The sequence below is a fragment of the Pokkaliibacter sp. CJK22405 genome, from assembly GCF_046614695.1.
In the GTDB taxonomy this organism is placed as follows: domain Bacteria; phylum Pseudomonadota; class Gammaproteobacteria; order Pseudomonadales; family Balneatricaceae; genus Pokkaliibacter.
This window is the reverse complement of the sequence record NZ_JBKKHQ010000001.1, coordinates 284,929-342,599: the sequence shown is the minus strand read 5'-3', so window position 1 is coordinate 342,599 and position 57,671 is coordinate 284,929. Positions and strand designations below refer to the sequence as shown.

Annotated in this window: 45 protein-coding genes (2 of these 45 only partly in view); 32 read left to right on the top strand and 13 right to left on the bottom strand. The window is 53.0% G+C overall.

Features of this window, described 5'->3' with window-relative positions; translation table 11 throughout:
• Together ttcA and gltA are read right to left on the bottom strand one after the other, a co-directional pair.
• On the bottom strand, positions 1-613 hold the 5' portion of the coding sequence (ttcA, locus tag ACKC9G_RS01570; protein ID WP_411403175.1) for a tRNA 2-thiocytidine(32) synthetase TtcA. It extends 299 nt beyond the left edge of the window; 613 of the gene's 912 nt are visible here — the first part of the coding sequence; it begins with the start codon at positions 611-613; its stop codon lies beyond the left edge, outside the window.
• 123 nt (positions 614-736) lie between these two features.
• A complete protein-coding gene (gene gltA, locus ACKC9G_RS01565) occupies positions 737-2,023 on the bottom strand; it encodes a citrate synthase (protein ID WP_411403174.1) in 1,287 nt (428 codons plus the stop codon).
• A 635-nt stretch (positions 2,024-2,658) separates the two neighbouring features.
• Between gltA and sdhC the strand changes: the two genes are divergently transcribed.
• From sdhC to htpG, 12 genes are all read left to right on the top strand, one after another.
• Complete coding sequence (gene sdhC, locus ACKC9G_RS01560) at positions 2,659-3,036, top strand: succinate dehydrogenase, cytochrome b556 subunit (protein WP_411403173.1); 378 nt, start codon at positions 2,659-2,661, stop codon at positions 3,034-3,036.
• Positions 3,030-3,377, top strand: a complete 348-nt coding sequence (sdhD, locus tag ACKC9G_RS01555) for a succinate dehydrogenase, hydrophobic membrane anchor protein (protein WP_411403172.1) — start codon at positions 3,030-3,032, stop codon at positions 3,375-3,377. The genes sdhC and sdhD overlap by 7 nt, the downstream gene beginning before the upstream one ends.
• Before the next feature lie 3 nt (positions 3,378-3,380).
• The gene (sdhA, locus tag ACKC9G_RS01550; RefSeq protein ID WP_411403171.1) at positions 3,381-5,153 is read left to right on the top strand and encodes a succinate dehydrogenase flavoprotein subunit; all 1,773 of its coding nucleotides are present in this window, start codon (positions 3,381-3,383) and stop codon (positions 5,151-5,153) included.
• Positions 5,154-5,170: 17 nt separating this feature from the next.
• Positions 5,171-5,875 (top strand): succinate dehydrogenase iron-sulfur subunit, encoded by a 705-nt coding sequence (locus ACKC9G_RS01545; RefSeq protein ID WP_411403299.1) that lies wholly within the window; start codon positions 5,171-5,173, stop codon positions 5,873-5,875.
• Between the two features lie 303 nt (positions 5,876-6,178).
• Positions 6,179-9,019, top strand: coding sequence for a 2-oxoglutarate dehydrogenase E1 component (locus tag ACKC9G_RS01540; RefSeq protein ID WP_411403170.1), 2,841 nt, complete (start codon positions 6,179-6,181; stop codon positions 9,017-9,019).
• A gap of 49 nt (positions 9,020-9,068) precedes the next feature.
• Complete coding sequence (odhB, locus tag ACKC9G_RS01535; RefSeq protein WP_411403169.1) at positions 9,069-10,283, top strand: 2-oxoglutarate dehydrogenase complex dihydrolipoyllysine-residue succinyltransferase; 1,215 nt, start codon at positions 9,069-9,071, stop codon at positions 10,281-10,283.
• Between the two features lie 37 nt (positions 10,284-10,320).
• On the top strand, positions 10,321-11,757 hold the full coding sequence (gene lpdA, locus ACKC9G_RS01530) for a dihydrolipoyl dehydrogenase (RefSeq protein ID WP_411403168.1): 1,437 nt from the start codon (positions 10,321-10,323) through the stop codon (positions 11,755-11,757).
• A gap of 142 nt (positions 11,758-11,899) precedes the next feature.
• Entirely contained in the window at positions 11,900-13,066 is a 1,167-nt protein-coding gene (gene sucC / locus ACKC9G_RS01525) for an ADP-forming succinate--CoA ligase subunit beta (protein ID WP_411403167.1), read from the top strand.
• The gene (sucD, locus tag ACKC9G_RS01520; RefSeq protein WP_411403166.1) at positions 13,066-13,947 is read left to right on the top strand and encodes a succinate--CoA ligase subunit alpha; all 882 of its coding nucleotides are present in this window, start codon (positions 13,066-13,068) and stop codon (positions 13,945-13,947) included. Before sucC ends, sucD begins: the two co-directional genes overlap by 1 nt.
• Positions 13,948-14,097: 150 nt before the next feature.
• Positions 14,098-14,544 carry a hypothetical protein gene (locus ACKC9G_RS01515; RefSeq protein ID WP_411403165.1) on the top strand — a complete coding sequence of 149 codons (447 nt, stop codon included), beginning with the start codon at positions 14,098-14,100 and terminating at the stop codon, positions 14,542-14,544.
• A 30-nt stretch (positions 14,545-14,574) separates the two neighbouring features.
• Complete coding sequence (locus ACKC9G_RS01510; RefSeq protein WP_411403164.1) at positions 14,575-15,300, top strand: DUF599 domain-containing protein; 726 nt, start codon at positions 14,575-14,577, stop codon at positions 15,298-15,300.
• A 92-nt stretch (positions 15,301-15,392) separates the two neighbouring features.
• Entirely contained in the window at positions 15,393-17,288 is a 1,896-nt protein-coding gene (gene htpG, locus ACKC9G_RS01505; RefSeq protein WP_411403163.1) for a molecular chaperone HtpG, read from the top strand.
• Positions 17,289-17,363: 75 nt separating this feature from the next.
• On the opposite strand, the gene ACKC9G_RS01500 is transcribed toward htpG, so the two are convergent.
• Positions 17,364-18,251 carry a DMT family transporter gene (locus tag ACKC9G_RS01500; protein WP_411403162.1) on the bottom strand — a complete coding sequence of 296 codons (888 nt, stop codon included), beginning with the start codon at positions 18,249-18,251 and terminating at the stop codon, positions 17,364-17,366.
• Positions 18,252-18,345: 94 nt separating this feature from the next.
• Between ACKC9G_RS01500 and ACKC9G_RS01495 the strand changes: the two genes are divergently transcribed.
• The gene (locus ACKC9G_RS01495) at positions 18,346-19,236 is read left to right on the top strand and encodes a LysR substrate-binding domain-containing protein (protein WP_411403161.1); all 891 of its coding nucleotides are present in this window, start codon (positions 18,346-18,348) and stop codon (positions 19,234-19,236) included.
• On the opposite strand, the gene ACKC9G_RS01490 is transcribed toward ACKC9G_RS01495, so the two are convergent.
• Positions 19,233-19,733, bottom strand: coding sequence for a methylated-DNA--[protein]-cysteine S-methyltransferase (locus tag ACKC9G_RS01490; protein WP_411403160.1), 501 nt, complete (start codon positions 19,731-19,733; stop codon positions 19,233-19,235). The genes ACKC9G_RS01495 and ACKC9G_RS01490 overlap by 4 nt on opposite strands.
• Entirely contained in the window at positions 19,730-21,232 is a 1,503-nt protein-coding gene (locus tag ACKC9G_RS01485; protein ID WP_411403159.1) for an Ada metal-binding domain-containing protein, read from the bottom strand. The genes ACKC9G_RS01490 and ACKC9G_RS01485 overlap by 4 nt, the downstream gene beginning before the upstream one ends.
• A 675-nt stretch (positions 21,233-21,907) precedes the next feature.
• On the opposite strand from ACKC9G_RS01485, the gene ACKC9G_RS01480 reads away from it, so the two are divergent.
• The 7 genes from ACKC9G_RS01480 to recD all read left to right on the top strand — a co-directional run bounded on the left by ACKC9G_RS01480 (position 21,908) and on the right by recD (position 34,920).
• On the top strand, positions 21,908-22,816 hold the full coding sequence (locus ACKC9G_RS01480; RefSeq protein WP_411403158.1) for a hypothetical protein: 909 nt from the start codon (positions 21,908-21,910) through the stop codon (positions 22,814-22,816).
• 90 nt (positions 22,817-22,906) lie between these two features.
• On the top strand, positions 22,907-23,614 hold the full coding sequence (locus ACKC9G_RS01475) for a hypothetical protein (RefSeq protein WP_411403157.1): 708 nt from the start codon (positions 22,907-22,909) through the stop codon (positions 23,612-23,614).
• 104 nt (positions 23,615-23,718) lie between these two features.
• On the top strand, positions 23,719-24,861 hold the full coding sequence (locus tag ACKC9G_RS01470) for an HNH endonuclease (RefSeq protein WP_411403156.1): 1,143 nt from the start codon (positions 23,719-23,721) through the stop codon (positions 24,859-24,861).
• A 290-nt stretch (positions 24,862-25,151) separates the two neighbouring features.
• A complete protein-coding gene (locus ACKC9G_RS01465; RefSeq protein WP_411403155.1) occupies positions 25,152-25,346 on the top strand; it encodes a hypothetical protein in 195 nt (64 codons plus the stop codon).
• Positions 25,347-25,478: 132 nt separating this feature from the next.
• Positions 25,479-28,973: an exodeoxyribonuclease V subunit gamma gene (gene recC / locus ACKC9G_RS01460; protein WP_411403154.1), complete on the top strand. Its 3,495-nt coding sequence runs from the start codon at positions 25,479-25,481 to the stop codon at positions 28,971-28,973.
• Positions 28,970-32,767 (top strand): exodeoxyribonuclease V subunit beta, encoded by a 3,798-nt coding sequence (gene recB / locus ACKC9G_RS01455; protein ID WP_411403153.1) that lies wholly within the window; start codon positions 28,970-28,972, stop codon positions 32,765-32,767. The genes recC and recB overlap by 4 nt, the downstream gene beginning before the upstream one ends.
• The gene (gene recD, locus ACKC9G_RS01450) at positions 32,764-34,920 is read left to right on the top strand and encodes an exodeoxyribonuclease V subunit alpha (RefSeq protein ID WP_411403152.1); all 2,157 of its coding nucleotides are present in this window, start codon (positions 32,764-32,766) and stop codon (positions 34,918-34,920) included. The genes recB and recD overlap by 4 nt, the downstream gene beginning before the upstream one ends.
• A gap of 63 nt (positions 34,921-34,983) precedes the next feature.
• Here the strand turns inward: recD and ACKC9G_RS01445 are convergent, their stop codons facing one another.
• On the bottom strand, positions 34,984-35,760 hold the full coding sequence (locus ACKC9G_RS01445; RefSeq protein WP_411403151.1) for an HNH endonuclease: 777 nt from the start codon (positions 35,758-35,760) through the stop codon (positions 34,984-34,986).
• Between the two features lie 178 nt (positions 35,761-35,938).
• Between ACKC9G_RS01445 and ACKC9G_RS01440 the strand changes: the two genes are divergently transcribed.
• The 5 genes from ACKC9G_RS01440 to ACKC9G_RS01420 all read left to right on the top strand — a co-directional run bounded on the left by ACKC9G_RS01440 (position 35,939) and on the right by ACKC9G_RS01420 (position 39,314).
• Positions 35,939-36,919 carry an SDR family oxidoreductase gene (locus tag ACKC9G_RS01440; protein WP_411403150.1) on the top strand — a complete coding sequence of 327 codons (981 nt, stop codon included), beginning with the start codon at positions 35,939-35,941 and terminating at the stop codon, positions 36,917-36,919.
• 11 nt (positions 36,920-36,930) lie between these two features.
• The gene (locus ACKC9G_RS01435) at positions 36,931-37,380 is read left to right on the top strand and encodes a putative quinol monooxygenase (protein WP_411403149.1); all 450 of its coding nucleotides are present in this window, start codon (positions 36,931-36,933) and stop codon (positions 37,378-37,380) included.
• On the top strand, positions 37,377-37,922 hold the full coding sequence (locus ACKC9G_RS01430; protein WP_411403148.1) for an Atu4866 domain-containing protein: 546 nt from the start codon (positions 37,377-37,379) through the stop codon (positions 37,920-37,922). Before ACKC9G_RS01435 ends, ACKC9G_RS01430 begins: the two co-directional genes overlap by 4 nt.
• The gene (locus ACKC9G_RS01425; protein ID WP_411403147.1) at positions 37,922-38,833 is read left to right on the top strand and encodes an AraC family transcriptional regulator; all 912 of its coding nucleotides are present in this window, start codon (positions 37,922-37,924) and stop codon (positions 38,831-38,833) included. The genes ACKC9G_RS01430 and ACKC9G_RS01425 overlap by 1 nt, the downstream gene beginning before the upstream one ends.
• A 172-nt stretch (positions 38,834-39,005) precedes the next feature.
• Entirely contained in the window at positions 39,006-39,314 is a 309-nt protein-coding gene (locus ACKC9G_RS01420; protein ID WP_411403146.1) for a YciI family protein, read from the top strand.
• Between the two features lie 75 nt (positions 39,315-39,389).
• On the opposite strand, the gene ACKC9G_RS01415 is transcribed toward ACKC9G_RS01420, so the two are convergent.
• The 3 genes from ACKC9G_RS01415 to ACKC9G_RS01405 all read right to left on the bottom strand — a co-directional run bounded on the left by ACKC9G_RS01415 (position 39,390) and on the right by ACKC9G_RS01405 (position 48,160).
• The gene (locus tag ACKC9G_RS01415) at positions 39,390-42,716 is read right to left on the bottom strand and encodes an ankyrin repeat domain-containing protein (RefSeq protein ID WP_411403145.1); all 3,327 of its coding nucleotides are present in this window, start codon (positions 42,714-42,716) and stop codon (positions 39,390-39,392) included.
• Positions 42,717-42,982: 266 nt separating this feature from the next.
• Positions 42,983-47,209, bottom strand: coding sequence for a hypothetical protein (locus ACKC9G_RS01410; protein WP_411403144.1), 4,227 nt, complete (start codon positions 47,207-47,209; stop codon positions 42,983-42,985).
• Between the two features lie 270 nt (positions 47,210-47,479).
• Positions 47,480-48,160, bottom strand: a complete 681-nt coding sequence (locus ACKC9G_RS01405; RefSeq protein ID WP_411403143.1) for a hypothetical protein — start codon at positions 48,158-48,160, stop codon at positions 47,480-47,482.
• A 224-nt stretch (positions 48,161-48,384) separates the two neighbouring features.
• On the opposite strand from ACKC9G_RS01405, the gene ACKC9G_RS01400 reads away from it, so the two are divergent.
• The 4 genes from ACKC9G_RS01400 to ACKC9G_RS01385 all read left to right on the top strand — a co-directional run bounded on the left by ACKC9G_RS01400 (position 48,385) and on the right by ACKC9G_RS01385 (position 51,085).
• Positions 48,385-49,071 carry a transcriptional regulator gene (locus tag ACKC9G_RS01400; RefSeq protein ID WP_411403142.1) on the top strand — a complete coding sequence of 229 codons (687 nt, stop codon included), beginning with the start codon at positions 48,385-48,387 and terminating at the stop codon, positions 49,069-49,071.
• On the top strand, positions 49,068-50,213 hold the full coding sequence (locus ACKC9G_RS01395) for an aminotransferase class I/II-fold pyridoxal phosphate-dependent enzyme (protein ID WP_411403141.1): 1,146 nt from the start codon (positions 49,068-49,070) through the stop codon (positions 50,211-50,213). The genes ACKC9G_RS01400 and ACKC9G_RS01395 overlap by 4 nt, the downstream gene beginning before the upstream one ends.
• A 95-nt stretch (positions 50,214-50,308) precedes the next feature.
• Entirely contained in the window at positions 50,309-50,641 is a 333-nt protein-coding gene (locus ACKC9G_RS01390; protein ID WP_411403140.1) for a hypothetical protein, read from the top strand.
• A gap of 3 nt (positions 50,642-50,644) precedes the next feature.
• A complete protein-coding gene (locus tag ACKC9G_RS01385) occupies positions 50,645-51,085 on the top strand; it encodes an AAA family ATPase (protein WP_411403139.1) in 441 nt (146 codons plus the stop codon).
• A 136-nt stretch (positions 51,086-51,221) separates the two neighbouring features.
• On the opposite strand, the gene ACKC9G_RS01380 is transcribed toward ACKC9G_RS01385, so the two are convergent.
• From ACKC9G_RS01380 to ACKC9G_RS01365, 4 genes are all read right to left on the bottom strand, one after another.
• Positions 51,222-51,974, bottom strand: coding sequence for an alpha/beta fold hydrolase (locus ACKC9G_RS01380; RefSeq protein ID WP_411403138.1), 753 nt, complete (start codon positions 51,972-51,974; stop codon positions 51,222-51,224).
• A 30-nt stretch (positions 51,975-52,004) separates the two neighbouring features.
• Positions 52,005-53,315 carry a CitMHS family transporter gene (locus tag ACKC9G_RS01375; protein WP_411403137.1) on the bottom strand — a complete coding sequence of 437 codons (1,311 nt, stop codon included), beginning with the start codon at positions 53,313-53,315 and terminating at the stop codon, positions 52,005-52,007.
• A gap of 124 nt (positions 53,316-53,439) precedes the next feature.
• Positions 53,440-53,781: a hypothetical protein gene (locus tag ACKC9G_RS01370; protein ID WP_411403136.1), complete on the bottom strand. Its 342-nt coding sequence runs from the start codon at positions 53,779-53,781 to the stop codon at positions 53,440-53,442.
• Positions 53,778-55,160: an acyclic terpene utilization AtuA family protein gene (locus ACKC9G_RS01365; RefSeq protein WP_411403135.1), complete on the bottom strand. Its 1,383-nt coding sequence runs from the start codon at positions 55,158-55,160 to the stop codon at positions 53,778-53,780. Before ACKC9G_RS01365 ends, ACKC9G_RS01370 begins: the two co-directional genes overlap by 4 nt.
• A gap of 112 nt (positions 55,161-55,272) precedes the next feature.
• Here ACKC9G_RS01365 and ACKC9G_RS01360 point away from each other — a divergent pair, with 112 nt between their 5' ends.
• The 3 genes from ACKC9G_RS01360 to ACKC9G_RS01350 form a co-directional block, all read left to right on the top strand.
• Positions 55,273-56,157 carry a LysR family transcriptional regulator gene (locus ACKC9G_RS01360; RefSeq protein ID WP_411403134.1) on the top strand — a complete coding sequence of 295 codons (885 nt, stop codon included), beginning with the start codon at positions 55,273-55,275 and terminating at the stop codon, positions 56,155-56,157.
• Between the two features lie 209 nt (positions 56,158-56,366).
• Positions 56,367-56,972, top strand: a complete 606-nt coding sequence (locus ACKC9G_RS01355) for a DUF1643 domain-containing protein (RefSeq protein WP_411403133.1) — start codon at positions 56,367-56,369, stop codon at positions 56,970-56,972.
• Positions 56,973-57,120: 148 nt separating this feature from the next.
• A protein-coding gene (locus tag ACKC9G_RS01350) for a phage exclusion protein Lit family protein (protein ID WP_411403132.1) crosses the window boundary here: on the top strand, positions 57,121-57,671 show its 5' portion. 382 nt of this gene lie beyond the right edge of the window; only the first 551 of its 933 coding nucleotides appear in the window; the start codon lies at positions 57,121-57,123; its stop codon lies beyond the right edge, outside the window.

The following is a 57,671-nucleotide window of genomic DNA, read 5'->3' as shown; positions in this document are numbered from 1 at the left end:
GGATAATAGGAAACTCTTTGAGCCTGGCGTACTTGGCTATGTCTTTCTCACGACAATAAGCAAGAGGTCGAATCACCATATTTTTACCATCATCGCTCACCAGCTTTGGTGGCATGGACTTCATTTTTCCACCGAAGAACATGTTAAGGAACATTGTCTCGATGATGTCATCGCGGTGATGGCCCAGTGCAATTTTATTGCACTTCAGCTTGTCAGCTGTGCTGTAAAGAATTCCGCGACGAAGGCGACTGCAGAGCGAGCAGGTTGTTTTACCCTCAGGAATCTTCTCTTTGACAATGCTGTAGGTATCTTCCTGAACGATCAAGTGTTCAATATCCATCGCTTCCAAATAAGCGGGAAGGACGTGCTCAGGAAAGCCGGGCTGCTTCTGATCAAGGTTAACTGCGACCAACTCGTAAGAAACGGGCGCGTACTGCTTAAGGAGGCGCAGTAACTCCAATAGGGTGTAACTATCTTTGCCGCCGGACAGGCAAACCATGATGCGGTCACCGTCTTCAATCATATTGAATTCAGTGATGGCGACGCCCATTGAGCGAAGTAAGCGCTTTTGCAGCTTATTGAAGTCGTTGATCTGGGATTTGCTAAGTTCCATTGATCTGCCTAGGCGAGTAAAAAACAACGCGCATTATAACTTTTGCTATGCATTTGTCAGCCGCGCACAGACACAAACTAAAAAGCCACCCGAAGGTGGCTTTTTGACTAAGTCATCAAGGACTTATTTTTTAACGGGATAGTCGCGCTTGGTGGCGCCAAGGTATAGCTGGCGTGGACGACCAATGCGCGCAATAGGGCTTGAGTGATGCTCATGCCAATGGGCGATCCAGCCGATCGTACGTGACAGGGCAAAGATCACGGTGAACATGTTGGTTGGAATGCCAATCGCCTTCAGGATGATGCCTGAGTAGAAGTCGACGTTGGGGTAGAGCTTACGCTCAACGAAGTAGGGGTCTTCCAGAGCGATCTGTTCCAGGCGTTTAGCGATAGGCAACAATGGGTCATTATCCATGCCTAGTTCAGCCAGTACTTCGTCGCAGGTTTGTTTCATGACTTTGGCGCGAGGGTCAAAGTTCTTGTACACGCGATGACCAAAGCCCATCAAACGGAAAGGATCGTCCTTATCTTTAGCTCGCTCGATAAACTCAGGAATTCGAGCTTCATCACCAATCTGCTCCAGCATAGTCAGAACTGCTTCATTGGCGCCGCCATGAGCAGGTCCCCACAATGCGGCAATACCCGAAGCAACACAGGCAAATGGGTTTGCACCTGATGAGCCAGCTAAGCGTACTGTTGAAGTAGAGGCATTCTGTTCATGATCGGCATGCAACAGGAAGATGCGATCCATCGCCTTGGCTACGATAGGGTTCGGTTTGTAGTCTTCGCAGGGTGTGCCAAACATCATGTACAGGAAATTCTCTGCATAGGACAGATCATTACGAGGGAACATGAAAGGCTGACCGGTGCTGTATTTGTAGCACATGGCTGCCAGCGTTGGCATCTTGGAAATCAGACGGAATGCTGCAATTTCACGATGCTGTGAATCATTAATATCAAGAGAGTCGTGATAGAAAGCAGATAGCGCACCAACCACACCACACATAATCGCCATGGGGTGAGCATCGCGACGGAAGCCACGATAGAAAAAGCTCAGCTGCTCATGAACCATGGTGTGCTTTTTAACAGTGCGTTCGAAGTGATCTTTTTCTTCAGTGCTTGGCAGTTCGCCGTACATCAGTAAATAGCAAAGCTCCATGTAATCAGAGTGTTCGGCCAATTGCTCGATGGGGTAGCCACGATGAAGCAGCATGCCCTTATCGCCATCGATAAAGGTGATTTGGGAATCACAGGAAGCGGTAGACATGAAGCCAGGGTCATAAGTGAAGAGACCTTTGGACGTCAGGCCACGAATATCAACAACATCAGGCCCCATGGTGCCGGAAACAACCGGCAGCTCGATGGTTTCTTCAATGCCGTCAACCTTCAGATATGCTTTTTTGTCAGCCATCGTAGGCTCCTATGAAAGAGGGTGGAAACAATCCTGAATTTACTACCGAGCCTTAGCTCAAAGTTCAGGACGGTTAATAGAGGGACAATCTGGACTCAGGATCGCTGAGCAATGCAACAGTCTGTCTGCCAGTACAAAACTTATAGTCAAAAAAACACTACAAGGACTTTTACATCATCAAATCACAAACAGAATTGCTGAGCGCTCCTGCAAAAACGCAATCACTATATTGGCTAGGGTTGCTTTGTCAATTATCGGAAAGTCGCGCTCCCAACAGGATATAAGCCTGTACGAATCATCCGCCAAGGTACTTTTAACTGTCGGTCCCGTCTTTCTCAATCATGATTTAGTCGCAGTGCACAATAACCTTTCATATTGTCGCAAGTGAGCCGTTGCAAGGGGGCTAAGTCAATGATGTATAACCCTCAAACCCGCATGGTTCGTTGTAATAGCAACGATGAGTGACTATACTACCGCCCCGAAAGTATCTATTTGCGACTGCGTTGTGACGCGTGTTAGCAACTAACTCTTGTTTCATGACTCTTTGGCCCGTAGATACTTCCTCTTAGTGCCTAACACTTTCCTTAAAAATACCGCTCCTTGGCGAAAAGAGTGGACATAAGGTGTAGAGAGCCGTGAATAAAAAACGACCAGTCAATCTCGATCTGACAACGATCAATCAACCTCTTCCGGCTATATCATCAATACTTCACCGAATTTCAGGCGTAATCCTGTTCGTTGGTCTGGTATTTATGATGTACGCGCTGGACCAATCCCTTACTTCTCAGGAAACATTTGAGTCCATCTCATCTGTTCTGGCCAATAACTTCCTCGCGAAGTTCATTGCTTGGGGTCTGATGACCGCGCTGTTCTACCACCTGTGTGCTGGTGTTAAACACTTGCTGCAGGACTTTGGCCTTTGTGAAGAGCTGGAGTCAGGTCGTATGGCAGCAAAAGTTTCTCTGACTGCCGGTGTTGTATTTTCTGTTCTTGCGGGGATCTGGGTATGGTAACAGCGATCACCAGCTTTGGTCGTAGCGGTCTCTACGACTGGATGATGCAGCGAATCACTGCGCTCATTCTTGGTCTTTATACTCTGTTTATCGTTGGTTATTTGCTTTGCCATCCTGATCTGTCTTTCGATCAGTGGAAAGCTTTCTTCGATCAAACTTACGTTCGTGTGTTTAGCTTACTGGCTCTTCTTGCCGTTGGTGCCCACTCCTGGATTGGCTTGTGGCAGGTATCTACTGACTACATCAAGCAAACTGGCGCACGCTTTGTGTTCCAGGCTGTATGTGGAACGTTGATGTTTGTTTACGTCGTTTGGGGCATTCAGGTTATTTGGGGTCTATAAAGCATGAGCAAACTCCGTACTATTAGTTTTGATGCCATCGTTGTTGGTGGCGGCGGTGCCGGTATGCGTGCCGCGCTGCAGCTGACTCAGTCGGGCCTTAATACTGCGTGTATTACCAAAGTCTTCCCGACTCGTTCACATACTGTTTCTGCTCAGGGTGGTATTACCTGTGCAATCGCCAGTTCAGATCCTAACGATGATTGGCGTTGGCACATGTACGATACCGTTAAGGGTTCCGACTATATCGGTGACCAGGACGCTATCGAATACATGTGCTCTGTGGGACCTCAGGCTGTATTTGAGCTGGATCACATGGGCCTGCCGTTCTCTCGTACTGAAGAAGGTCGTATTTATCAGCGTCCTTTCGGTGGTCAGTCCAAGGATTTCGGCCGTGGCGGTCAGGCTGCGCGTACTTGTGCTGCTGCTGACCGTACAGGTCATGCTCTGTTGCACACGCTATATCAGGCAAACCTGAAAGGCGGTACCACATTCTTTAACGAATGGTATGCCGTTGATCTGGTTCGTAACGCTGAAAACGCTGTTGTGGGGTGTATCGCAATCTGCATCGAAACAGGCGAAACCGTTTACGTTAAGGCGAAAGCAACTGTTTTGGCGACTGGTGGTGCAGGTCGCATCTATCAGTCCACTACAAATGCTCACATCAACACCGGTGATGGCGTAGGTATGTCTCTGCGTCTGGGTCTGCCTATGCAGGATATGGAGATGTGGCAGTTCCACCCAACCGGTATCGCAGGCGCAGGTGTGCTTGTGACTGAAGGTTGTCGTGGTGAAGGTGGCTATCTCATCAATAAAGATGGTGAGCGCTTCATGGAGCGTTATGCTCCTAACGCTAAAGATTTGGCTTCTCGTGACGTTGTTGCTCGCTCCATGGTTCTGGAAATTCTCGAAGGCCGTGGTGCTGGTGAGAAGGGCGATCATGTATTCCTTAAGCTGGATCACCTGGGTGAAGAGGTTCTTCATAGTCGCTTGCCCGGTATCTGTGAGCTGTCTAAGACATTTGCTCACGTTGACCCTGTTAAAGAGCCAATCCCTGTTGTTCCAACCTGTCACTACATGATGGGCGGTATTCCTACCAATGTGGGCGGTCAGGCGCTGGCGGTCGACTCAGAAGGCAAGGATTATCAGATTGAAGGTTTGTTCGCCTGTGGTGAAGTTGCCTGTGTATCTGTACACGGCGCTAACCGTTTGGGTGGTAACTCCCTGCTTGATTTGGTGGTATTTGGCCGCGCGGCCGGTCTTCACATTGAGAAAGTTCTGGCTGATGGCTACGAAGCTCAGGAAGCGCGTGAAGAAGACATTGATCGTGCGCTGGCTCGTCTTGAGCGCCTCAATGCAAGCACTAGCGGTGAGAGCGTTGCTGAAGTGCGTGCTGACCTTCAGAAGACCATGCAGCTTTACTTCGGCGTTTTCCGCGATGGTGAGAAAATGCAGACTGGTCTTAAGCTGCTTGAGGAGCTGCGTACTCGTGTTGAGAATGTGCACCTGCCTGATAAGAGCAATGCCTTCAATACCGCGCGCATCGAAGCTTTGGAGCTTCAAAACCTGTATGAAGTTGCTGTAGCAACTGCCTACTCGGCGGAAGCGCGTAAGGAAAGTCGTGGTGCTCATGCGCGTTATGACTTCCCGGATCGTGATGACGAGAACTGGCTGAAGCATTCCTTGTTCTTCCCTCTGAACAAGTCTGTTAGCAAGCGTGACGTCAACTTCGCACCTAAAACTGTTGAAGCCTTCCCGCCCAAGGCCCGAACTTACTGAGGTAGCTGTCCATGAGTATGCTTCAAGTTAGCGTCTATCGTTACAATCCAGAAACTGACGATGCGCCTTATATGAAGGAAATGCAGGTGGACACCGGCGGTCGTGACCTGATGGTTCTCGACGTGCTGCATCTGCTTAAAGAGCAGGATTCCACACTGGTATTTCGTCGTTCCTGCCGTGAAGGAGTCTGTGGCTCTGACGGTATGAACATCAATGGTAAGAATGGTCTGGCCTGTGTCACTCCATTGTCTGACTGTGTTAAAGATAACAAGCTGATCCTGCGTCCATTGCCTGGTCTGCCCGTTATCCGCGATCTGGTCGTTGATATGGCTCAGTTCTATAAGCAGTACGAGCGTATTAAGCCTTACCTGATTAACGATACACCTGCACCCGCCATTGAGCGTCTGCAGACACCTGCTGAACGTGAGAAGCTGGATGGCCTGTACGAGTGTATTCTCTGTGCCTGCTGTTCTACCGCTTGTCCTTCTTTCTGGTGGAATCCAGACAAGTTTGTAGGGCCGTCTGGTCTTCTGCAGGCTTATCGCTTCCTGGCAGACAGTCGTGATACTGCGACTCGTGAGCGTCTGGCTGATTTGGATGATCCGTTCAGTGTGTTCCGTTGCCACGGCATCATGAACTGTGTGAATGTTTGTCCAAAAGGTCTGAATCCGACCAAGGCGATCGGTAAAATTCGCACTATGTTGCTACAACAGGCAACCTAAGGGTGTGATGTTGCAATCGGCCGGTTCTCCGGCCGATTTGCTATGGAAAAGTGCTGTATTGTCGGGCGCTTCTTCCTGTAGAATATTGCGCGTCTGATTTGGACGATGTGATAACTGGCCGGCAGCCTTGGTTGTCTTCTTTCAGGGACTCATCTCGCAGACACGTCAGCACAATAATTATTTCTATAACATCCAAATAACTGCTAACCACCAAAGCAAGGGGAAGGTCTCAGACCTGCTAGGCTGTGGTGTGGACTCGAATGCCACGAACGCAGTGTATCCCCGCAGACAGGGTGATCAAGAATGCACGAAAGCATAATGGAGCTCATGTGGCGCACTTCCCATCTTTCCGGAGGGAACGTTGCCTATGTTGAGCAAATGTACGAAGACTACCTTCGTGATCCAAACTCCGTACCAGATCAATGGCGCCAAGAGTTTGACCGGTTACCCCGGGCTACAGAAAACGTAATTCAAGATATTCCTCACTCCGCGATCCGCGATCATTTCCTACTGCTTTCCAAGAACAAGAAGCGTAGCGTTCCCGTTGCTACCAGCTCTGTAAGCACTGAACATGAGCGTAAACAGGTTCGAGTTCTCAAGCTGATCGAAGCGTATCGCGTCCGCGGTCATCAGGCTGCAGTTCTGGATCCTTTGGGCATTAAAGAGCGTCCCGCAGTTCCGGATCTGGATCTCCGTTATCATGAGCTTTCAGAAGCAGACCTGGATACTACCTTCCAGATCGGCTCTTTGTTTTTTGGTAAAGCCGAAGCACCTCTGAAAGATATTCTGGCAGACCTCAAGCAGACTTATTGCACCACCGTCGGCGCTGAGTACATGCACATTGTTGATACTCAGGAAAAACTCTGGATTCAGCAGCGCCTTGAGTCTGTCCGTTGCCATCCCAGCTATGATGCTGAGTACCGCAAGCACATTTTGGATCGACTGACCGCAGCTGAAGGCTTGGAAAAATATCTTGGCTCTCGCTATGCTGGCGCCAAGCGTTTCGGTCTTGAAGGCGGCGAATCTCTGATTCCGATGATGGATGAACTGATTCAGCGCGGCGGAAAACTGGGTGTTAAAGAAGTCGTTATTGGTATGGCCCACCGTGGTCGTCTGAACTGCTTGGTTAACATTCTGGGTAAAAACCCTTCGGAACTGTTCCAGGAGTTCGATGGTAAACGTTCCATTGAAGGCTCTGGCGACGTTAAGTATCACCAGGGATTTTCATCCAACGTTATGACTCCAGGCGGCGAAGTTCACCTGGCGATGGCATTTAACCCTTCCCACCTTGAGATTGTCTCTCCTGTGGTTGAAGGCTCTGTTCGCGCTCGTCAGGATCGTCGTGGTGATGACACTGGTACTCAAGTGCTGCCAATCAACCTTCATGGTGATGCTGCATTTGCCGGTCAAGGCGTGGTTATGGAGACATTCCAGATGTCTCAGACACGTGCTTATAAAACGGGCGGTACCATTCACATCGTTATCAATAATCAGGTTGGCTTTACCACTAGCCGTCAGGAAGATGCTCGTTCAACTGAGTACTGTACTGACGTTGCGAAAATGGTGCATGCGCCTATTTTCCACGTTAACGGTGATGATCCTGAAGCTGTCGCATTCGTGACTCAGGTTGCCATTGATTACCGTAACGAATTCCATCGTGACGTTGTAATTGACCTGGTGTGCTATCGCCGTCGTGGTCACAACGAAGCTGATGAGCCAAGTGCAACTCAGCCGATGATGTACGAAAAAATCCGTAAGCATCCTACTACGCGCACTATCTATGCTCAGCGTCTGGAAAATGAAGGCGTACTGAGTGGTGATGAATCCAAGCGCATGGAAGATGAATACCGTGATGCCTTGGATAATGGGCAGCACGTCGTTAAGTCTCTGGTGATGGAGCCTAACAAGGCGCTGTTTGTCGACTGGAAGCCTTATCTGGGCCATAAGTGGACTGCCAAGTGCGATACCAGCGTTGATATGAACCTTCTGCAGGAGCTGGGCGAAAAGCTTTGCGATACTCCTGAAGGATTCGTGATCCAGCGTCAGGTTGGCAAAATCATTGAAGACCGCAAGATGATGAGCCGCGGCGCCATGCCTCTTAACTGGGGTCATGCTGAGCTGCTGGCATATGCCACCTTGTTGAAGCAGGGGCATTCTATTCGTCTGACTGGTCAGGACGTTGGTCGTGGGACGTTCTCTCACCGTCACGCTGTTCTGCATAACCAGAAAGATGGCGAAACCTTCAATTCCTTGCAGCATCTCTACGAAGGTCAGCCAGACTGTACTATTCGCGACTCATTGCTCTCAGAAGAAGCGGTACTGGCGTTTGAGTACGGTTATTCCACGACTACGCCTAATGCGCTGGTCATCTGGGAAGCCCAGTTCGGTGACTTCGCCAACGGTGCTCAGGTCGTGATCGACCAGTTCATTTCCAGCGGCGAAACCAAATGGGGTCGTCTGTGTGGTCTGACAATGTTACTGCCGCACGGCTACGAAGGTCAGGGCCCGGAGCATTCCTCTGCACGTCTTGAACGCTTCCTACAGCTTTGTGCTGAACACAACATTCAGGTTTGTGTGCCTACGACTCCAGCACAGGTATTCCACATGCTGCGTCGTCAGGTAATTCGTCCGCTGCGTAAGCCTCTGGTCGTCATGTCACCAAAGAGCTTGCTACGTCACAAACAGGCAATCTCAAGCCTGGAAGAACTGGCGCATGGCGAATTCCAGACCGTTATTCCTGAAGTGGTTGAGCAAGACAAGAGCAAGGTTAAGCGTCTGGTCATGTGTTCTGGCAAAGTGTATTTCGACCTGCTGAACAAACGTGATGCGGATAATAAAGACGATGTCGCGATCATTCGTCTTGAACAGCTTTATCCTTTCCCGGAAGACAGTCTCGAAGAGGTGCTGAGTCAGTATCCTAATCTCGAGTCTATCGTCTGGACTCAGGAAGAGCCGATGAACCAGGGCGCGTGGTATCCCTCTCAGCACCATATGCGCAATGCCATCGCGAAGCATTTCCCTGGTATTACGTTGACTGGTGTGGGGCGTCCACATTCTGCATCTCCGGCAGTGGGCTATACCTCTGCTCACCTGGAAGAGCAGGAAAGACTGGTCAGCGAAGCAATTTATGGGCAGCAGGCTTAAGCCTGTAAGTAACGACTTAAGCTTGAAATAAGAGCAAAAAGGATAAGCCATGACTATCGAAATCAAGGCACCTACATTCCCTGAATCCGTTGCAGATGGCACCGTTGCCACTTGGCACAAGAAACCAGGCGAAGCAGTTTCTCGCGACGAGCTGATCGTCGATATCGAAACTGACAAAGTTGTGCTGGAAGTTGTTGCACCTGCTGATGGTGTAATCAAAGAGATTCACAAGGACGAAGGCGACACCGTTCTGTCTGCTGAAGTTATTGCGATTTTTGAGGAAGGTGCTGCTGGCTCTGCTTCAGCTCCTGCCGCAGAAGCTGCATCTGCTCCTGCTGCCACTGAAGCGGCTTCTGAGGAAGGCGCTGACGAGAGCACTTCTGGTCCTGCAGTGCGTCGCCTGCTTGAAGAAAACAACCTGAAAGCTGCTGATGTTAAAGGTACCGGAAAAGGTGGTCGCGTCACTAAAGAAGACGTACTGAACCACCTGAAGAACAAGCCCGCTGCAGCGGCTCCAGCACCTGCTGCGGCAGCACCTGCTGTTGATGTTGCTGCCGGTCCACGTGTTGAAAAGCGCGTACCTATGACCCGTCTGCGTGCCACCATCGCCAAGCGTCTGGTTGAAGCACAGCAGAGCGCTGCCATGCTGACGACTTACAATGAAGTTAACATGCAGCCTGTCATGGAGCTTCGTAAGCGTTACAAAGATCTGTTTGAAAAGAGCCACAATGGCGTACGTCTGGGCTTCATGTCTTTCTTCGTGAAAGCCGCAACTGAAGCACTGAAGCGTTTCCCCGCAGTTAATGCTTCTTTGGACGGTAACGACATCGTTTATCACGGCTATCAGGACATCGGCGTTGCGGTTTCCACCGAGCGCGGTCTGGTAGTGCCTGTATTGCGTGATACCGACGACATGGGTCTGGCTGATGTTGAGCGTACTATTAATGACTTCGCCAAGCGTGGTCGTGAAGGCAAGCTGGGCATGGATGACATGCAGGGCGGTACCTTCACCATCACTAACGGTGGTGTCTTTGGCTCGCTGATGTCTACTCCAATCCTGAACCCACCACAGACTGCTATCCTGGGTATGCATAAAATCCAGGAGCGCCCAATGGCGGTGAACGGTCAGGTGGTTATCCAGCCAATGATGTATCTGGCACTGTCTTACGACCACCGTTTGATCGACGGTAAAGAAGCGGTGCAGTTCCTGGTAACCATCAAGGATCTGCTGGAAGACCCAGCTCGCATGCTGCTGGATATCTAATCAGCGTCATTCATTCGACTAGAACAGGAATTGAATAATGTCAGAGAAATTTGACGTAGTCGTAATCGGTGCCGGCCCTGGCGGATACGTTGCTGCAATTCGTGCGGCACAGCTGGGTCTGAAAACCGCTTGTGTTGAAAAATGGATTGATGACGCTGGTAAGCCCAAGTTGGGCGGCACTTGCCTAAACGTTGGTTGTATCCCTTCCAAGGCACTGCTGGACTCTACCCACAAATTTGAAGAAGCTTCACATGCCTTCAAAATTCACGGTATCAGCACTGGTGAAGTGACCATGGATGTGCCTGCGATGATTGATCGTAAGGACAAAATCGTGGGCAACCTGACTGGCGGTATCGCGGGTCTGTTTAAAGCCAACGGCGTTACCACCCTGCAGGGTACTGGTAAGCTGCTGTCCGGTAAGAAAGTTGAAGTTACTGATAAAGACGGCAACGTCAGCACCGTAGAAGCCGGTTCCATTATTCTGGCATCTGGTTCTGTACCCGTGAATATTCCTCCTGCGCCAATGAATGGCGACACCATCGTTGATAACGTTGGTGCTCTGGATTTCACCGAAGTGCCCAAGCGTCTTGGTGTAATCGGTGCCGGTGTTATCGGTCTGGAGCTGGGCAGCGTATGGCGCCGTCTGGGTTCTGAAGTCATCGTGCTTGAGGCACTGAATGACTTCCTGTCTGTCTGCGATACCGAAATCGGTAAAGAGGCACAGAAACTGTTCAAAAAGCAGGGTATGGATGTTCGTCTGGGCGCTCGCGTCACTGGCACTGACATCAACGGTAAAGAAGTTACCGTTAAGTACACCGACAAAGATGGCGAGCAGAGTGTTGTTGTCGACAAGCTGATCGTTGCTGTTGGTCGTCGTCCATACACTGAAGGTCTGCTGTCTGGTGATGCTGGCGTTGTTCTTGATGAGCGTGGTTTCATTAAGGTTGATGACCAGTGTGCAACCAGCGTTCCTGGTGTATTTGCGATCGGTGATATCGTTCGCGGCCCAATGCTGGCGCACAAAGCGTCTGAAGAAGGCATCATGGTTGCTGACATCATCGCTGGCCATAAAGCCCAGATGAATTACGACCTGATCCCATCAGTCATCTATACTCATCCTGAAATCGCATGGGTCGGCAAAACCGAGCAGGGCCTGAAAGCAGAAGGCATTAAAGTCAAAGTGGGTAAATTCCCATTTGCTGCTTCCGGTCGTGCGATGGCAGCCAACGACACTGACGGTTTCGTTAAAATTATTGCTGATGAAGAAACTGATCGCATTCTGGGCTGCCACATCATTGGTGCTCACGCTGCAGATCTGATTGCGCAGGCAGTTGTTGCAATGGAATTCGGCTCAAGCGCTGAAGACATTGCTCTGACTGTTTTTGCTCACCCAACAGTTTCTGAAGCAGTGCACGAAGCGGCTTTGGCTGTGGATGGTCACGCTATCCATATCGCTAATCGCAAGCGCAAGTAATATCAATTTTCGGTCGAGCAGCTTGCCCGACCGAAATCTTTCTGGTCAGTGCTCTTCATAGGCGGGTACTGACTGGAAAGACGCCAGGTAGCAGACGTTAATATCTGCTGTATCTAGGACTGAACACACAACGGTAGCAAGCATGAATCTTCACGAGTACCAGGCAAAACAACTGTTTGCCGAATACGGTCTGCCGGTATCCAAGGGCTTTGCCGTGGATACACCGGAAGCGGCCGCAGAAGCCTGCCAGACAATTGGCGGCGACATGTGGGTAGTTAAAGCCCAAGTCCACGCTGGTGGTCGCGGCAAGGCTGGTGGTGTGAAGCTGGTTAAATCACCTGCAGACGCACAGGAATTCGCTGCCAACTGGCTCGGCAAAAATCTGGTTACTTACCAGACTGACGAAAAAGGCCAGCCTGTTTCCAAAATTCTGGTTGAAAGCTGCACTGATATCGCCAAAGAGCTGTATCTGGGCGCGGTTGTAGACCGTTCTACTCGCCGTATCGTTTTCATGGCATCCACTGAAGGTGGTGTTGAAATCGAGAAAGTGGCTGAAGAAACCCCAGAAAAGATCCTAAAAGCAACTATCGATCCTCTGGTTGGCGCTCAGCCTTACCAGGCACGTGATCTGGCTTTCAAACTGGGCCTCGAAGGCGACCAGATCAAGCAGTTCACCAAAATCTTCCTGGGTCTGGCTAAGATGTTCCAGGACTATGATTTCGCACTGCTGGAAATCAACCCTCTGGTTATCACCGAGCAGGGCAATCTGCACTGCCTGGACGGCAAGATCAACATCGACTCCAACGCGATGTACCGTCAGAAGAAACTGCAGGGCTTCCACGATCCTTCTCAGGAAGACGCTCGTGAAGCACACGCAGCTGAGTGGGAACTGAACTACGTTGCCCTTGAAGGTAACATCGGCTGCATGGTTAACGGTGCTGGCCTGGCCATGGGTACCATGGACATCGTCAAACTGCACGGTGGCGCACCTGCAAACTTCCTGGACGTTGGTGGCGGCGCGACCAAAGAGCGTGTTACTGAAGCGTTCAAGATCATCCTGTCTGACGAAAATGTTAAAGCCGTTCTGGTTAACATCTTCGGCGGTATCGTTCGTTGCGACCTGATCGCTGACGGTATCATGGCAGCTGTTAAAGAAGTTGGCGTTAAGATCCCTGTTGTTGTTCGCCTTGAAGGTAACAATGCAGAGCTGGGCGCACAGAAGCTGGCCGAAAGTGGCATGAACATCATCGCTGCTACTAGCCTGACCGATGCTGCAGAGCAAGTGGTTAAAGCAGCGGAGGGTAAATAATGAGCGTTTTGATCAATAAAGACACCAAAGTTATCTGCCAGGGCTTCACCGGTAGCCAGGGTACTTTCCATTCTGAGCAGGCTCTGGCCTACGGTACTCAGATGGTTGGTGGTGTAACTCCAGGTAAAGGTGGTCAGACTCACCTGGGCCTGCCAGTATTCAACACTGTTGCTGAAGCTGTTGAAGCGACTGGCGCTGAAGCTTCTGTTATCTACGTTCCTGCACCTTTCTGTAAGGATTCCATCCTGGAAGCTGCGAACGCTGGTATCAAGCTGATCGTATGTATCACTGAAGGCATTCCTACTCTGGACATGCTGGATGCCAAAGTTAAGTGTGACGAGCTGGGCGTTCGCCTGATCGGCCCTAACTGCCCAGGCGTTATCACTCCTGGAGAGTGCAAAATCGGTATCATGCCTGGTCATATCCATATGCCAGGTAAAGTCGGTATCGTTTCTCGCTCCGGCACCCTGACTTATGAAGCGGTCAAGCAGACCACTGACGCTGGCTTCGGTCAGTCCACCTGTGTTGGTATCGGTGGTGACCCCATCCCTGGCTCCAACTTCATCGATATTCTGGAAATGTTCCAGAACGATCCTCAGACCGAGGCTATCGTAATGATCGGTGAGATCGGTGGTACTGCAGAAGAAGAAGCGGCTGCTTACATCAAGGCAAACGTCACCAAGCCTGTAGTTTCCTACATCGCTGGTGTTACCGCTCCTGCTGGTAAGCGTATGGGCCACGCTGGCGCCATCATCTCCGGTGGTAAAGGTACTGCTGACGAGAAGTTTGCTGCACTGGCTGATGCTGGTGTTAAAACTGTTCGTTCACTGGCTGACATCGGTAAGGCTCTGTCCGATCTGACTGGCTGGGCAATGAAGTAAGCTTTATTGCTGAATAAAAAAACCCCGCTTCGGCGGGGTTTTTTGTGCGCCTGAGAAATTCACTAAACTTCGCCGTGGTTTATTACTCACTTTCTGCTATGTTTGATGGGGCTTTGATGGAGTTCTCTTCATTCGTTCAGGGAGTGAATAGTGGCATATCAGGTTGAGCAGTTGGTTGAAGGTGAATGGTCCTCCTTATGGATTACCGATGCGTCCTTTCTTCCCCGGACTTTCGCTAATGCAGAAGCTGCTCAGGAAGCGTTATTTCGGTACCGCAAACAGCGCCTGTTTGTCACTCCGCCTCTAGGGCACTTCCGTATTGTTTCTCGCAGTTATCATCACCTGATGCTGGATTTTCTGAGAGTGTATCAGCGGCTTCATCGTGAAGGGCTCTCCCAGCGACATCTCGCATCGCCATCCTTGCTGGATCATGGGAAAAATCAGCTTCGTTTACATCTGCTGCGGCTTCATCGTGAGCTGGGCAGGGCGATTCGCTTTGAGGATGTGCTGGCTTACTTTGATAAGCAGGCGGAGAAAGAAACGTTGGAGCTGAATGAGAGCTATGAGGCGGAATCTCCATCGAGTGATGTCGCCTGATCCTTTTTCTCATCTTAAGTTGTTGAGATCATGAATTACCTATCCCAACTGATGTTAGAGGTTAACTGGCAAAATCTGCTGGCTTTAGCCTGGTTCCTTTTGTGTTTCCGTGGGTACAGTTACTACGCCATCAAGAAGGCCAGAACAACGGCCAGTCTTGCCTCTGTCATGCATCTCTATCGTCTGGACTGGATGAAGCGGATGCTGGAGCGCGAAAATCGAATCTCTGACACCAGCGCTGTGGCTAACCTTGAGCGTTCGGTATCCTTCTTTGCTTCCTCCACGCTTCTGATCCTCGCCGGTATCATCACCCTGATGGGAACGTCCGAACGGACTCTAAGCATTCTTCGTGAGATTCCCTTTGTTTCAGCCTCAACGCAAACAGAGCTGGAAATGAAGCTTTTGGTGATGATCTGCCTGTTTGTCTATGCCTTTTTCAAGTTCACCTGGAGCCTGCGGCAGTACGGTTTTTGTACTGTTCTGATTGGTGGGGCACCTTTGCCCAAAGACCCGACAGTAAGTGAAAAAGAGCGTCAGATTCTCGCAGCCCGGGCAGCGAAGATTTGCAGTATGGCCGCTAATAACTGGAACTTCGGCCTTCGCTCCTACTATTTCGGCCTCTCGTTGTTGGGCTGGTTTATTGGTCCGTGGTTCCTGATTGGCTTCGCCACCATTGTTGTTTATGTACTCTACGAGCGCGAATTCCGCTCTTCCACCCTGCAGGAATTGATGACCAGCGACCCCAGTCGCATCTGATTGTTCCTTTTTCCCTTGAAACACCTCTGACCGGCCCCATCTTGGGTGACACTGATGTTTTTACTCTCGTGTCACTCTCGATGGAGCGATTCATGACTACTGATACTCAACCTCAAACACTGGGCTTTCAGACCGAAGTCAAACAGCTACTGCATTTGATGATTCATTCCTTGTACTCAAACAAGGAAATTTTCCTGCGTGAGCTGATCTCTAACGCCTCGGATGCCTGCGACAAGTTGCGTTTCGTGGCGCTGGAAAATGATGCTCTCTACGAAAATGACTCCCAGCTCAAGGTTCGTCTGAACTACGACGAAACCGCTGGCACTGTGACTATCAGTGACAACGGTATCGGCATGAACCGCGATGACGTGATTGCCAACCTTGGAACGATCGCCAAGTCCGGCACCGCCGATTTTCTTAAGAACCTGACCGGTGATCAGCGCAAAGACTCGCATCTGATTGGTCAGTTCGGTGTGGGCTTCTATTCTGCGTTTATCGTTGCGGACAAAGTCGACGTTTACACCCGTAAAGCCGGCACCTCAATGTCTGAAGGTGTGCACTGGTCTTCTCAGGGTGAAGGTGAATTCACTATCGCCGATATTGAGCGCGAAGGCCGTGGTACTGAAATCGTATTGCACCTGAAAGCAGAGGATAAGGAATTTGCCAATAGCTGGCGTCTGCGCACGTTGGTGACCAAGTACTCTGACCATATTTCTGTGCCGGTTGAAATGCCGAAGCAGGAGGAAGGTGAAGCAGAGGCCTCGGCAGAGTGGGAAGCCGTTAACAAGGCAACTGCCCTGTGGACGCGTAACCGCAATGAAGTGACGGATGAGGAATACACCGAGTTCTACAAGCATGTGGCTCATGACTACACCGATCCTCTGGCCTGGGCTCACAACAAGGTGGAAGGCAAGCTGGAGTACACCAGTCTGTTATATGTACCCAGTCAGGCTCCTTTCGATCTTTGGAACCGTGATGCACCCAAGGGCCTGAAGCTGTATGTGCAGCGTGTGTTCATCATGGACCAGGCGGATCAGTTCCTGCCACTGTACCTGCGTTTCATGAAAGGCGTGGTGGACTCCAATGATCTGTCCCTTAACGTTTCCCGTGAAATTCTGCAGAAAGATCCGGCGATTGACTCCATGCGTGCGGCGCTGACCAAGCGCTCTCTGGATACGCTGGCCAAGTTGGCGAATCAGGATGCAGACAAATACCAGCAATTCTGGGAAACCTTTGGTCAGGTACTGAAGGAAGGCCCGGCGGAAGATCACGGCAACCGTGAGAAAATTGCAGGCCTGCTGCGCTTCACCACGACCAAGTCTGACACTGAAAAACAGGACGTTTCTCTGGATGCCTATCTGGAACGTGCTGTCGAAGGCCAGGACAAGATCTATTACCTCACCGGTGAGCGTTACACCCAGGTGAAGAACAGCCCGCATCTGGAAGTCTTCCGCAAGAAAGGCATCGAAGTTCTCCTGCTGACTGACCGTATCGATGAATGGATGATGAGCTACCTGAGCGAGTATCAGGGTAAATCCTTTGTTGATGTGACTCGTGGCGATTTGGACCTGGGCTCACTGGAAGGTGAAGAAGACAAGGCCAAGCAGGAAGAAGCGGAAAAATCCCGTGAGGATCTGGTTAAGCGCATCAAGGATGTGCTGACCGAGCAGGTTGAGGATGTACGCGTTTCTCACCGTCTGACGGATTCCCCGGCGGTGCTGGTCATCGGCCAGAACGACATGGGTCTGCAGATGCGCAAGATCATGGAAGCAGCAGGGCAAAGCATGCCTGAAGCCAAACCGATCTTTGAGATCAACCCAGGTCATCCTCTGGTTGAAAAGCTGGATCTGGAAGCGGATGAAGACCGTTTCGCTGACCTAGCACACATTCTGCTGGATCAGGCAACGCTGGCCGCGGGTGAGTCGCTGGAAGATCCTTCCCAGTATGTCAGCCGTCTTAACAAGCTGCTGATGGAGCTGTCTCGCTAAGTTTGGGGACGCCGTAGCACTGAGAAAAACCCGCCTTTTGGCGGGTTTTTTGTTGGAATGCTTAGTCGTCGGTTGTCAGGTTTTTGCTTTGATGACTCGGGACTGGGTCAGATAGACGCCACCGAGAATGGCCATAACCGCCAATAGCTCTTTTACTCCCAGGGCTTCACCGGCAAAACTCCAGCCGACAATCAGGGCAATCACCGGCGCGATGTAAGTAACGGTTGAGGCCTTAATCGCACCCAGCTGACTGACGATGATGTAGTAGAGCAGGAAGGCGACGCCGGTTCCCATAATGCCAAGACCAATCACCACGCTGAAAAGCGCGATGTGATCATTCATAAGCAGTGTCATCCCGGCTTCAGGAGTGACGAAGCTCAACATCAGTAATGCCAGACCCATTTGATACGTCGCTAATGCCGATGCGGGCAATTTCAATGGCGCGATGAATCGACGGGCATAGGCAAATGACAACCCAAGGCTCGCTGAGCCCAGCAGCATCAGAACAATGCCGGTGGCATCCAGCCCTTGGTCATTCGACCACGGAGAAGCGATAACCAGTATGCCTGCAAAGGCGATGATGAGGCCCTGAACCATGCGCTTGGTGATTGGCTCATCACGGACCATCAGAAAGCTGGCCAGGCAGGCGAAAAGGGGAATCGAGCCACTCAACATGCCCGCAACTCCCGAAGGTAGCCGCGACGCTGCAGCAGCAAAAGCCACGTAATAGAGCGCTGTTGCGAGCAGGGCCATCACGATGAAATGGCCAAAATAGCGCACATGAGCCAGCTTCAGCTCCTTTCGATACAGCGCAAAAAGCAAAATCGGTACAAAGCCGAAAAGCACGCGCAGCTCCACAATCTGTGTGGCGCTGATGACTTCGCTGGCCCACTTCATAAAGAGAAAGTTGCAGCCCCAGACCAGGCTTAAAAAAGCAGCGGCGAGGTAGGCGGTATTAGCCATGAGATATTCCTCCTGAATTGCCCGCTCATTGTCAGAGGAGGTGGGCTCTGCTACAACTGACGTTATTTGCCTCATGTAAGAGAAAATCTATTTCATGAAAGCCTATCCACCGCTCAAGGCCATTGCGGTTTTCGATGCCGTCATGCGAAGCCACAGCTTTACCATCGCTGCTGAAGAACTGAACGTCACGCCCGGTGCGGTGGGGCAGCAAATGCGCAAGCTTGAAGAGTGGCTTGGCACCTCGCTGTTTATTCGTCAGGTGCGGCAAGTGATTCCCACGGCGGATGCGCGCATCTACTGGGCGCAGATCAAGCCTTCACTGGCGCGCCTGCATCAGGCCAGCTGGATGCTGCGCGACCAGCGTAATAATGGCGTGTGGCTGAGCCTGCCTCCGACCTTTGCGGCAAAATGGTTTGCGCCTCGCATGGCGAAATTTATTGCATCGAATATCGATATCGCACTGCATGTCAGCTCCTCCAGCGCGATGGTGGATTTTGCCCATAACGCCGTGGATATCGCGGTACGTTACTTCGGCGATAACGACCCTGAGCTGGACACCTACTGTCTGTTCAAGGAAAAGGTGATTCCGCTTTGCAGCCCTGACTATGCCGCAAAGCTGGGGGGCTTAACGCGCCAGCATCTTGCTAACGCGACCCTGCTTCACAATGCACAGCATGACCACTGGCAGCAGTGGTTTGATCGCTATCTGCCGGAGTCGGGCGCAGATACTGAGGCAATGACGACCTTCTATTTCGATAACAGTATCGTGGCGATTGAAGCGGCAAAAAATCATCAGGGCGTTGTACTGGCAAGCCGCTGGCAAGTGCCGGAAGAACTGGCAACCGGCGAGCTGGTGGCGCTGGATGAAGAAGTGCTGGATACCCAAAAGGGCTTTTATATCGTACATCCGAAAGGGCTGTATCTGCGCCCGGCAGTTGCCACCCTCAAAGAGTGGCTGCTATCGCAGATCAGCGAAGAGGCCTAAGGTTCCGCATGAAGGCCTTCATGCTTCAGTAGCCAGGCCTTGCGATCAAGCCCTCCCGCGTAGCCTGTCAGACTGCCATCGCTGCCGATGACCCGATGGCAGGGAACAATCAGGGTAAAGGGGTTGCGACCATTGGCATTGGCGACCGCGCGTACCGCCGAGGGTTGCTCCAGCATTTCCGCCAACTGGCGATAGTTGCGAGTCTGGTTGAAGGGAATGCGCTGCAGGGATGCCCAGACTTTCTGCTGAAACGCCGTTCCTCGCTTTGCCAGTGGCAGATCAAAGCTCTGCCGCTTGCCGGCGAAATATTCCTCCAGCTGTAACTTCGCCTGAATCAGCAAAGGATGATGGTTGGATTCCTGCCAGTCTGAACTGTCAGGGCGGTGCTTCTGGTCTTCAAACCAGACGCCATAAAGTGCCGGTGCCGGGTCGCCAGCCTGACTTTCTGAAGCCAGCAGCATGTTGCCCAAAGGCGTATACATCATCAGATAGTTCATGGCTCATTTCTCCAGATGTGCAATGTCGCGTAAGCCCGCCACGGGCGAAAAGCTTCCATGTGTTCCCGCAGGGCTTTAGGCGTTGTCAGGCCTGTACGCATTTTCAGCACATAGTCCCAGTCGGGCCAGGCATCCGGGTAGTGCAGGGCGCGCATCAGAATATAGTTGGCTGACCACGGGCCAATACCCGGCAAGGCAAGCAGGCGCTCACGGGTAAGCTCAGGGTTCGCCCCCGGATGAAGGCTGATATCACCGGCAGTCATGGCCTGCGCCAAGGCAAGCAATGCCTTGCTGCGCTGACGAATCACACCCAGCTCACCCAGACGGGATTGCTCAAAGTGCTGAAATTCTTCCTCGGTCGGGAAGTAATGGCGAAGCGCCGCCTGCTCATGGGCGGGGAGTGACGCTAAACCCGATTGCACCTCCGGTCCGAGGGCGGCCACCTTGCCGCAGAGCTTTGTCGCATTAGTGATGCTGATCTGTTGGCCCAGCACCGTTCTCACCGCCATTTCGAAGCCATTAAAAGCGCCCGGTAAGCGTGTGCCCGGATAATTCGCGGCAAGTGGGCCTAACTGCGTTTCGATAACGACAATCCGGGCTTCCAGATCAAAGAGGTGCTTAAGCTGTGCCAACAAGGCTGCCGCGGCAGGCAACAGCGACTCACTGATTTCGATGCGAAGCTGATGGCGCGATTCATTCGGCTCCGCCGCGATCCAGCCGCTTAACCACTGACCCTGATGCTGAACCCGTGCCGTTCGCACATAACGGTACGGCAAGTGGCTGTCCTCCACGCCTTGTACATATTCCACGCCCTCAATCCGGCGCTGCGCCAGAAAGGCAAACTGATGGGCCCAATCGTAAGGGGGTCGATAGCCCAGCGTGAAAAGCGCGCTACCAGCCGACGTGCTTTCACGGCTGGCCTTTTTGCGCAAGTCGCTCGGAGACAGCTGGTAATGCTGTTGCATGGCATCCTGCAGGCGACGAAGGCTGCCAAAACCTGCCTGTAAGGCAATGTCGGTAACGCTTTGTTGTGTGTCAGTGAGCAGGGTCTTGGCGAGTAAGAGACGGCGGCTGGTAATCAGGGTTTGCAGCGCCATGCCGGTGTGCTGCTGAACAATGCGGCGCAGGTGACGGTCTGTCATGCCTAACCGCTCCGCTAACTGGCTCACACCTAGGTCGGGCTCACTCTCCATCAGCCAGCTCAATTGCTGCCAGCTATGATGCGACCTGTCCATCCAGGCGCTACCCGGTGACTGTTCGGGTCGACACTTAAGGCACGGACGAAACCCTGCCGATTCCGCCTGCGCGGCATGGTGAAAATAGCGGCAGTTCTCAGCTTTGGGTTTCGGGGCAGGGCAGACTGACCGGCAGTAAATCCCCGTGGTCAGAACGCCGGTATAAAACAGGCCATCGAAGCGCGCATCACGACTAACCAAGGCCTGATAACACTCATCAGCAGTGGGTAGCGGGTTTAAGTGGGTGATCTCTGGATCTGACATCGTACATAGTCCTGAGGTGAGCCGTTCGAGCGGGTTTAAGCCACTGCTCGTCGTTCTAATGCAAAGCTGTGCCTCTATGGCGTTCCATACTAATGTGCCCAAGGGAAATAACACGCCATTTTCGGACATGTACTTTGAGAAGGGGAGCGTCGCACCAAGACCGCTTGTGGCTGTGCTGCCGCTGACGTCGATGAGATCCTGCCCGCAGCGCCGTTAAGATCAGCGTTTATGCGCCAAAAAGTGTTGCAATTAAATGCAAGCTAGGAGAGAAAGGTAAGACTCAGTAAAAGCAGGTTCTATCGGTGGCGGCTATGCAAACTATGCAGCAAGGCTTTATTAGCTTCGTTGAGGATAGGCGTTCAGCGAGTAAAGCGACCTTTCAGCAGAGCGCCTCGTTAATTGTACTGTGTCAGGTATTCCAGAAATACGCGCCGACTAGTTTTCACGGAAGAAAATAAAGGATGCTTTAAAAATTCTCCTTATTTCTCCGATGGTTACCCAGACTTAATGGGTGTATCTAAAGCGGCAAGCCGAGTTGGTTGAGCATTAAAGTATGAGATAAAGGTGGCTCATGAATAGGTGTGAATAATTCGCCGAGAAAGAAAAATCAATAAGAAGATAGATAAAATATAAAGTAGAAATATATATGAAAAACTATGATGAGAAAAAACTGACATGAATAAGTTAATGGCGGATAAGCTTTATGATATCGAACATTCATTGGGAATGTATGCTATTAGCTATTGCGCAATTCCGGCTGAGGCAATTTACGATAAGGAAAAGCTCAATCCTCTAATGAAGGTTATAGATAATTGCCATATTTATCTTATCGGCCTCACGCCAATAATTACCCTCGTTGATGCAAAACAAGAGAAAAATGTATTAACTCTAAGCTATAGAATTTGTGGGCAAGAATATAACCTCTATTTTGAACTACCCAGAGGCTACAACTTGAGATCAGATGGAGAGCAGCTTTACGTTGAAAATTCTAATGGTCAGCGATCTTGGCTAGATGACGACAATATTCAAACGCTGCTCTCAGACGAAACAAATAAAGTAAATTTTGAGGTTAAATACATTGGCCAAGCGTATGGAGTAGATGGCTCAAGAAATGCAATCGATCGGCTTCTAAGGCATGAAACGCTCCAAAAGATATCACTAAAAGGTATTCCTGCTGGCTACCGTTTGTCATTACTGTTGTTGGCAATACAACCTAATAACCAACTGATCACCATGATGAACCCCTTTGCTAAAAATAAAGAAGAAGGGGCTTCAAGAATAAAAGCTGGTCTTGAAAAGCTGTTTGATACTAATGAACAAGAACGAGTAACTTTATATGAAGCTTCTTTAATACGATATTTCTACCCAGAGTTTAATAAGGAATTTAAAGATAGTTTTCCGTCAACTAATTTGAAAGTCCTGCAAGACTGCTATGACAAAGACTTTAGCGGGGTTGTAGCTGAGATATGCTTTGATGAACTTCCATTTAAGTTGTTTTCTGAAAGCGTGGAGCCTAAAAGCTACCATATAGCAAAACACGATCTTCACAAAAGCGATGCTCGCCATATGTTCTTCGGCTTGTGATTTATCTAAATGAGCGAGCCAAGTTTCTAACAAAAAACTGTGCTCAAAATATACCGCAGAGTGCGGCGTGAGAGGTCAATCGAGAATCGCATGGATAGCCAGAAAGCAACCAAAGTCAGCTCCAACATTGAAGAGCTTCAAGCTCTAATGGCTGCGTATGCCACTGACGGCCGCAACTCTGGTCAGTCAGAGGCTTATAGAGAGCTTTATGCAGAAATAATTATTGATCTAGAAGAATCTAAGTACTCCAACCCCAATCCGCACAAAACCATCGAATCCTTCTACGCGCACTGCAAGCTGAAGAACATGAAAACCTACGCAAGTCGTAGGGAGTACATAGCGGAAATTTATTCTGACATTTTACTTGAGTTAAAACGTATTCGCCGCCATGCAGCGTCATCGAGAGGCTGGAAAAAGGCAAACGATGCGCTTCAAGATAATTTAAGTCCTATTCGTGCGCAGTGGTTAAAAGCTAAAAATTTTATCTATACCCCAATACCTGATTTTGAGAATTCGATTAAGGAGTCCATAAACTCGATTGAGTCGTGCCTTATGGTTCTTCTAGAAGTTCCAAATGGCACACTCGGGAAAATTATAAAAAATGCTGCGCTAGACCAAGATATCGAAAGACTAATAAGCCAAGCTTATGGTTTCGCCAGTAACAAAGACTTTGTTAGGCATGGTGGAACGGGAGATTCAGTCGTGCGCAAAGAGGAGGCTGAATTCTTCTTGGAGTTTTCGGCCGTCGCCATTGTGTACATTGTAGCGAAACTTAAAAAATCGAGTAATTGTCTCTAATAAGTGGCTCAAGCCGTTCACCTCGCTCACTCGGGATCGACAAAGTCAGCTCCTTAACCAAGCGTCTTAAGTCGTTCAGATACTTCATTCTATAGGGATGTAAAATGACCACTCCAATATGTGCTCTGTGTGAAAAAGAAATCAATGAAAGAAATGACACAAAAGAACATATTATTCCAAATGCAATTGGTGGCCGGAGAAAAGTGAAGGGGTTTATTTGTGTGGATTGTAACAATACATCTGGAAATGATTGGGAATCTGCATTGGCGAAGCAGTTAAATCCGTTGAACCTATTTTTTGGAATTAGCCGAGAGCGCGGAGAAGCACCCTCTCAATTATTTGAAACAACAGGTGGTGATAAATTTAAGCTCCATTTGAATGGAAGCATGGATATTGAGAAACCTTTGTATTCAGAAACTCCGCTGGAGTCTGGGTCAGGTATGCAAATTCAGATTACAGCTCGGTCTCCGTCTGAAGCGAAGAGAATGCTTCAGGGTGTAAAAAGAAAATATCCACAAGTTGACCTCAACGAACTGCTTGATAACGCACAATATGAGTCATCTTATTGCTCAGATATGTTGAAATTTAACTTATCATTTGGTGGTCATAAAGCAGGTCGTTCCATTGTGAAGTCAGCATTAGCACTAGCAGTATCCTCTGGAATTCCTACAGAAGTATGCGTTGAAGCAACAAACTATCTCAGAAAAGAAGAAGGTGGAGCCTGTTTCGGGTATTTCTATGAATTTGACTTAATAAAAAATCGACCAGAAGGAACTCCCTTACATTGTGTTTCAATCAAAGGGTGTAGCAAAACAAAACAGGTAATTGGATATGTGGAATATTTCGGTGTGCAACGTGTCGTTCTATGCTTATCAGATACCTATGAAGGTGAAAATATATCTAATACTTATGCCATTAACCCAATTACTGGTGAAGAATTGAACCTCGTTGTTAAGTTAGACCTTTCAAATAGGGATATTCGTCAGGCTTATGGCTACAAAAAAATCCCAGAAGGTTCCGTAGAGGCGATTTTTGACAAGGTAATATCAAAAGGAATGAAAGTTTCATTGGAAAAGGAAAAAGATCGAGTCCTAAATCAAGCAGTAAAGTATGCATTTGAAAATTGTGGTGCTAAAGAAGGAGAGATATTAATGCCGGAGCATATAAACAAGCTTGCAGAACTAGTGATGGAAAATTTGGAACCCTTTATGAGTCATCAGTTTTCTCTGTCTAGGAATAAAAAGTAATCTATAACAAGTCGCTGTACGCGAACAAATTACTCGCTATGCTCACCTATTTCCCAGTCTGCAAGGTCTCAATGCCTCCTTTGTATAGATAGCTGCCTCTATGATCTTTCAACATAAACATCCCATTCCGCCCATCACACCACCAGCGAAGGGCTGAGCAGAACCATCACGTTGCTCAGTCCTTCAGTACACGTAAAGGCGACAGCGTCGCCCAAGCCGGATACACTGCGGCTTCAGCTTATCAAGAAACTAATCAACACAATCCAACCACCACTAAAAACGAGGTCTTTATGGCTCGCAAAGGTGCGAAAGCACAGGTTCTGGCGCTGCCAGACAACGCCCAGCGTAACTGGGTGGCTAAACATGCTGGCGATTTCTGCCAGGCAAGAACCTTCGAGGATCGCAAAAAAGCCGACAAACGCGGCAAGCAGAAACACAAAGGCCAGCCCTGGCCTGATCAGTTCATCGTTACGCTGGCCGCTTAAGCCAACCCGACGGTGAAGCGATCAGGTCAGGTAACCTGATAAGCCTTACAGTTTTCTGCACTGCCAGCTCATACACGTAATAACCCTACGCAAGCACGCCATAACAGTCTTACGCACCAGATAAGGGCTTCGATGGATCAGAACGCGCTCACTCCCGGCCTTATGATTATTCACGCCAACCACAGCGAAGACCTTCGTGATGTGCTGGTGAACTGGGTGCAGCGCCATCCGCTGGCGCCGCTCGAAAAGGAGCTGGTGCTGGTACAAAGTAACGGTATCTCCCAGTGGCTGAAGCTTGCGCTGGCCGAACCTGTCCGCCGTGGCGGTGTTGGTATTGCCGCTTCTATGGATACCTTGCTGCCTTCGCGTTTTCTCTGGCAGGCCTACCGCGCCGTACTTGGTGAGGACACGGTGCCGCCGGAATCTCCCTTTGATAAACCCCTGCTGACCTGGCGTTTAATGCGCCTGCTGCCTGCATTAATCGGGCGGCCTGCCTTTGCGCCGCTGGCGCGCTTCCTTGAGGACGATGACGACGGGCGCAAATGCCATCAGCTATCGGCAAGGCTTGCGGACCTTTTTGACCAGTATCAGGTGTACCGCGCCGACTGGCTGGCCGACTGGGCTGCAGGGAGCGACAGTATCCTCACCAGCCGCCGTGGTGCAGTGCCGCTTGATGAGAATAACCGCTGGCAGAGTGAGCTGTGGCGGGTGCTGCTTGAGGATGTCGGCGAGCAAAGCCAGACCAGCCGTGCGGCGGTACATCAGCGTTTTATGCAGGCGGTGGAGGAGCAGGCTAACCAGCCGCGCCCCCGTGGATTACCACGGCGGTTGCTGGTGTTCGGGCTATCTTCCTTGCCGCAGCAGGGGCTTGAGGTGCTGGCAGCCATCGCCAAATGGACGCAGGTGCTGATGTGCGTGCACAACCCCTGCGAGCATTACTGGGGCAACATTATTGCGGATAAGGATTTGCTGCGGGCCGAGCGCCGTCGTCAGCAGTTAAAACCCGGTCAGGCGATGGAAATTCCCGATGATGCGCTGCACCTGCATGCCCATCCGCTGCTGGCGGCGTGGGGCAAGCAGGGCAGGGACTTTATCGGCCTGCTGGATGATCACGATCAGCTCGACAGTTACCAGCAGCACTTTTTGCAGCACCAGCAGCGCGTTGATCTGTTCCGCTCCATGGGCGAAGACCGTCTGCTTGGCCAGTTGCAGGATGATATTCGTGACCTTCGCCCGCGCAGTGAAAGCCGTGAGCGCTGGCCGGCGGTGCCGGTGGCGGATGAGTCCATCCGTTTTCATGTGGTGCACAGCGCCCAGCGTGAAGTGGAAGTGCTGCACGACCAGATTCTTAACGCCCTGAGTGAAGACCCGACCCTGCGCCCGCGCGACATTATTGTGATGGTGCCGGACATCAACGTGTATGCCCATCACGTGCAGGCGGTGTTTGGCCTGCATGATCGCCACGACTCGCACCACGTGCCTTTTAGCCTGTCAGACCGCAGCCAGCGTCAGCAGGACCCGGTCCTGAATGCCTTTGATCAGCTGCTGTCACTGGGGCTTTCGCGCATCAGCGTGAGCGATGTGATGGACATGCTGGAAGTCGCTGCGCTGCGGGCGCGCTTCGGGATTGAAGAGGCGGATATTCCGGTACTGCACCGTTGGATCAGTCAGGCCAACGTGCGCTGGGGCCTGCACGCCGAGCAGCGCGGTTCGCTGGCGCTACCGGAAATGCCGGAGCAAAACTCCTGGCTTTTTGGCGTGCGTCGCATGTTGCTCGGTTATGCCACCGGCAATAGCGGCGCGTGGCAGGGTATTGAGCCGTTGGATGAAGTGGGCGGCCTTGAGGCCCGTTTGCTTGGCCCGCTGGTGCAGCTACTGGCGATGCTGGAGCAAAGCTGGCGCTGGTTGGTGCAATCCCACAGCGTCAGCGACTGGTGTCAGGGGCTGCGCCAGCTGTTGAATGACTTTTTCCTGCCTGAGGATGCCCGCTCGGCGGTCACCCTTGAGCAGATCACCACGGTGCTTGACCGCTGGCAGGCCGCCAGTGAATTAAGCCGGTTTGCTGCGCCTTTCCCGGTGCCGGTGGTGCGTGAGCATCTGTTATCGGCGCTGGAGGAGTCCGGTCTGTCGCAGCCGTTTTTCGCAGGTTCCGTCACCTTTGCCACCCTGATGCCGATGCGCGCCATTCCTTTCCGGCGGATTTATCTGCTGGGCATGAACGATGGCGATTACCCGCGTAACCGCATCCCGATGGATTTTGACCTGATGGGGCAGGATTACCGTCCGGGTGATCGTTCCCGCCGTGAGGATGATCGCTACCTCTTTTTGGAAGCGCTGCTCTCCGCCCGCGAACACCTGCATATTTCCTGGATTGGCCGCAGCATTCACGACAACACCGAACGCCCGCCATCGGTACTGGTGGCGCAGCTTCGCGACCATCTTGAAGCCACATGGCAAACCGCCAGCGCAACGCCGCTGCTTGATCAGCTGACGCTGTGGCATCCGTTGCAGCCGTTTAGCAAAACCTACTTCACTGCCAACTCAGGCTTTTTCTCCTACGCCAGCCAATGGCGCAGCAGCCACGATGCCAAAACGCAGGATGACAACACCCAGCCATTACCCGCCTTTGCCTGGGAAGAGCCTTTAACGCTGCGACTGTTAAGTGACTTTCTGCGAGACCCGGCGAAGTCTTTCCTGCGCGGGCGCTTGGGTGTCAGCTTCGAGCGGGATGCGCTGGTGAGTGAAGATATCGAACCCTTCGCGCTGGACGGTCTGACCCGTTGGCAACTGCAGAATGAGTTAATCCAGTTGCAGCGCCTTGCCGTCGATAGCGGTGAAGCGCGAGAGCCCGCCCTGCAACTCGGGCTTGAACGTATTCAGCGCCGTGGCGAATTATCCGCCGGCCAGTTTGCAGCTTTGCAGGAAGAGGTGCTGAAAGAGCCGATGGAAACCCTGTTCGATGAATATCGGCAGGCCTGTGAGCGCTATCCGCACCTGATCAGTGATCTGCCAATTAATCAGCGTTTTACCCTGAGTAGTGGCGCTGCTTTCGAGCTGGAAGATTGGCTTGATCAGTGCCGCAGCAGCAGTGAGATCGGCGGTCAGCAGCAGACGGCGCGCATTATTCTTTCCAGCACCGGCATGCTCGATAAGCAGCAATACCGGCTGGATAAATTGCTGCCGTATTGGCTGGCCCACGTGGCAGGTTCGATGGTGTACCCGGGGTTGGAAACCCTCGTCATCAGTAAAAATGGCACGGTGCGCATGCCTGCCCTTGGCGCCGGTTTTAATGCCCTTGGTTATCTCAGTAGCGTGATTGAAGCCTGGCATCTGTCCCTGCATCGGCCTTTAGGCGCGATGGCTGAAAGCAGCTTTGCCTATATCAAAGCCGGAGGCGGCAATAGCAGTGCTGAAGGTGAGATGGACGAGGCAATCTATCGCAAGACGGAAGAGGCTTTCTTGCTGGCATGTGAGCGTAGCCCTTATGCAGCAAGGCTTTGGAGTGAGTTCTCACAGATGCTGGCAAGTGGTGACTGGTTCAGTGCGACAGAAAAACTCTACCGACCAATGATCGACAGCATTGGCCAGAAAGCGGCGAAAGCAGAGGCCACGGAGATACGCCCATGAGTATTACGCCGCTGGAGCCGTTAACTTTTCCGCTGTGGGGCACGCGCCTGATTGAGGCCAGCGCCGGTACGGGGAAAACCTTTACCATCGCCGCGCTCTATGTGCGTCTGGTGCTCGGGCATGGCGTGACCGCAGAAGCGGCTGAACATGCCAGCGCCTTTGCCCGACCCTTAACCCCGCCTGAAATTCTGGTGGTGACCTTTACCGATGCGGCGACCAAAGAGCTGCGTGACCGTATCCGCGCCCGTCTGACGGAGGCGGCCAGTGCTTTTCTCGATGAGCATCCCGAGCCTGATCCTTTTCTGATCAGCCTGCGCAATGAGTATCCCGTCGAACAGTGGGGCGGTTGCGCCCGTAAATTACAGCTGGCGGCGGAGTGGATGGATGAGGCGGCGGTGTCGACCATTCACGGCTGGTGTAACCGGATGCTCTCCGAGCACGCTTTTGATAGCGGCAGCCTCTTTACCCAGACGCTGGAAACGGACCTCACGGAGCTGTTCGATGAAGCCGTGCGGGATTACTGGCGCAGTTTCTATTACCCCTTATCCGCCGAGGCCAGCAGTGAGATTCACAAACGCTGGCCTGAGCCTGCGCTGCTCGGCAAACAGGTGAAGAACCTGCTGAGCTATCACAGCAGTACTGAGCAAAGCATTGATACGCCGCAAGCGGTGCTGGCCCGCGTGATGAGCGAGCGCCAGTCGGCACTGGCGGCACTTAAAGCGCCGTGGCAAAGCTGGACGGATGAGCTTTTTGCCTTGCTGGCTCAGGCTTGCGAGCAAAAGCTGGTCGACGGGCGCAAGTTGCGTGTCGCCACGTTCTCGAAATGGTTCGATAACCTGCGCGAATGGGTCAATGCGCCGGAAATGGTCAAACCCGACTTCACCGACTCTGCCTGGAACCGCCTGAGTTATTCGGGCCTTGCCGATGCCTGGAAAGACCCGTCCGCGCTGCCGGACCATCCTGCCATCCGCGCGATTAACGATCTTCAAGGCGCGCTTGCCGACTTGCCCGATGCCACCACGGACCTGCTGCGCCACGCGACGCAGTGGACGCGAGCGCGTTTTGATCAGGAAAAGCAGCGGCGTGCCCTTATGGGTTTTGATGACCTGCTGACGCAGCTGGATGCTGCGCTGGCCGGGCCGAATGGCGAGCGACTGGCGCAGCTGATTCGCCAGCAGTTTCCCGTAGCGATGATTGATGAGTTTCAGGATACCGATCCGGTGCAATACCGGCTGTTCGACCGGATTTATCAGGTCAGCGCCAATGCGCCGGAGCGCGGGCTGATTCTGATCGGCGACCCGAAACAGGCGATTTACGCCTTCCGTGGCGCGGATATTTTCACTTACCTGCAAGCGCGGCAGGACACTGTTGGCCGCCATTACACCCTCGGCACCAACTTTCGTTCCTCCACCGCGATGGTCGCGGCGGTCAATCAGGTGTTTGATCAGGCCGAGCACAACCCCCTTGGCGATGGTGCCTTTTTGTTCCGTCGGGACGATGCCAACCCGGTGCCGTTTACGCCTGTGGCGGCCAAAGGGCGTAAAGAAGTGCTGGAAATTGATGGCCTGCCTGCTGCAGCGTTGCAGCTCTGGTCATTACCTTATAACAGTGACAAAGCCCTGAGCCGTGCGGCTTACGTCACCACCTTTGCTAAACGCTGCGCCGTGGCAATTGCCGAGCTGTTGATGGCCGCAGAAGAAGGGCGGGCGCTGTTTCGCCAGCCGGACGGCGCGGCCGTTGCGGTTACGCCCGGCGATATCGCGGTGCTGGTCAATACCGGCAGCGAAGCCAGCAAACTACGCACCGCGCTGCGTGCTCACGATGTGAAGAGCGTGTACCTCTCCGATAAGGAGTCGGTGTTTGATACCAGCGAGGCGGCGGAAGTCGAGATCTGGCTGGCGGCGTGCGCCGAGCCTGAGAATGAGCGTTTTATTCGTGCGGCACTGGGCACGCCATCGCTGGGCTTGGCCTTTGCCGAGCTTGATCGCCTGAACCATGAGGAACGGGCCTGGGAAGCGCGGGTTGAGCAGTTCCGGCAGTTTCGTGATCAGTGGCGCCGACAGGGCGTGCTGCCCATGCTGCGCCATTTACTGCACAGCTTTGCGGTGCCGCAGCGTTTGCTGTCCCTTGAGCAGGAACGCAGCCTGACCAATATTCTGCATCTGGCCGAGCTGCTGCAGCAGCAAAGCAGCCTGCTGGAAGGTGAGCAGGGTTTGCTGCGCTATCTTGCTGAGCAACGTGAGGAGTCCTTTGCGGATTCCGATGCGCGCAAGTTGCGCCTTGAAAGCGATGAAGCGCTGGTGAAGGTTGTCACTGTGCACAAATCCAAAGGGCTTGAGTATCCGCTGGTCTTCCTGCCGTTCGCCTGTGCTTTTCGCCCGACTGACCCAAGGCAGCTGCCCCTGAGCTGGCATGATGAGCATGGCAAGGCGCAACTGGCGTTTTCCGCTGATGAGGCGGATATCGTGGCGGTCGATCAGGAACGGCTGGGGGAAGATCTTCGTAAGTTTTATGTGGCACTGACACGCGCCCGCCACGCCACCTGGATGTCGATGGCGCCCGTTGCAGACCTTGAACGCTCGGCCCCCGGCTATTTGCTCGCCGGTGGCGAAGTGCTCAATCAAAATAATCTCGATAACCTGCTGCAAGCACGCTGGGCAGATGGAGAGGGCGAGAACATTACCCTTGCGCCGGTGCCGGAGGAAAGCGGCAGGGCGTATCGCAGTTCGCAGGTGAGTGCAGCGCTCAATGAAGCGCGGGTGCCGGTGCAGCATCCGGGGCTTCGCTGGTGGATTACCAGTTATTCCGGCATTGATGTGGAATCCCATCATGAGGCGTTACCACTGACCTCCGCCGCCGAAGCCAACCTTGCCGAAGGCTATTTGCACCAGAACTTCGAGCAGCCGGAAGTTGTCGTCCCGGCGCCACAGGCAATGAGCTTGCATGCCTTTGAGCGCGGCGCGGAGCCAGGCACCTTCCTGCATGGTTTGCTCGAATGGGTGGCTGAAGCAGGCTTTACCGAGGTGCTACATCAGCAAGAAGCGCTGCGGGATATTATCGCCCGGCGTTGTCAGGTACGCGGCTGGGACAGCTGGATTGAGCCGCTGTTTCAGTGGCTAAAAAAACTGCTGCAAACGCCGTTACGCCTGCCTGATGCGGTGGCGGAAACCGGCGCTGTTGCCTCGACAACAAGTGCGCCTGCCACTCAAGGCCAGCTGGATTTATTCGGCATGACGGAAGAAGAGCCCATTCCTTCAGCGGCGACTTCCGAGGCCGTGAGCCTGTGTCTTAATGAGCTGACGGAGTATCAGATGGAGATGGAGTTCTGGTTCTCGCTGCATAGCGCGCAAACCACACAACTCGATGACATTCTGCACCGCTACCTGATGCCGGGGCAGTCGCGCCCAAGCCTGCGGCCACAAACCCTGAACGGCATGCTCAAGGGCTTTATTGACCTTACCTTCCTGCACGATGGGCGTTATTACGTGCTGGATTACAAGTCCAACTGGCTCGGGCCGGATGAGCGCGCCTATACCCGCGAGGCGATGGAAGAGGCGATGCTGTCGCACCGTTATGACTTGCAGTACGCCCTCTATATTTTTGCGCTGCATCGGCTGCTAAGCGCGCGCCAGCCCGACTATGACTACGATCAGCACATGGGCGGTGCAGTGTATTTATTCCTGCGTGGCACCGAGGCGCAGACGGCCGGCTGCTTCGTGGATATTCCACCTAAAGCGATGGTGGAGGCGATGGAGCAGTTGTTCGCGGATGAGGCAGAGGAGTTGTCGGCATGAGTTTGTTTATCCAACCTGACTATGCCCCGCCAAGTGCGCGCCTGCTCGCCATTCTCGATGCCTGGGTGGCCGCCGGCTGGCTGCGCGAGCTGGATGTGGCGCTGGTGCGTTTTCTTAGCGAGCAACACTCACCGGCGCCCGTTGTGCTGTTCGCCACGGTGATGGCGAGCCATCAGCTGGGGCGTGGCCATGTCTGCCTTGATCTTGAGGCGATGCTGACAGCACCGGACGACACCCTCGGTTTGCCGCCGGAAGGTCGGACGCTTTCGGATATTCTGCTGAAAGGCCACGAGCCTAAAATCGCGGCAGTCATCGACTGGAACGATGCGCATTCTGCGCAGGCGCTGCTCGATTTCCTCGGCGTGAATGCCGATAGCAAGGCGGCGTTATACAAGGCTTTGGAGACGTGCGAATGGATCAGCAGCCATGAGCAGGCGGCTGAAGACACCCAACCACTGGTGCTGACCGGCCAGCGCCTGTACCTGCGCCGTTACTGGCAGTATGAGCAAACGGTGCAGCAGCAGGTTGTCGCACGGCTGGCCGATAAACCGGCCCTTGAACCTTCGCAATTAACGCGTTTGCATCACCTGCTGGATCAGCTTTTCCCCGACACCGGCTGCGATACCGACTGGCAGAAAATGGCCTGCGCCATGGCGGCCGCGCGGCCTTTCACCTTGATCACCGGCGGCCCCGGCACCGGCAAAACCACAACGGTGGTGAAGCTTCTGGTGGCGCTGCAAGCTATGGCACTGGAAAGCGATGGTCGGGCACTACGCATTCGTCTGGCGGCACCGACCGGGAAGGCCGCGGCGAGGCTGACGGAATCCATCAGCGGTGCGCTCACCCGTTTGAATGCCAGCTCACTGCCAGATGGCGTGCTGGATTCGCTCACCAGCGAGGCATCGACCTTGCACCGCCTGCTCGGTAGTCGTCCGGACAGCCGACACTTTATTCACCATGTAGGCCGCCGTTTGGGGCTGGATTTGCTGGTGGTGGATGAAGCCTCGATGGTTGATCTGGAGATGATGGCCGCGCTGTTAGCCGCCATGCCCGATCACGGTCGGCTGATTTTACTGGGCGATAAAGATCAGTTGGCATCGGTGGAAGCAGGCGCGGTGCTGGGTGAACTGTGCCGCTATGCCGAGCAGGGCCGCTACACGCCAGAAACAGCGCAATTACTGGAACAGCTGACCGGCCAGGCCATTCCTACTGAATACCAGAGCGCCGAAGGCGATGTGCTGGATCAGTCCGTGGTAATGCTGCGCCAGAGCCATCGTTTTCATGCTGACAGCGGTATCGGCCAGCTGGCCAAAGCGGTCAACCAGAGCGATACCCGCACCGCCGCGCGTTTATGGTCGAAAGGCTTTACCGACTTGAGCCGCTGGCCCGTCAGCGCTGAGGAGGACTCCGCCTTTGCCGCACTGGTGATTGATGGCGCGCCGCAAGGTTTCCCCGCACAAGAGCAGCAGCCCGTTGGCTATCGCTATTATTTGCAGCAGTTAAAAGCGCTGCGGCCCGCAGATTCCGCCACGCAGGCGGAGGTGGATCACTGGGCGCAACAGGTGCTGGCTGCCCACGGCAGTTTTCAGGTGCTGAGTACGGTGCGGCAGGGTAACTGGGGCGTTGAGGGGCTGAATCTTCGTATTGCCAAAGTCCTGCAGCGGCGCGGGCTGATCAGCGGCGCTATCAACGGTACACTCAGTGGCGCCAATGGTAAGACAAGCTGGTATGAAGGCCGTCCGGTAATGGTGGTGCGTAATGACTACAGCCTTGGCCTGATGAACGGCGACATCGGCATCACCTTTAGCGTGCCGGATGGGCAGGGCGGTTTTAGCCTGAAAGTAGCTTTTCCGGATACGAGCGCGAAAAGCGGCACGGGCGAGCATGCCATTCGCTGGGTGCTGCCCAGCCGACTGAATCAGGTGGATACGGTGTTCGCCATGACGGTGCACAAATCCCAGGGCTCGGAATTCAGCCATACCGCGCTGGTGCTGCCTGATCATCTCTCACAGGGCCTCACCCGTGAACTGATTTACACCGGCATCACCCGCGCAAAACGCTGGTTTACCCTCGCGCCGTCCGGCGGTGACTGGGTCTTTACCGAAGCGATTAAACGCCGGGTATTAAGGGCGAGCGGGCTGAGAAGCGCTTAGCTTCCAGCTCCTAGCTCCTAGCTCTTAGCTCTTCGCTCCTTACTCTTAACTGTGTTGAAGATCTCAGGCGCGGTTATCCATAAAGATATGTTCGCGGTGATAGGCGATAAAAGCCGGGTCTGGCTGAAATTTGTCGGGTAACTGAATCGGTTGGCCGGCAAATACTAGCAGGCTGGTCGACATAAAGCGGTTGTCGGAGGCTTTAAGTCGCTCAGATACCTGCACTTTGAATTCGTTATCCAGACAAATCATGCCCTGATCAAAGGCCCGATCATGCAGCGCCGAAAGGCATAAGCCATTACTGGGATTTTTACGGTGCTGAGCTTCTGCACTCCAGGGCACGATATGGCTGGCAATTAACAGCTCAGGTGCATCCAGACCGCTAATACAACAGCGGTGCTCATAAGCACTGAGTACTGCATGTCGAAAGGCGGTTTGTCCCACACGTGCTTTTGCCGTAATGAGGCGGTCAACGCCCAGATAATCGGCAGCCTGCTTTTCTCTCACGTCGTTGGTATCAGCAGGAATTCCGCTGAGCGCCGCTTTGGCCTGCTCAATAGCGACGGCAAAACCGTCCCAATCCTGAGTCATTTCCTCCCACATGGCTTTATCACTGCGCGAGGCGCCTGCAAGCCCTGCACGACCAGTGGCAATAAACTGGGGATCAACGCTGGCGATATTGGCAAGCTTCATGGCAAGTGCAGAGGGGGTTCGGCCAAGACGGGTTGCCCACTCAATAATCTGCGGATTACGTGAATGAAAGCGCCCGAAGGGGAGTTGGCAGTACAGATCAAAGGCGATCAGTAGTTGTTGCCTGGTCCATGGATGTGCGCCTGCCATGGGATCTCCCTGCTGAGTCTGCGGCGTGCCGGAACGTTTTTATCCTTGATGAAGGGCTAATGTGGCCCATGCTGGAATATTGGGCAAGAACCCCGGATCATCCGTCTAACGCCTAAAGGCTGTCATTTGCGATCCTAACGGTATGCGATACCCCTCATACCTCTTCGGGAGAGCGTCAATGATCAGCGACTTGAATCCCACCACGCTGCCGATCCGGCAGAAGTCCAACCCCCTGCAGTCACGAGTGTGGCTGATTACCGGTGCCAATCGCGGTATCGGCCACAGCATTGCCCGCGAAGCCCTGCGTGAAGGTCAGCATGTTGTGGCGACGGCGCGCAATCTTAAAAAGCTCAAAGCCGCTTTTGCTGATGTTACGGCCGCCGAGAAAGCGAATCTTAGCCTGCAGGCCATGGATATTTCCCGCAGTGAAAGCATTCAGGCCGCCGTCTGTCATGTGCGCGAGCAATTCGGTCGGGTGGATGTGCTGGTCAATAACGCCGGTTACGGTCAGCTGGGCTATTTCGAGGACATTCATCCGGTGCGTGCCCGTCAGCAGTTCGATACCAACGTGTTTGGCGTCATGGATGTGACCCGACAGGTGCTGCCACTGATGCGGGAACAACGTTCCGGCCAGATTTATAACCTCTCGTCGGTGTGTGGCGTGGTCGGCTTTGCCGGTGCGAGCCTGTATGCCGCCAGTAAGTTTGCCATTGAAGGGTTCTCGGAAAGCCTGGCGCAGGAAGTCAGTGAGTTTGGTATCAGCGTTACGCTGGTGGAAGCTGGCTACATGCGTACGGATTTTCTCGACAAGGCATCGGTGCGTTATGAAGACAGCGCCATTGAGGATTATCAGCAGCCCGGAAAAACGTTGCGGGAGTCCAATGATGCGATGAACCACCGCCAGCAGGGCGATCCTGCCCGACTCGCCAGTGCCTTGCTGGCACTAAGCCGTGAAGCCGTGCAACCGAAGCGCTTTATCGCGGGCTCGGATGCTTATGGCTACATCAAGGATGCTCTCAAGGAACGACAGACCGAGATGAACAGCTGGAAAATGCTGAGCCTTTCCACCGATTTTGTCGAAGACGCCGACGATGGCGCCGCCCTACAACAGCAGGATGATGACGGGGTTTATCACCGCGGCATCGTCGCCATGGCTTGAGGATCAGGACTATGCTCCCCACATCATCACTCGATACCGAACAGGGTATTACCGTACTGGCGTTTATCCGTGCCCGTGAAGGTCGTAACCAGGCCCTTGGCGAAGCGCTGCAGTCCTTGATTGCCGCGAGCCGTCAGGAAGCCGGTTGCCACAGTTTTGAGGTGCATCAATCGCTGGATGACCCCAGCCTCTGGTTTAGCTATGAGCATTGGCAGGATATCGCCAGTCAGCAGGCACATTTTCGTACCTCACACATGAAGGACTTTATCGCGCTGCAAAATGAGCTGGTGGATGGCGTCTATGATCTTTTTCACTACCAGAGGCTGGCGGCGGCTGCCGTGAATGAGAGCGCCATTCCGAATGCAGAACCCGAGACTTCAGAGCGAAATGACGCAGGCAGAAACTTTCCCCTGTGGCCTGCCTCTTCGGAATGGCGTGTGGCCAGTGGGTGGGGCGGATGAGTGGCGAGGATTCGGAAAAGGTATCCGGCGCAGAACACCGCGCGATGCTGAAACGGCGCAAAATTCCGGCGTATTGCTGGCTGGTGTGCCGGGGTCATGAACCCCGCACCCAGCGCCGCCGGTTTCGTTTAGGGCAGTTGGGTTACTGGCGTCTGGCGCGCCGCCGGCTTTGGCATGGACTGAAGCGGCTGATTCGCCCTCTGGCCAGTTTACGCCAAAGCCTGTGGCAGTCACTGGCGCAGCGCGCCGGTCTGCAAGCGGCAAAAGGCTACTGGGGCCGCTGGATCAGTGCTGATGGTTTTATCTGCCAGTCGCTGCTGCCGGATGGTCGCTATCTGGAACACCGTGGCCGGCACCAGTTGGCGTATCAGGGGCGATACCGGATCTACCGCAACAAAATCGACTATTGCGATGATGCAGGATACGCCACCCAGGGCTATTTTATTGACGGCGTGCTCCATCACGCCGGCATGATTCTTTATCCCGAATCGACATCGGCCCCAAGCGCAGCTTGCCGGGCCAACTACAGGAAATCTGTCTGATGGATACAGCGATTCGAAATCGCGAACTGCTTGATCTGGTTAACCGTCATTGTTCGCAGGATGGCGTTTTCAAAACCGCGTTTGAGCGCCTGACACTGGTCAGAAGCACCACGCCCAACATGGTTCATCATGGGGTGCATGAAGCCTCGGTCTGCATGATTCTGCAGGGGGCAAAAAAGGCGATGGTCGGTCAGGAGGTCTATCACTACGATGCTTCCAAATACCTGATCGTCTCGGTGGATATGCCGGCATCCGGCTGTGTGACCGAGGCCAGTATCGAGAAGCCTTATCTGGGCCTTAAGCTGACACTGGACCAGCAAAGCCTGAGCTCCATGCTGCTGGAGCTGAACATCCAGCCTCCGGCCATGCGCGGCACGACCTCGGGGGTGGTGGTGAATGAAATTAATCAGCGCCTGCTGGATGCGACTTTGCGTCTGGTCTCTCTGCTTGATGGGCAACCGGAAGACCTGAACTATCTGGCACCGCTGGCGGAGCGGGAAATGCTTTACTGGCTGGCGCAGGGGCAGTCTGCCGCGATGCTGATGCAGATCGCCCAGCAGGACAGCCGTCTTCGCCGTATTTCCAGCGCCATCGCTCATCTGCGCGAAGGGTTTCGCAAGCCCTTTGATATTGAAGAGCTGCTCAATCTCACCAGCATGAGTTCCGCGGCGTTTTTCCAGCACTTCAAGGCCGTCACCAATATGACGCCACTGCAGTTTCAGAAGCAGCTTCGCCTGCAGGAAGCGCGGAGCCTGATGTTCTCCCGCCAGTGTGATATCGCTCAGGCCGGGCATCAGGTGGGCTATGAGAGCCCGTCGCAGTTCAGCCGTGAATACGCACGGATGTTCGGCTTGCCGCCAAGTAAGGACATCGAGCACTGGCGTGCTCAGGGGATGGCGCTGGAGAGCTAGAAGCACGCTGGGCCATAAATTTAGTCATGGTTGGTGCAGTCTTTTTTCTTGCTCATTCTTTGAACTGACCCCAGAAGTTTTGCAGGTGCACAATCGCAGAGGCATCGCTTGAGGTCTGTAAAGGGAAGGAATGGCAAGGGAGAAGCATCAGCATCCACAGAGGAGCCGATCCGTGAAACATTTCCTGCTAGTTTACGATTATGTCTTTGATTACCCGGAAAAGCGTGAGCGCTACCGTGCCGAGCATCTGGCCTACTGCAATCTGGCCGTGAATGATGGTTTGCTGGTGCTGGGTGGTGCCACCATGGAAGGCAACCCGCAGGGGGTGCTGGTGTTTAAGGCCCATGACCGCAGAGCTGTTGAGGAATTTGTCTCCGGTGATGTTTATGTGACCAGTGGTATCGTGAAAGCCTGGCACATCAAAGAGTGGATCACCGTGGTGGGGGATGAAGCGCTGAATCCCGTACGGCTGGCGAGCTAGGTTTAATGAGAGAAGGGTAAAAGGGTAAAAGGAGAAGGGGCTCAATGGCCCCTTTTTTGTGCCTCAAAAAAACCTTTACTGGAAGCGCATATGAGCCGGTTCGTATTGACGGAACGCTTCACGCTGCTGCAGCAGTTCGTACATGTCCGCTGACATCTGCATATTAAAGACGTTACGACCATACATGTTGCGGGCCTGGGGATCGGCTCCGTGCTGTAACAACAGCATGGTGGTTTCCAGATCATTACGGCCAATGGCGTTCATCAGTAATGAATTGCCCTGATAGTCGAAGCTGTTCAGGGTGACGGGCGAAGAATGCGGGATCATGCTGCGCAGCATGTGCATATCACCGCTATTCTCTGCGCGTTTCATCATATTGATATCGGCAAAAGCGCCATTGCTCATGAGCACCTGAGCCAACTGAACACGATTGGGGCTGTTATTTTGTGTCGTGTTGAGGAGGTGGTTCAGCGAATCACGCTGAGCATTCGGATGACGCCCTTGCGTCAGGTAATGCATCCCTTCGACGTTGCCGGACTTCACCACGATATCAAAGGGCGATGGCGAGGTATCCGTGCGGACTGTATCTGCACCCTGAGAGATCAGCTGAGCCACGGCGGCGTTGTTATTGTGCATCAGCGCCCAGGTCAAAGGCGTGACGTCCATGCGTGAGCCGTAGGCCTGGCCATAGGTCGCTGCCAGATGAGGAAAATTCTGGAATTTCATGCTGATGGGCTTATTCAGCTTTTGAGAATCACCCGCCAATAATGCCTGAGTTGCCGGCCCGTGATGGTTGGCGATGGCATTCATCAGCGGCGTATTGCCTTTGAAGTCGCGCCTTGCTGCCATATCGCTGTCGGCAAATTCACGAATAGCCTCGGCATTCCCCATGCGAGCGGCAATGTGCATGATGGATTCGCCAGTGGCCTCATCCTTGTATTTGCGCGCAGCTGAGAGCAGCTTCTGATGCTCATCTTTGTTGCGGAAACTAAAGTGCAGGCTGTGCTTGGACTTCTTGGCCTCAGGTCGTGTGACCAAAGTGTCGAACAGGAGCTCCATGGATTCATGCTTGAGCGCCGCATTAACGCGTTCACTCTTGGTGGCATTGAAGTGGTTAAGCAGGTTCTTGCAGTAAATGGTTTGGCCATCTGCAGGCACATGCTGAATGGTGGCATCCAGCACATCATTAACGGAAACCGGCTGGCTTTGGCTGAGCTGCCACTGGGCCGCTGCATGCATCAGCCAGGGCTGGCGTTGCTCCAGCATCAGCTGTTTGCTGCCTGCGGCAAGCACGGACAAGGGCAGGTCACGCATCAGTTCAGGTGGCAGAGCCAGCGCATCCTTGGGTGACATGTTGGAAAGAATATAGCTTTGCGCCGCTTTCATCGGTTCTGAAATGGCCGGGAACGGCTCGCTGTAGTTACAGCTTCGCTTCATCGCCTGAATCAGCTCCAGGCCTTGCTTGCCGGGTGGGAAGCTTTCTTTCTGGCGCAGCAAATCAATCAGAGTGATGGGATCAAGGGTCGCCTGTCCGCGCTGCAGAAATGGGCTGAGTTCATTTTCCTGGAAAGGATCGATAAAGTCCTCGGGCTTGCTGCGTGCCATCAAACGCTGAAGTGCCGAGTCTTCCAGTACGGAATAATGACCACGTGGGTCCAGTTGGGTCAGCAGTCGGCTGGCGTTGATCAGCCGCTCCGGGCCTTTGGTTTTCTCATCAATCTGGTTGATGGCAAGGCTGAGTGTTGGTTGATCTTCCTTCTTCATCTGCATCCACTGGAACCAGCTTGGGCGCAGCTCCAGCAAATCATTGATGTCCGTGTTCTGCATGGCCTGTTTCATAACGCCACGGGCAAGCTCAATCTGATGGGTCTGGTTCTGATGAGCACTGTTATAGGTGTACTGGTAAGGGGCGTTTTGCTGCAATTCACGGGTTGAGAACTGGTTCAGTACCTTGGCATCCAGCAGTTCATGGTCCGAGGTACGAAAATCAAAGGCTGGCGCAGGCTGGCCTTTTTTGGAGCCGTAGTTTTCCGCAACGAACATCAGATCGTCCCAGCGTGCCACGGTCTGACGAACGGGAATGCCTGACTCATCGTTGTACACACGCGACATCACAGGCTTGGGCAGGGTATCCACGCCCATATTGTTATCGAACATGAACTGCATCATTTTCAGTTCAAACTTCATCGGGTTACCGGTGAAGTGGTAGTTATCATCGCTGTCTTTCTTGAAAAGCAGCTCAAGGGGCAGGTCGAAGTCCTTGCCGTAGCTTTCTTTAAGCTGGTTGTATTCCTTGTTCTTGAACAGCTCCTGACCAATGCTGTACATCTCCATTTCATCAATGGGTTTATCCAGCTTGCCCTGAGCCGAAGGCAGGGAGGCAACGATAGAACGCATGGTCTGGAAGCCTTCGGTGGCCAGCTGCCCCACGATAGCCGTGGCAGTCAGGGCTTCATTGAGACTTTTGTTGGCTGAACTGATCACACTGGGAATATGGTGTCCCTTACGCTGGAAGCGCTCCATGGAGGTAGACCAGTTGCCTTCCTCACCGACCAGCGGCCCTAGACCATTCTGATGACGCACCTGGTTATAAAGCGCAACCGCCGCATGGCGAAGCACACCCTCACGAATACCAAAGCCTTTGGCCACTCCTTCAAGATGCTGAAGGGCCATGCGGTCACGGGTATTCGCGACCTTTAACGGTAAGCTTGCTGAGGAGGAGCGCAGGTTGGCCTGTTGCTGCTGACATTCCTCCTCAAGACCGGCCGCACATTTACCGGCAGCAATGCCGACTTCAATGGTGCTCTGGGCTTTGTGTTCAGCAGTAAAACCTGGCTGTCCCAGCATCTCGCTGAATTTTTCCAGCTCTTTCTTGACGCCGTTGTAGGCCAGCGCCAGCTCATCGTCCGTAGGGTAATGAGGGTTTTTCCCGTCAGAGCGGAAATCAAACAGGCGGGTTTTCAGATCCCGCAGTGTGGAGGCAGCACGCAGCCATTCCGGAATGGGCTTACGTTCGCGGTCCAGCTTATGAAACTGCTGCGAGGCTTCTTCGAGCAACTGGTGAGTGCTGACGCCCACATTTCTGGAAAAGCTCTGGCTTTGCACTTTGGCGGTAAATTCCTGCTTCCACTTCTTCGCAGGCTCGCTGTGCTCGAAAAGATGACCGGCCACTTCTTCAATCTGGCCGTGGTACTGGGATTTGAAGGCATGAAATTCATAGCTGCGGGAGAAGTCCCGCGGACTTAGCATCTGCCGGGTGTAAGGGTTGATCGCACCCGGGTTGTAATAAAGCTTGCCGTTTTGTTGATGCGCCGCAGAGGATGGCTGTCCCTGATTGGGCAGCTGCGTGTTCTGGTATGCAGAGGTGGGGATAAAGACATGACCCAGGCGATTTCCTAGCATCATTATGCTCCAGTGTTACGGCATCAGCAGCCGATGCATGCGTGCTCCGCGTTTCTCTTGTGCGAACGAGCGAGTTATAAGAAACCGTGTCAGCCAGGAGAAATGGGGGATTTTCCGATTAGGTATCTAAAGGGCCGATAAGGTTCCACGCAGGATTAGTGAATCCGTGCCGTTTATCCCACCAACCCCGACAATCTGTGTCGTGATGAGTGAAACCAGAGCTCAATCTTTAATTAAGGGCCTGAACATCTGGTTTCTGAACATACTCAGTTGGCTGATTCCTGCTGGTTGCGGAATTCATCCAGAATATGTCGAATCGAGCTGGGTGCAGCTTCATAAGGCGTGCGGCCATTGGCACTTCTGATATTCATGTCCGCGCCATGTTCCAGCAGCAGTTGGACGGTTTCTGAGTCATAACGGCTCACGGCATTAAAGAGCAGGTTCTCGTCCTCATGCCAGCCGTTTAACACGTCGGGAGTCGCCAGTGGAATAAGTGCCTGAAGCGTATTCTTGTCTCTTTTACGCTCCGCCTGCTGAAGAGCTGCCGGAGTGACTGTGGCTCCGATCTCCACCATCATTTTGAGCATCCTGGTTTGCTCGCCACTCAGGTTGTCACTGTTAGTCAGCATGGCTTCAAGAAATGTGGTTCGCTGCCCGGGAGTTTTATCCTTCATCAGTACTTTGAGCGCTTCGGTATCCTTAAGCTTCATAACGATTTCTGAAGGCTTTGGTTTGGCCTGAGGGGCTTCGATCCTTGCTCCCAGCTTAAGGAGCTCTGCCATGGATGCGTAATCCTGATTAAGCACTGCCCAGCTGATTGGCGTGGCACGGATTTCACGAGAGGTCAGGTGCGAAATATCGACGAAATTATTGGAGTGCAGTGTTGCGGCGCCATTCAGCACCTCTGGATTAAGGTTGACGAGGGCGCTGATCGCACCAGCCTGCTTGGCACGGATGGCGGCATACAAAGGCGTGCAGTCATAGTAATCCTTGCCGGCTGCCAGCTCTTTGGTGGCATATTTGCGCACAAGCTCACCGTTACCTTTCATGGCGGCAATATGCACCAGAGAGCGGTAGTTCTCATCATTCCTGTATTCGCGAAAGGCATGGGCCAGCTGACGCTGCGGATCTTTCAGTTTGGAGAAGGCATAGGACAGTTTGCCCTGATTCTTCTTCATCTCCCTGGCGCGCTGAGTGACCAAAATGTCCATCAGCATATCCGGCATATTGTGTTCAATCGCCGCTGTCAGCCGCTCTTCATTGTTGGCATCGAACTTGTTCAGCATCATCGCGGCATAACCCTGTCGTGCGGCAGGCGGAAGGAAGGGCGCCGTCTCATGAATAAGCTGATCAACAGGGTAGCGATAATAGGCCATGTCACTGCGCCGGGTACTGAGCTCAGCGAGCCAGTTGGGGCGTTGCTCGGCAGGCAGCTTTTCAGCACTTTTCGCCAACTGGGCAAGAGGGAAGTTCAGCAGATACTGGTCAGCCATCCTCAGCACTTCTGCAGGTGGCATGTTTTCAAGTAAGTGGTCATTCAGCGCGTTGGCTGCGCTGGTGATCGAGGCATGGCTCTCGGCGTCATAACAGCCTTGCCGCAGCGCTTTGGAAAGGCCCATACCGGCCTGGCCTGGGGGGAACTTATCCGTCTTTTCCAGCAGGGTGAGCAACGTCTCGCGACTGAACGGATAATGTGCGCCTCTCAGCATTCTGGCATAGCCGGTGGTGCTCTTGTCATCAATAAAGTCAGCCGGGGATTTGGCCTGCAACAGCGTTTGCAGCTTTTCGATGGTCTGGAGCTTTTTGGTCGAGTGGTTACTGAATTTGCTGAGGGTTTTTTCGATATCACCCAGGCTGATATCGCCCTGGTTTTCACCCATGAGCTTGTCCAGTGTCAGCTCGATAGCCATGGCGTTCTCGCTGCGATTGAAGTCATTAGTGGTGGAGTGCGGCAGCTGCAGAATCTCATCGGCGCTCATGTTACCCAGCAGTATGGCCTTCAGCTCAAGGGAGGCATCATTGATGGCCGGATATTCAGAGTATTCATCGCAGCCCTGCTGTAATGCGGAAATCAGTGCCAGGCCCTTGTTGCCCTGAGGAAACTCGTCGGTCTTCTTCAGCAGCGCCAACAAGGTGGCGGGAGCAAGAGTGGGGTTTCGTTTCATCAGCAAGGGATGGTAGCCGGACTTGCTGCTTTCGCTGATGAAATCCTCAGGCGTGCATTGAATAAGGTGACTTTGCAGCTCGATGAGGCTATTGAGGGCCACTGCTGAACTGCGGTCCACCGTGTTAATCATCCGGTTAAGCTCATCCAGTCGCTCTTTGCCTGGCAGCTTGGTGTCCATGGAACTCATCAGGTTGGCCAGAACCTGGCCCACTTCGAGACGACTCAGCTGAGCCATGGTTTTCTGAGGTAAAGCCAGAATGTCCGCTCGGGACATACTGGAAAGCAGGTAATTCTTCACCTGAAGGGAGGCATTGGTAATTTCGGAATAGTCGTAATAATTGCTGCAGCCCTTCTGTAGCGCAGACACAAGATCCATACCTTCTGCCCCAGCCGGGAATTGTTCCACCTTGTTCAGCAGATCCAGCAGGGTCTGGGGACTCAGCGGATTACGGTTGCCGAGCAGCAAAGGCTGGTAAACCGCTTCCTTGTCTTGCGAGGCTCTTTCCAGAATGAAGTCCGTGGGTGCGGATTTGCTGAGCAATGCCTGTAGCTTCACATGGCTATTTACTTTGATGGTGGAGGCGCGATCCATCTGGCTGAGCAGGCTATTCACATCTTCAATACGGCCGCTGCCTTCGCTTTGTTCATCAATCTTGTGAAGTAGCTGATCAAACCAGCCCTTGTCCTCAGATTTCTTGATATTGACGAAATAGAACCAGTCATTACCCAGCGCGAGCAGGTCGTGGGGCGTGGAGTTCTTAATGGCCTGCGCCAGAGAAGAGCGGGCCATCACTAGTTTGTCCGGGTCAATCACGATCTGATTTCGATAGCGACCGTGGCCGGAAAGCGTACGGTCTGTTAAATCCGTGAAGGAAAAGTTCTTGAGCGCTGCGGCATCCAGCAATTCATAGTCGGCTTGCTCGAAATTGAACTCAGGCGTTTCCTCGCCTTTCTTAAAAACCCGGTTTTCCGCGATGAAATGCAGGTCATCCCAGCGGGCCAGGGTTTGTCTGACAGGCATCCCCATCTCATCCTTATACTGGCGCGACATCACGGCAACAGGCGAGGTTTCCACGCCCAGGTGGTTCTCTTTCATAAACTGCATCAGGTGCAGTTCAAACTTCAGCGGGTTACTGGTGAAGTGGTAATTGTCGTCGGCATCCTGACGAAACATCAGGGAGACCGGCAGCTCGAAGTCCTTGCCGTAACCTTCTTTTAGCTGCTTGTACTCTTTGTTGGCGGAGAGCTCCTTGGTGATGGCGTACATGTCCATCTCATCCAGCGGCTCATCGAGTTTGTCTTTGGCGGAGGGCAAGCCTGCCAGAATGGTTCTCAGGCTTTGAAAGCCTTCCACGGCGACCTGGGATACCACGGCCGTTGCCGTCAGAAAAAGGGTCAGGCTATCAAGCGCATTATTGAGATTGGTTTCCGGGTCACCGTCAAAGCCATTGAGTGACGTGGACCAGTTGCCTTCCTCGCCGACCAGCTCACCCAGGCCCAGCTCCCAGCGTACACCGTTATAAAGCGCGACAGCTCCGTGGCGCAGGTTGCCTTCATAGAGATCAAGGGAGGCGGCGAAATTCTCCAGATGCTGCAAGGCCATGCGATCACGAATGGTGGCAATTTTATGGGGCAGGCTGGCGCTTGAGGATTTGAGAATGGTTTGCTGCTGTTGTGCTTCCTCTTCCAGACCCGCCGCACACTTGCCCGAGGCAATGCCGACTTCAATCGCGCATTGGGATTTGTTCTCGGCTGTGAACTGCGGCTTTTGCAGCAGCCGTTCAAACTTCTCCAGTTCTTTCTTGGTGCCGTTATAGGCCAGCGCCAGTTCATCATCGGTGGGGTAATGCGGGTTGGTGCCCGAATCATTGAAGTCAAACAGGCGACGTTTGGCATCATGCAGCGTTGCCAGCGCACTTAACCAGTCCGGAACGGGCTGCTTGTTCTTCTCCAGCTTGTTGAATTCGAGCAGGGCTTCTTCCAAAACCTGAGCGTGGGTGAGTTCAGGCTTGCTCATTGGGTGAGCGGCGGGGCGTTTTTCCAGCAACTGCTTTTTGAAGGCCTGGCTGGGCTCATGCTTCTCAATCAGGTGACCGGCAACGGTATCAATCAGCTCATGATATTCGGTCTTGAAGTCGCCAAATTCCGGCGTCTTGGCGAACTGACGAGGCGTGAGGGTTTTGCCCGAAGCAGCATCCACCGCCGCCGGGTTGAAGTAGCGTCTGCCATCCTGCATTTGCAGGGAGCTTAACGTCTCAGTGGAACGGTTTGCCTGAGTATAAGCCGTCGGAGGAAGTGCAAAATTTCCGAGGCGATGTCCAAGCATGATAAGTCTCCGTTGTTGTTATGGCTGCAGCATGCCTGCCGCTCATCAGAAGCCGGCGAGGCAAAATCATAAAAGCGGTGGAAGTTCCCATTAGGTACGTATTTGTTGAGATCGGTTCCCGTTTAAGACTGCGTAAATATCGTGCATGAGGGCAGGGGAAAGATCGCACTGACGCAGGTCAGAAGCCTGTGCTTAAAGGTGGAGAAAGGGAAAATAAAAAGCCCCTGAGAACTCAGAGGCCTGGTCACCGGCGGGGAAGATAAAAAGCGATTATTTCACGGAAGAAATAAACATCAGCGCTGAAATGGCCATCAAAGCCCAGCCGATGACCTTAGGGATGATTTCCGCACTGTCGTTGAGGTGGCTGTAGGTTTGGCGCACACCCTCGGCCTTGAATTCGGCATGACGCGCCAGGCGCATCTCCAGCACACTTTGCTCTTTGGTGACGACCGGCTCAGCAATGGGTTCTTCTACCGCTTCCTCTAGCACAGTTTCAGCGGGAATCTCCTCGGCAGGCAGGTCTGATCGTCGGCGCACCTCGATGGTAGCGCGACCATCGTGCGAGGCGGTTTTCATACGCTTTTGCGAAGTGGCAGGCGCTTGGACTTTCGCAACGGCGGGTTCTTCCTTCTCAGGCGCCAGCTGGTCTTTACCGAAGCGAATCACCTTGGAAAATTCGTAGGTTTTAGTGAAGTTGTAGGTATCGGTAGTGCTCTGAGACCCGCTGTTGCCCTTGCCGACAAACAACAGAATAAGCAGGCCAACAATGGGGAATATCGCCGCGAAAAGTACTGCTGAGAGCTTCTCTGAGGGATCCGTGGTGTAGACATCGTTAACGGTAATACCCGCATCCGGGTCCAACATGGCCGAAGCGAAAGCAATAAACATAATGCTGCCGAGGATCAGAAAGCCCCAGCCTACTGCACGCGGATTATTAGTTTGCCTAGCCATGGCACCTCCTTGTTTACCTTCCTGAGTATCGTTGTGGTAGTCGCTGGCGTTTTAGCCTGAGGGTACGTACTGCGTCCGTGACAGCACCCTGAGTTAACCGGCCGCCAGTGTATAGGCACTTTGCCGCAGGGGCCATTGTTATGAGGGAAGGGTAATAATACTGGTAAATTGAAAGTCTATATGTAGACTCTATGTCCAGATATGAACTCCTGAGTCCTGATGCTATGAGTCAAATGCTGCTTCAACGCTACGGTGCACTGACCGAGATGCTGGCAGGGCTGTTTCCCGGTCTGGTGGAAGTGGCACTTCATGATCTTAAGACCCTGCAGCTGATTGCCATTGCGGGGGCATTCTCGCCACGCACGCTGGGTGAAAGCTCGGCAGTCAGCATGGATGGGCTTCGTGACAGTTCATCCGCCGTGATTGGCCCTTACCGCAAGACCCTCGCTGGCGGCGAGAACGTCTCGGCGACCACCACCTTACTTTACGATGATGATGGCCAGCTGATCGGCATGCTGTGCATCAATATGCGAACACAGGCGATTCATGGTGCCCTTGAGGTGCTGCAACGCTTGTCGGGGAGCGCCGCATCTTATGAAGATCAAAAAACCACGGCATTGCCTGTCGAGCAGCCCGTTGAAGCGCTGATGGCCCATGACTGGCAGGAACAGATTAACCAGATTATCAACGAGCATCTTGCCAAGTGGCAGATGCCTCTGGTGGCGATCAAAAAGCCGCAGCGGCTAATGCTGCTCGACGCCATGGAAGGCGCAGGCATCTTTCAGGTGCGCGGCGCCGGAGAGTTCGTCGCACAAACACTAGGGCTTTCCCGCTCAGGCTTTTACAGCCTGCTGCGCGAGATTCGCCACACCACTCCTTCACCGTCTACTTATCAAGAGGGCCACGCATGAGCCTTAAGCCTTTCGCTCTGGAAGAACATTTTGCCCGCTGGGAGTTCACCGCGCGTTATCACCTCTGTGCCTCCGATGCCGAGAGTATTTACGTTCAGGATTTGCTGACCTATGCCACGGATGATGAGCGCATGGAGTTCGATGAACTCTGGCTGGGCTACACCGAAACCCGTGGCGCACCGGAGCTGCGTGAAGCCATCAGCGCGACGTACGAAAACATCAATGATGATCAGGTGGTGTGCTGCACCGGCGCGCAGGAGGCAATCTACATCGCCATGAAAGTCCTGCTGGCGGAAGGCGATCACGCCATTGTGATGGTGCCGAATTATCAGTCCGCAGAAACCCTGCCACTGGAGCGGTGTGAAGTGACGGGCGTGAGCCTGCGTCAGGGGAATGAATGGAAGCTGGATCTACAAGGCATCCGCGAGGCCATCAAACCCAATACCCGGCTGATCTCCATTAACTTTCCGAATAACCCAACCGGCATGCTGATCAGCAAGGATGAGCTGGATGCACTGGTGTCACTGTGCCGAGAACATGGCATCTGGCTATTCAGTGATGAGGTTTATCGTGGTCTGGAGCTGGATGAAAGCCTGCGTCTGCCTCAGGTGGCAGACATCTATGAGCGCGGCATTTCCCTTAATGTGATGTCCAAAAGCTACGGGCTGCCGGGCCTTCGTCTGGGTTGGGTTGCCTGTCAGGATGAGGCGCTGCTGGAGAAAATGGTGGGTTATAAGCATTACCTGTCCATCAGTAACTCCGCGCCCAGCGAGCGCCTGACCATCATGGCGTTGAATCAGGCGGAACGCCTGCTTAGCCGCAACCGCGAAATTATCGAAGAAAACCTTGAACTGCTGGATGAGTTCTTTGCCGGCCATACTGATCTCTTTGAATGGACGCGTCCTCAGGGTGGCTGTGTTGCCTATCCGCGTTATCTGGGCAGCAACGGCGTGGATGATTTCTGCGAGCGTCTGGTCAATGAAGTCGGCGTGCTGCTGTTACCTGGCTCGCTCTATGCCTCGGACCTGCTTGATGCGCCTGTCGATCACTTCCGTATTGGTTGTGGCCGGGAAGAGCTGGAAAAAGGGCTGATGGTGATGGAAGCCTTTATCAATAAGAACAAGGCGCAGTGGGTCAGCTGATTGGCATTGGTGATAGCTGCCGCTGATGGCTGTTGTCCTGAGGATGGGGCGGGTACACTGGCGCCCCTGAATTTCCACTGCCTGCTGAGAATACGATGCCAACGACGCCACTGTTAAAAGCCCTGATGAGCCTGCTCTCTGTCGCCATGATGCTGATCGGTCTTTTGATCGCCGTGCTCAGTGTGCGCAGTCTGTATTTCTCGGTGACGTCAATGTTTGGCTTAGGCTCAGAGGGTGGCGACTTTGATTTTGCCGTGGTCTATGGCGGCTTCATTATCGGGCCGTTGTTTATTGCCATGGCGATCTGGGTGATGGGGCTGGGTTATCGCACCCTTAAGCATCAGTTCTTCCCGGAACCTGAAGCGCCCGCAGTCGATGAGTCTGATAAGTCCAATGAGCAGGACAAAGAAGACATCAGGGAGTTCTAAGGCATGAAAGGCGTGATCTTTATGGGCGCTCAGGCCAGCGGCAAGTCGACCTTTTACCTGCAGCAGTTTTACAAAACCCATATCCGCATCAATCTCGATATGCTGAAAACCCGCCACCGTGAGGCGCTGATTTTTCAGGCCTGCCTGAATGCCAAACAACCGGTGGTGATTGATAACACCAACCCTACCCGGGAAGTCCGGCAGAAGTACCTGACCGGCTTTCAGGAGCATCGCTTCCATGTCACGGGTTACTTTTTTGAGTCCTCGCTGGCGGATTGCCTACGCCGCAATGACCAGCGACAGGGCAAAGAGAAAATCCCAGAGGTCGGCGTGAGGTCGACCTATCACAAACTGGAAAAGCCAACGCTGGCTGAAGGGTTTGATGAGCTTTTCAGCGTGAAGATCAGTGATTCAGGTTTTGTGGTGTCGCCTTTCACCCTTTGAAGCGACCGCCTGAGCCACACCTTGCCGTGAAAGCGCCTTGGCTTGAAAGCGTACAAAAAACCGGAAGAGTCCAAATAAAAAGGAGCCTGAGTAAGGCTCCTTTTTTGTTATCTGGCGTTGGGTGTTAACGGGAAAACTAGGCTGCCGCCGTCTTCGAAGTGCGAAACACCTGATTCAGGAAAGGCAACAGGCTTTCCAGAAACTGCTCCTGATGCGTGACCATCGGCGTATGGCCGGAAGGCAGCGCCACAATGTGGGCATTGGGAATACCCGCCGCCATCACGTTGGCATCCGCCATACCGCGAGCCGGGTCATCTTCACCATACAGAATCAGGGTTGGGCAGCTGATCGCTGACAGTTGGCTGCGCAAATCCCAGAGTCTCAGGCTGGTCATGGCCGGGGCAATATCCTTGGCATCAAAACCCAGAGCGTAAAGTCGGCAGTAGTGCAGCAGGGGTTGTGCTTCCGGCAGAGCGCAAAAGGCTGCACCAAAACAGCGGTTAAAGAAGGGCGTCAGGAAACTATCGAGACCATTCTGCAGCAGACGCTGCGGCGCATCCGGATCACCGTGATGTGAGGCTTCAGCGCCGGTACAGAGCAGGATCAGGCCATCCAGCGGTTGTGCCAGCTGGGTGGCCACGGCCTGGGCCAGTACACCGCCTGCTGAGTGACCGATGAGGATGCGTTTTCCCGGCAGGTCCAGGGCATCAATGTCTTCGGTCAGGGTCGTTGCGACCACAGATAACGGCTGCGCAGGAGCTGCCTCCAGCCAGTCGATGGGATGCCACTCCCATTGGTTCAGGCGTTGGAGCGCTGCGAATACAGAAGGTGGTAGTAAAGTACCTGCCAGTGTAATCAGGCTCCCGCGTTTTAGCCGTTGTGTCTGCACTTCGTTATTCCCTGTCAAAGCAAAGACTGATCAGCCCCCGATGGCTCCGATCATCCAAGCAAAGCCTAGTAGCAAAATGCCAATACCCCAAGCCCAGAGGAAGGTGAATTTTAAGTGATCACGGAGCTCCACTCCTGCGAGCCCGATAGCCAGATAAACACTCGCCACCACGGGACTGATACTAAAGCCGGTATTTTCACCAATCAGCATGGCGCGGGCGACGGCATCAACCGGCACACCAGCAGAGGTGGAAATATCACGAACAATGGGCATTAGCGCAAAGTAATACGCATCCGGCGAGAATAACATGCCCAGTGGTACCCCAAAAGCCCCGACAATCAGGTGCAAAACGCTGGCTGAACCGTCCGGCAAAATGCTGATCAGCGAGCTTGCCATGCCTTCTGACATGCCTGCACCCTTGAGTACACCGAGGAGTACGCCAGCGGCCAACATGACCAGCGCCATTTGCAATGCATCATTGGCGTGCGCCTTGATTTCAGCGGCCTGCTGATCGGGACGCGGGTAGTTCAGAATCAGCGCGATACCGAGACCCACCATAAAGCTTGCATACAGCGGGAAGGCGCCGGTAAACAGCACGACCAGAATAAAGACCGTCAGCGCGACATTGGCCCAGTATTTCCAGTGGTTCACCGGTAGGGCGGTTTCTCTGGGGGGCAGCAGGTATTGGCTCATATCGCTATGCCCGGCGCTTTGACCGGTTTCAGCCAGAAGCTTTTTCTCGGCCTTGATGCCGAAGAACACGGCCAGTGCCAGCATCAGCACCAGACCGAAAATCTGTACCGGCACAAGCGGAAGCCAGAGGGTGGAGGCATCAACACCGCTGGTCGCGGCAGCACGTGCCGTCGGGCCACCCCAGGGCACCATGTTGACGATACCGGCACTCAAGCCCACCAGGCAGAGCAGCATGGTCGGGCTCATTTTCAGGCGCTGATACAACGGCAGAAACGCCGGAATGGTGAGCAGGAAGGTCGCCGCACCGACACCATCCAGGTGAGCAATACTGGCCACCAGCACGGTGACGACCGCAACGCGTAGCGGCTTGCCGCGTGTACTGCGAATCAGGAAGTTCACCAGCGGGTCAAACATGCCGCGCTCGCGCATGATGCCGAAGTAAAGAATGGCGAAAATAAAGAGGGTGGCTGTGGGCGCCACCGAGGTCAGACCAGCCTTGATAAAACCTCCTGTCTTATCCGGGCTGAATCCGGCCAAAAAGCAGATGATGACCGGCACGACCGCGAAGGCCACCACCGGTGTCAGGCGTTTGAGGAGGATGAGGGCGATGATGCCCAACATCATCACGAATCCGAGCATTGTTATCATTGTTTGCCCCGTGAGTCGGAAGTTGAGGGTTGAGGTTCCTGGTTTTTTCTTTGCTTTTTCTTCGTCGTGTTTCTGGTAATTCGTTATCCGTGCATTAGGTTGCGTAGGTGTTATGGCTTAGGCGCTATACCGGCTGGGGAATTTCCATCCCCAACAGCAGAAAGCTCAGGCTCTTGCCGTGGCGGTCGAGGCTGGCGCTGGCGTTAACGCCACCTTCCAGCGTTTCTTCAATCACAAAATTCATCCCCGCGAGATTCGGCAGCAGGTAACGCGTGACCTTGCTCGGAGTGCGATGCGCAAAGCGCTCGGCAATCGCCTGCTCGGTCAGGTGCGCAACCAGATGGCCATAATTGGCCTCGTCATAAGCGAACACCGCGACATTCAGGGTATTGCCTTTGTCACCGGCACGGGCGTGGGCCAGTTCGCTGACCAGACACAGAGAGGCGTTCAGGGAGTGCTGGCTCATGCGTACCACCATTGCAGTCGTGGCGTGACCTGTTCACGCGGAATCAGAAAGGAATGGGTGCGAAGTGACTCGCCCAATTGCCGACGAACACCGCCTCCTCCGGCCGGACCATTCAGATACAGCGCCTCGACTTCCTGTAGCGCTGCATTCAGCAACTCAGGATGACGGCCCACCACCCCCAGACGTACGCGCACATCCTGCAAGGTATTGGCGGCTTGCGCCTGCGGGCTGACTTGCCGATGCCAGTCACCGGCGGTGTCATTGAAAAGACTGGAGATGCCGATCAGATCCAGCTGGGGTGACAATTCCGGCAGTAATTCGTGAATACGGGCTTTCAGGAGGCTGATCGCCTGCTGACCACGGGCAACAGCATTCGGGCCTGCATAGGAAATACCAGCCTCGCCAAACCACAAACCGCGAAGGCCAAAGTTGCCCTTGAGTGTCGCCGGAGCAGGGTGGCCTTTAACACCCTTGACCGCGACCCGATGCGGCGCGATTTGCTCAAGGGTCACCTGGGTAATATCCAGCGTTACATCCGGCGTGAGATAGGCCGCCGGATTATGCACTTCATACAGCAGCTGCTCTTTCACGGTTTGCAGTGTGACACAGCCACCGGAAGGCTCGGCCTTGGTAATCACCAGACTGCCGTCGCTACCGACTTCGGCAATGGGGCAACCCAGATGCAGCAGGTCTTCAACGTCCTTACGGCCAGGGTCGGAGAAATAACCGCCCGTTACCTGCGCACAGCATTCGAGCAAATGCCCGGCAGCGGTCGCCAGTGCCACCTTGTCCCAGTTATCTTCAGCCCATTGATGAGCATGACGCACTGCGCCCACCACCAGCGATGGGTCAGCAATACGCCCGCCAAGAACGATATTGGCCCCTTCATTCAGCGCATCGGTAATGGCCTGAGCGCCAATGTAGACATTGCAGGAAACCACATCCTGCCGGGGTAAATCCTCTGGCAGCCAGGCAGCATCCTCCCAGCGGGGAGTGAGATCATCCCCCAGTACGCAGGCGATTTTCGCGCGCAGGCCTTTTTCCACCAGCCACTTCTGCAGGCGAGTTGCCGCCGCAACCGGGTTGGCCGCGCCACCATTGGTGATGATGGGGATGCCCGCTTCAAGACAGCGCTCCAGCACCGGCTCCAGAAAGGCAAAAAGATGGGTGGCGTAACCCGCGTTCGGGTCATTGAGCTTGCGCAACTGGGCTTCAGCCAGAGTGCGCTCAGCGAGTAATTCATAAAAGAGATAGGCAGGGCCATCGCGACGCGCGAGATCCTCAACCAGAGCAAGGGCAGTTTGGGGGCGATCACCGGCAAAACCGGCGCCGCAGCCAATATGGGCAATGCGAGGTGAGGTGGGCGATGTTGTTGTCATAGGAGTCCACCGGGAGTAGGGCAAGTTCTATCAAACCACCTTGCATGCCGCCGGCGAATCAGGCAAAACGATATATCTTATAAATTAATAAAAAAAATCTATAGGTAAGCCCATGTTTAACCATCGGCAACTCAAAGCATTCGTCCTGACCGCAGAGCTGACGAGCTTTACCCAGGCGGCAAGGCAGGTGCACCTCACCCAGCCGGCGCTCTCTTACCTCATACGAAAGTTGGAGGAAGAACTCGGGGTTGAGCTGTTCGCCCGCAACACCCGCAAGGTGATTCTCACCGACGCCGGAGAACTCTTTTTAGGCCATGCACGGCGCATTCTGGCGGATATGGAAAACGCCATTACCGATACGCGCAATGTGAAGCAACTGGCGCAGGGGCAACTCAGCATCGCCGCCTTGCCCTCGGTGGCCTCGGCGCTATTGCCGCAAACGCTGGCGGTGTTCTGCAAACGCTTTCCCCGCGTGCAGGTGCGTGTGCGCGATGGCCTTGCCGGACAAGTGCATGCCTGGGTGGAGAAGGGCGAAGTCGATGTGGGCATCACCTCTTTGCTGGAAGAAAACCGCGACCTGCAGTTCGACCCACTGCAACGGGATGACTTAATTCTGCTAACGCCGCCAAGAGTCGTTCGGCCCAATGCTTCCCCCTGGAAGGGGCTGGAAGCCATGCCTTATATCGCCATGACGCCCGGCTCCAGCGCCCGCCATTATGCGGACCTTGCCATGGCACAGGCGCAGGTCAGCTTTACCCCCGCATGGGAACTCAGCTTTATGAGCTCCGCCATTGCCATGGTGCGCGCGCGATTAGGTTTTGCCTTATTACCGGCCTCCAGTGTGGATGTCTTTAACCTCTCCGACGTCACCCGCCTTGCGCTGAATATGCAGGCACCCCGCGCCATCGGGCTATTGCGCCGCAAACCCGTGCATACCTCCCCAGCATTAGAGGCTTTTGTGAGGTGTTCGAATGAACTGGTGGGGGAGGGGAAATGAGTATTTATAAGACTGGCTTTTGCTGATGATTATCTGGTAGAAGTTTATTTTCACCGGAAGTGGTTAGGATCTTAATGAGTATGGCGTGTAAATTTTCAATGGTATAGCTTCATATATGTGCATAAAAATAGGCTTTATTCATTTTAATGATCTCTCGTCGAGATATTTTTTGAAAACGAACTTATTTAACATCAATACAAGGAAAAAGTATGAGCGCCTTTGAGTATAAAGAATATGTTGCGAAATCAGATATTCAAATTGATTCTATTTCTTCTGCGGAGCCTAAGTTTCGCTACTCGTTACGAATACCTTTTAAAAGAGAAGGTACTGAAGTGGCTTTAGTTGTGATGATGAACCCTTCTAAAGCCGATAGAGATAATTCAGATCGTACGGTAAATAATGTTTTAAAGCGGATTTATAAGGAGTGTGTTTCGGTTAAAGAGGTCGTGATTGTTAATTTGTACCCAATTTATGAAACTTATTCATCTAAATTAGCGCTACATGAAGAACAAGGTGGTATTAATATCAGTAAGATCTATTCACTTATTCCTGAAGCTAATTTCGCCTTACTTGGTTGGGGGAAACCTAATAAGTTTTCTGATAAAAAGTTAAAAAATATTAAGTATTTTGATTTTGCAAAAAATATTCTAATTAAGCTAATAGACAAGAAAATACCAGCATACAAAGTAGGTCATTGTGTAGAAAATTTATATCCTAGACATTTAGGACGAGCTTCTTTCGCAACAGGCATGTCAGAAGTTAACTTGAATGAATTAGTTGAAGGATTAAATGGTAAATTATTATCCATAGTTTAGTAAGTACCTAATTATTTTAAAAGGTTATTATAAATGCTTAGCTTTTATAGTTCCTTCGTTGAGTTAGGTTTATACTGAGGTATGGTTAATTTTTCTGATTAAATTGTTCGACATTAATAATGCCAGGATATATGTCTTAGGAGGATTAGTGGAAGAAATAAATATTATTCGTAGATTATTTGATGGAGTGATTCCTGAGAGATCTTCAGAAATTGAGGCCATTATAATTAAATATGGTCCGCAGTTTAGAATGATCAAGGATAGAGAGGGGTTTAATTTAAAAGCAGGCGCATACTCAGTAATTCAATATACACAAAGATCAGCTCGTCAAATATGGATTTTTGGCTACGCGGGGTTGCAGGCACTTTATTGCTACTCTTCTTATATTAGATTGCTTAAATCTTCAAATGAATCACTTGATATTGATAGGGTTGACAAAATATTTGATCAAGCGCTAGAAGATGAAAAATTTAAAATATTCCTAGAGTTTACCAAAAATCTAAATTCTGTATTTCATGAGGATGACTTTACTTGGCCCTCAGGCATACCAGAGCCGGAGAAAGGAAGGCCTGAAGATCCAGAGCATGCACTCGTGTATGATTTAACATGTATGGCGACAGCATTTACGCTCTTACATGAGTTAAAACACGTAATTTTTTCTGTAGAAAAAGAGTCCCCGGGAACCCCAATAGATGAAGA

What these genes read in the sequence shown, in the direction of transcription:
- ACKC9G_RS01375 (WP_411403137.1), bottom strand. Translation starts at nt 53,315, where the DNA reads ATGATAACAATGCTCGGATTCGTGATGATGTTGGGCATCATCGCCCTC.
- ACKC9G_RS01425 (WP_411403147.1), top strand. Translation starts at nt 37,922, where the DNA reads ATGGATACAGCGATTCGAAATCGCGAACTGCTTGATCTGGTTAACCGT.
- ACKC9G_RS01465 (WP_411403155.1), top strand. Translation starts at nt 25,152, where the DNA reads ATGGCTCGCAAAGGTGCGAAAGCACAGGTTCTGGCGCTGCCAGACAAC.
- ACKC9G_RS01510 (WP_411403164.1), top strand. Translation starts at nt 14,575, where the DNA reads ATGAATTACCTATCCCAACTGATGTTAGAGGTTAACTGGCAAAATCTG.
- ACKC9G_RS01410 (WP_411403144.1), bottom strand. Translation starts at nt 47,209, where the DNA reads ATGCTTGGACATCGCCTCGGAAATTTTGCACTTCCTCCGACGGCTTAT.
- sdhA (WP_411403171.1), top strand. Translation starts at nt 3,381, where the DNA reads ATGAGCAAACTCCGTACTATTAGTTTTGATGCCATCGTTGTTGGTGGC.
- ACKC9G_RS01475 (WP_411403157.1), top strand. Translation starts at nt 22,907, where the DNA reads ATGGATAGCCAGAAAGCAACCAAAGTCAGCTCCAACATTGAAGAGCTT.
- recB (WP_411403153.1), top strand. Translation starts at nt 28,970, where the DNA reads ATGAGTATTACGCCGCTGGAGCCGTTAACTTTTCCGCTGTGGGGCACG.
- sucC (WP_411403167.1), top strand. Translation starts at nt 11,900, where the DNA reads ATGAATCTTCACGAGTACCAGGCAAAACAACTGTTTGCCGAATACGGT.
- gltA (WP_411403174.1), bottom strand. Translation starts at nt 2,023, where the DNA reads ATGGCTGACAAAAAAGCATATCTGAAGGTTGACGGCATTGAAGAAACC.
- sucD (WP_411403166.1), top strand. Translation starts at nt 13,066, where the DNA reads ATGAGCGTTTTGATCAATAAAGACACCAAAGTTATCTGCCAGGGCTTC.
- ACKC9G_RS01385 (WP_411403139.1), top strand. Translation starts at nt 50,645, where the DNA reads ATGAAAGGCGTGATCTTTATGGGCGCTCAGGCCAGCGGCAAGTCGACC.
- ACKC9G_RS01480 (WP_411403158.1), top strand. Translation starts at nt 21,908, where the DNA reads ATGAATAAGTTAATGGCGGATAAGCTTTATGATATCGAACATTCATTG.
- ACKC9G_RS01360 (WP_411403134.1), top strand. Translation starts at nt 55,273, where the DNA reads ATGTTTAACCATCGGCAACTCAAAGCATTCGTCCTGACCGCAGAGCTG.
- ACKC9G_RS01490 (WP_411403160.1), bottom strand. Translation starts at nt 19,733, where the DNA reads ATGAACTATCTGATGATGTATACGCCTTTGGGCAACATGCTGCTGGCT.
- recC (WP_411403154.1), top strand. Translation starts at nt 25,479, where the DNA reads ATGGATCAGAACGCGCTCACTCCCGGCCTTATGATTATTCACGCCAAC.
- ACKC9G_RS01405 (WP_411403143.1), bottom strand. Translation starts at nt 48,160, where the DNA reads ATGGCTAGGCAAACTAATAATCCGCGTGCAGTAGGCTGGGGCTTTCTG.
- ACKC9G_RS01365 (WP_411403135.1), bottom strand. Translation starts at nt 55,160, where the DNA reads ATGACAACAACATCGCCCACCTCACCTCGCATTGCCCATATTGGCTGC.
- ACKC9G_RS01435 (WP_411403149.1), top strand. Translation starts at nt 36,931, where the DNA reads ATGCTCCCCACATCATCACTCGATACCGAACAGGGTATTACCGTACTG.
- ACKC9G_RS01370 (WP_411403136.1), bottom strand. Translation starts at nt 53,781, where the DNA reads ATGAGCCAGCACTCCCTGAACGCCTCTCTGTGTCTGGTCAGCGAACTG.
- ACKC9G_RS01545 (WP_411403299.1), top strand. Translation starts at nt 5,171, where the DNA reads ATGCTTCAAGTTAGCGTCTATCGTTACAATCCAGAAACTGACGATGCG.
- recD (WP_411403152.1), top strand. Translation starts at nt 32,764, where the DNA reads ATGAGTTTGTTTATCCAACCTGACTATGCCCCGCCAAGTGCGCGCCTG.
- ACKC9G_RS01440 (WP_411403150.1), top strand. Translation starts at nt 35,939, where the DNA reads ATGATCAGCGACTTGAATCCCACCACGCTGCCGATCCGGCAGAAGTCC.
- ACKC9G_RS01485 (WP_411403159.1), bottom strand. Translation starts at nt 21,232, where the DNA reads ATGTCAGATCCAGAGATCACCCACTTAAACCCGCTACCCACTGCTGAT.
- odhB (WP_411403169.1), top strand. Translation starts at nt 9,069, where the DNA reads ATGACTATCGAAATCAAGGCACCTACATTCCCTGAATCCGTTGCAGAT.
- sdhD (WP_411403172.1), top strand. Translation starts at nt 3,030, where the DNA reads ATGGTAACAGCGATCACCAGCTTTGGTCGTAGCGGTCTCTACGACTGG.
- ACKC9G_RS01415 (WP_411403145.1), bottom strand. Translation starts at nt 42,716, where the DNA reads ATGCTAGGAAATCGCCTGGGTCATGTCTTTATCCCCACCTCTGCATAC.
- ACKC9G_RS01470 (WP_411403156.1), top strand. Translation starts at nt 23,719, where the DNA reads ATGACCACTCCAATATGTGCTCTGTGTGAAAAAGAAATCAATGAAAGA.
- ACKC9G_RS01500 (WP_411403162.1), bottom strand. Translation starts at nt 18,251, where the DNA reads ATGGCTAATACCGCCTACCTCGCCGCTGCTTTTTTAAGCCTGGTCTGG.
- ACKC9G_RS01445 (WP_411403151.1), bottom strand. Translation starts at nt 35,760, where the DNA reads ATGGCAGGCGCACATCCATGGACCAGGCAACAACTACTGATCGCCTTT.
- ACKC9G_RS01495 (WP_411403161.1), top strand. Translation starts at nt 18,346, where the DNA reads ATGAAAGCCTATCCACCGCTCAAGGCCATTGCGGTTTTCGATGCCGTC.
- htpG (WP_411403163.1), top strand. Translation starts at nt 15,393, where the DNA reads ATGACTACTGATACTCAACCTCAAACACTGGGCTTTCAGACCGAAGTC.
- ACKC9G_RS01355 (WP_411403133.1), top strand. Translation starts at nt 56,367, where the DNA reads ATGAGCGCCTTTGAGTATAAAGAATATGTTGCGAAATCAGATATTCAA.
- ACKC9G_RS01395 (WP_411403141.1), top strand. Translation starts at nt 49,068, where the DNA reads ATGAGCCTTAAGCCTTTCGCTCTGGAAGAACATTTTGCCCGCTGGGAG.
- ACKC9G_RS01400 (WP_411403142.1), top strand. Translation starts at nt 48,385, where the DNA reads ATGAGTCAAATGCTGCTTCAACGCTACGGTGCACTGACCGAGATGCTG.
- lpdA (WP_411403168.1), top strand. Translation starts at nt 10,321, where the DNA reads ATGTCAGAGAAATTTGACGTAGTCGTAATCGGTGCCGGCCCTGGCGGA.
- ACKC9G_RS01430 (WP_411403148.1), top strand. Translation starts at nt 37,377, where the DNA reads ATGAGTGGCGAGGATTCGGAAAAGGTATCCGGCGCAGAACACCGCGCG.
- ACKC9G_RS01390 (WP_411403140.1), top strand. Translation starts at nt 50,309, where the DNA reads ATGCCAACGACGCCACTGTTAAAAGCCCTGATGAGCCTGCTCTCTGTC.
- ACKC9G_RS01540 (WP_411403170.1), top strand. Translation starts at nt 6,179, where the DNA reads ATGCACGAAAGCATAATGGAGCTCATGTGGCGCACTTCCCATCTTTCC.